This is a genomic window from Neobacillus sp. PS3-12 (genome assembly GCF_030915385.1).
Lineage (GTDB): Bacteria > Bacillota > Bacilli > Bacillales > Cytobacillaceae > JAEVLT01.
Window position 1 is genome coordinate 403,700 of the sequence record NZ_CP133268.1, and the last position, 57,671, is coordinate 461,370.

Sequence of the window (57,671 nt, forward strand, 5' to 3'; positions counted from 1 at the left end):
GTGTAAACAATACCATCCTTCAACTGTTTGCATTTCTTGATTCATTATCCTCACTCCAAAACAAAGATTCCGATTTTAAATAGAATTTATCTCTTCTTCAATGATAATGATTTTCATTATGGTTCGTTGTGATATATATCACATAAATAATATTTTCATTTTTTTCATTGGCATGAATAATCATCATACAATAGACAGTTTAATTGGGTGAAAAGGGGGAAAGTGTATGCATAATATCAAAACAATAGGTGATCAATTTGCCCATATATTAAATGGAAAAGCTCAAATGAAGCATAATGGCATTTCTGTTTCTTTACGTCGCAGTTTTAATGTATCCATTCACGGCCGGCCAAGTCAAACTGTCTTACCTGTTGGGATTTCCTTTGAATCACTTGATACACATGGTAATGCCTTAAACCTTGGAGAAATTACATTACTGGAAGAAGAAATACCAAAATTCACAAAATTGATTATTGAGCAAGGATTAATTGTAGGAGCGCTGCACAATCATTGGATATACACACAACCCAGTCTCATGTATATCCATATTCAGTCAGTTGAGCCACCATTAGCTTTTGCTAGAAAAATTGCCTATGCATTTACGGCACTAAGCAGTTATCCAATTCCAGAAAACAACTGAAAAAATAATAATAGCATTTTATCGCTGAACAAGGGGGATGCGGATATATGACCAAAGTTACGGATAAATCGGGATGTTCGGAAAAAGGTTTTAAGTTTACGGATATATGAAGAAATGTTCGGATATAATTGCAAAGTTTTCGGATATATCGGGATGTTCGGAAAAAGGTTTTAAGTTTGCGGATATATGAAGAAATGTTCGGATATAATTGCAAAGTTTACGGATATATTGGGATGTTCGGAAAAAGGTTATAAGTTTGCGGATATATTGGGATGTTCGGATATAATTGCAAAAGTTACGGATATATTGGGATGTTCGGAAAAAGGTTTTAAGTTTGCGGATATATGAAGAAATGTTCGGATATAATTGAAAGTTTTTACGGATATATTAGGATGTTCGGAAAAAGGTTTTAAGTTTGCGAATATATGAAGAAATGTTCGGATATAATTGTAAAGTTTACGGATATATTGGAATGTTCAGAAATATGTTTTAAGTTTGCGGATATATGAAGAAATGTTCGGATATAATTGCAAAGTTTACGGATATATTGGGATGTTCGGAAAAAGGTTTTAAGTTTGCGGATATATGAAGAAATGTTCGGATATAATTGCAAAGTTTACGGATATATTAGGATGTTCGGAAAAAGGTTTTAAGTTTGCGGATATATGAAGAAATGTTCGGATATAATTGCAAAGTTTTTACGGATATATTAGGATGTTCGGAAAAAGGTTTTAAGTTTGCTAATATATGAAGAAATGTTCGGATATAAATGCAAAGTTTACGGATATATTGGAATGTTCAGAAATAGGTTTTAAGTTTGCGGATATATGAAGAAATGTTCGGATATAATTGCAAAGTTTACGGATAAAATATCGTATCAAGCAATTATAGGCCGTTATGCGAAATTCTATCTTATTATAAAAAAAAGACAACCTACATCAGGTTGTCTTTTTTTGCCTGGCAACGTCCTACTCTCACAGGGACTTGCGTCCCAACTACCATCGGCGCAAAGAAGCTTAACTTCCGTGTTCGGTATGGGAACGGGTGTGACCTTCTTGCCATAATTGCCAGACTATAAAATTTGAGGTTCATTCCCTCAAAACTAGATAATCAGAAGAAGTGTAAAGAATGAATAATCATTTTTGGTTAAGTCCTCGATCGATTAGTATCAGTCAGCTCCACACGTCACCGCGCTTCCACCTCTGACCTATCAACCTGATCATCTTTCAGGGATCTTACTAGCTTGACGCTATGGGAAATCTCATCTCGAGGGGGGCTTCATGCTTAGATGCTTTCAGCACTTATCCCGTCCGCACATAGCTACCCAGCGATGCCTTTGGCAAGACAACTGGTACACCAGCGGTGCGTCCATCCCGGTCCTCTCGTACTAAGGACAGCTCCTCTCAAATTTCCTGCGCCCACGACGGATAGGGACCGAACTGTCTCACGACGTTCTGAACCCAGCTCGCGTACCGCTTTAATGGGCGAACAGCCCAACCCTTGGGACCGACTACAGCCCCAGGATGCGATGAGCCGACATCGAGGTGCCAAACCTCCCCGTCGATGTGGACTCTTGGGGGAGATAAGCCTGTTATCCCCAGGGTAGCTTTTATCCGTTGAGCGATGGCCCTTCCATGCGGAACCACCGGATCACTAAGCCCGACTTTCGTCCCTGCTCGACTTGTAGGTCTCGCAGTCAAGCTCCCTTGTGCCTTTACACTCTGCGAATGATTTCCAACCATTCTGAGGGAACCTTTGGGCGCCTCCGTTACTCTTTAGGAGGCGACCGCCCCAGTCAAACTGCCCACCTGACACTGTCTCCCACCCCGATAAGGGGTGCGGGTTAGAATTTCAATACAGCCAGGGTAGTATCCCACCAACGCCTCCACGTAAGCTGGCGCTCACGTATCAAAGGCTCCTACCTATCCTGTACAAGCTGTACCAAAATTCAATATCAGGCTACAGTAAAGCTCCATGGGGTCTTTCCGTCCTGTCGCGGGTAACCTGCATCTTCACAGGTACTATAATTTCACCGAGTCTCTCGTTGAGACAGTGTCCAGATCGTTACGCCTTTCGTGCGGGTCGGAACTTACCCGACAAGGAATTTCGCTACCTTAGGACCGTTATAGTTACGGCCGCCGTTTACTGGGGCTTCGATTCAGAGCTTCGCTTTTAGCTAACCCCTCCTCTTAACCTTCCAGCACCGGGCAGGCGTCAGCCCCTATACTTCGCCTTGCGGCTTCGCAGAGACCTGTGTTTTTGCTAAACAGTCGCCTGGACCTATTCACTGCGGCTCTTCAGGGCGATTAACCCCAAAGAGCACCCCTTCTCCCGAAGTTACGGGGTCATTTTGCCGAGTTCCTTAACGAGAGTTCTCTCGCTCACCTTAGGATTCTCTCCTCGCCTACCTGTGTCGGTTTGCGGTACGGGCACCTTTTATCTCGCTAGAGGCTTTTCTTGGCAGTGTGGAATCAGGAACTTCGGTACTCTATTTCCCTCGGCATCACAGCTCAGCCTTCACGGTGAACGGATTTTCCTATTCACCAGCCTAACTGCTTACACGCACATATCCAGCAGTGCGCTTACCCTATCCTCCTGCGTCCCCCCGTTGCTCAAACGATAAAGAGGTGGTACAGGAATATCAACCTGTTATCCATCGCCTACGCCTTTCGGCCTCGGCTTAGGTCCCGACTAACCCTGAGCGGACGAGCCTTCCTCAGGAAACCTTAGGCATTCGGTGGATGAGATTCTCACTCATCTTTCGCTACTCATACCGGCATTCTCACTTCTAAGCGCTCCACCAGTCCTTACGGTCTAGCTTCAACGCCCTTAGAACGCTCTCCTACCGCGGACACCTAATGGTGTCCACCCACAGCTTCGGTGATACGTTTAGCCCCGGTACATTTTCGGCGCAGAGTCACTCGACCAGTGAGCTATTACGCACTCTTTAAATGGTGGCTGCTTCTAAGCCAACATCCTGGTTGTCTAAGCAACTCCACATCCTTTTCCACTTAACGTATACTTTGGGACCTTAGCTGGTGGTCTGGGCTGTTTCCCTTTTGACTACGGATCTTATCACTCGCAGTCTGACTCCCACGGATAAGTCTTTGGCATTCGGAGTTTGTCTGAATTCGGTAACCCGATGAGGGCCCCTAGTCCAAACAGTGCTCTACCTCCAAGACTCTTACAACGTGAGGCTAGCCCTAAAGCTATTTCGGAGAGAACCAGCTATCTCCAAGTTCGATTGGAATTTCTCCGCTACCCACACCTCATCCGCGCACTTTTCAACGTGCGTCGGTTCGGGCCTCCAGTAGGTGTTACCCTACCTTCACCCTGGACATGGGTAGATCACCTGGTTTCGGGTCTACGACCACATACTAAAATCGCCCTATTCAGACTCGCTTTCGCTGCGGCTCCGTTTCATCAACTTAACCTTGCATGGGATCGTAACTCGCCGGTTCATTCTACAAAAGGCACGCCATTACGCAAAAACGCGCTTTGACTACTTGTAGGCACACGGTTTCAGGAACTGTTTCACTCCCCTTCCGGGTGCTTTTCACCTTTCCCTCACGGTACTGGTTCACTATCGGTCACTAGGGAGTATTTAGCCTTGGGAGATGGTCCTCCCAGCTTCCGACCGGATTTCACGTGTCCGGCCGTACTCAGGATCCACTCAGGAGGGAACGAAGTTTCAACTACAGGGTTTTTACCTTCTATGACGGACCTTTCCAGATCGCTTCATTTACCCCGTTCCTTTGTAACTCCATGTAGAGTGTCCTACAACCCCGAAAGGCAAGCCTTTCGGTTTGGGCTGTTCCCATTTCGCTCGCCGCTACTTAGGGAATCGCAATTGCTTTCTCTTCCTCCGGGTACTTAGATGTTTCAGTTCCCCGGGTCTGCCTTCATTATCCTATGTATTCAGATAAAGATACTGCTCCATTACGAGCAGTGGGTTCCCCCATTCGGAAATCTCCGGATCAAAGCTTACTTACAGCTCCCCGAAGCATATCGGTGTTAGTACCGTCCTTCATCGGCTCCTAGTGCCAAGGCATCCACCGTGCGCCCTTTCTAACTTAACCTAAAAGGTTTTTTCTTCTTAATTAAATAAGAGAGAAAACTAAAATGGCGATTACTCGGTTCTTTCTTGACTTCTTCTTATACGATTATCTAGTTTTCAAGGAACAAGGTTTTGAGAGATTGTTCTCTCAAAACTAAACAAACAAAATCCGTCGAACAATCTGTGATGTCCGTTAGGACATTTTCCTTAGAAAGGAGGTGATCCAGCCGCACCTTCCGATACGGCTACCTTGTTACGACTTCACCCCAATCATCTGTCCCACCTTAGGCGGCTGGCTCCTTACGGTTACCCCACCGACTTCGGGTGTTACAAACTCTCGTGGTGTGACGGGCGGTGTGTACAAGGCCCGGGAACGTATTCACCGCGGCATGCTGATCCGCGATTACTAGCGATTCCGGCTTCATGTAGGCGAGTTGCAGCCTACAATCCGAACTGAGAATGGTTTTATGGGATTGGCTCCACCTCGCGGCTTCGCTGCCCTTTGTACCATCCATTGTAGCACGTGTGTAGCCCAGGTCATAAGGGGCATGATGATTTGACGTCATCCCCACCTTCCTCCGGTTTGTCACCGGCAGTCACCTTAGAGTGCCCAACTAAATGCTGGCAACTAAGATCAAGGGTTGCGCTCGTTGCGGGACTTAACCCAACATCTCACGACACGAGCTGACGACAACCATGCACCACCTGTCACTCTGTCCCCGCAAAGGGGAAAGTCCTATCTCTAGGAGTGTCAGAGGATGTCAAGACCTGGTAAGGTTCTTCGCGTTGCTTCGAATTAAACCACATGCTCCACCGCTTGTGCGGGCCCCCGTCAATTCCTTTGAGTTTCAGCCTTGCGGCCGTACTCCCCAGGCGGAGTGCTTAATGCGTTAGCTGCAGCACTAAAGGGCGGAAACCCTCTAACACTTAGCACTCATCGTTTACGGCGTGGACTACCAGGGTATCTAATCCTGTTTGCTCCCCACGCTTTCGCGCCTCAGCGTCAGTTACAGACCAGAAAGCCGCCTTCGCCACTGGTGTTCCTCCACATCTCTACGCATTTCACCGCTACACGTGGAATTCCGCTTTCCTCTTCTGCACTCAAGTCCCCCAGTTTCCAATGACCCTCCACGGTTGAGCCGTGGGCTTTCACATCAGACTTAAAGGACCGCCTGCGCGCGCTTTACGCCCAATAATTCCGGACAACGCTTGCCACCTACGTATTACCGCGGCTGCTGGCACGTAGTTAGCCGTGGCTTTCTGGTTAGGTACCGTCAAGGTACCGGCAGTTACTCCAATACTTGTTCTTCCCTAACAACAGAGTTTTACGACCCGAAGGCCTTCATCACTCACGCGGCGTTGCTCCGTCAGACTTTCGTCCATTGCGGAAGATTCCCTACTGCTGCCTCCCGTAGGAGTCTGGGCCGTGTCTCAGTCCCAGTGTGGCCGATCACCCTCTCAGGTCGGCTACGCATCGTCGCCTTGGTGAGCCGTTACCTCACCAACTAGCTAATGCGCCGCGGGCCCATCTGTAAGTGTCAGCCGAAACCGACTTTCAGCTTCACCTCATGAGAGGTGAAGAATTATCCGGTATTAGCACCGACTTCCGGTGTTATCCCAGTCTTACAGGCAGGTTGCCCACGTGTTACTCACCCGTCCGCCGCTAACCATCAGGAGCAAGCTCCTAACGACTCGCTCGACTTGCATGTATTAGGCACGCCGCCAGCGTTCGTCCTGAGCCAGGATCAAACTCTCCATTAAAGAGTATGAGTTAGCTCATAAATGTTACGTTGGCTAGTGAATACTAGATTCACTATATTTTTATTGTTGACGTTTTTGTTTGTTTAGTTTTCAAAGAACAAGTATTTGTCTTCAGCGACATTAATTATCTTATCACACAAATTCGTTATTGTCAACTTCTACGAAAAATATTTGGTTTTTAATATTTTCGTAAGCTGTTAACGAATCAGCTTTATTACTATAACATCCATTATACCACTAGGCAACAGGAAGTTTTTTCCTGCTCAAAAAGCTCTACTGTCAATCGGAAAATTGAGCGCCTTCCCTATGATCTTTTGCAAAATCTTTCAGAGGACATTTTCCGTAAGATTGACAACCATTACACTGAAAAAAATCCTAATACTTCGCCATTGGGTCCATTATCTATTGTGGATTCCATTCAGGTTGCTCTTCCTTCAAAAGCTAGCGAATGGGCTTATTGCTCAAAGGACAGTAACACGATCAAGATTCATACAAAATTGGCCTGTATTAACGACAAAATTACCTCCCCAAAAAAAGTACAACAGCAATCTATTTTAATTGAGGGTTCAGATGGAGTTACAGTAATCTAAGTAGAAATTCAATTTGAAGCAGTTATTCAAGCTGCTCTTCAACTTTTAGAAAAATTGGCTAGTAAGAGATGGCTCCTTGCAAGGAGCCTTTTTTACATTCTACTTAACATCAGCTGCAATTGGTTCAAATCCAACATTAGCGGATATTCTTATCCAACTAGCATACTTATGGAATTGAATTTTTTTTTGTGAAAAAATGAAATGTTAATACAGTTTTTAGAAGTTTACGAAGTTAATAATATTGTAAAAATCAATTCAGTTCTAATGAGGAAATATGGTATAGAATAAGGTAACTCAAAAAAAATACTATTGTTTAAAAGGGGGATTTGAAAATGGAGAAGAGATTCGTAGTGATTATCCATTTAATTATATTTGGATTCATTATAGGCGGTACAGTCCATTTCAGGAGTAACGATGAAGCAATATCACTTGTAACCATTTTCTTCACAGGGATTTTGGCATTACAAAACATCATTCATAAAATGTTTGATACACACAAAGGACGGACCTCAAATAAATAATAAAAAACTGCCAAAATCAGTTGTGAATTCTACTTGTTCATTGTCAACCATTTGGCAGCCTTGTTCCTAAGGTTATTTAACCAATTTTAAAATCGTTTTAAAATGTGGATGTTCTGCTGTTTGCAGTAACTCATATAAAATCATTTCAGTACTTGTTGGCAAGATACCAAGCGCCTGCATTTTAGCCAGCCCGATTTCTCTATTTGCCTTTGTTCGAGAAGAGACTGCATCGGCAACGACCTCTACCTCAAGTCCCTGCTCCTGTAGCTGCCTGGCAGTTTGATATACACAAATATGGTTTTCAACACCTGTTAGGATAAATTGTGTACGCCCGCTTTCTTTAACTGCCTTTTTAAACGCCTCATCATTAAAAGCACTAAATGCCTTTTTGGCGATCGGCTTACCATCCATATGCTGGGAAATTTCCAGTGTTGTTCCGCCTAACAGACTTGGAATTTGTTCCAGCCATAAAATTGGTATGTTCAACGCCTTCATCGCTTGTACAAGCTTTGACGCATTTTGAATCACTGTTTCACTCTCATCCACAATTTGCGCAAGCTTCCCCTGTACATCTATCACAACAAGACAAGCTCTCTCTACTGTAAACATCTAAACACTCCTTTTTTACGATCCTGAATCTTTCCTAAAATAACATAATATAATCGTCATTAGAAAGTGTCTTTAAGAATTTTTTTCGTCTACTTGGCTAACTTATTTAACAGGGAAGTACCAAAACAAAGGCTAACCCTTAGCGGACGAGCCTTTCTCAGGAAACCTTAGGCATTCGGTGGATGAGATTCTCACACATCTTTCGTTACTCATACCGGCATTCGCACTTCTAAGCGCTCCACTAAACATTTGATCAAACTCTTCATCACAATGGAGGGTTCATAAAAATTGTAAAAGAAATATCGGAGAAGTTACGAGTAATTTGTCGGTTCCGAGTAAAATTCAACAAGGTCCCCTCTCGATAATCCTTTCGTATACTCAATAATTCTACCTGAAGGATCATGTGTTGTACCTTCGATTAATAGACAAGGGCTTTCACCTTTTATATTGAGCAATTGACTTTCCCTCTGGTCAGAAAAAGAAATTCTCATTCGCTGCTTTTGTTTGACTAGTTTTATATCATATAGATCTTTTAATACTTGATACAATGAAATATTATCCCCCATATGGTTTTCGATTCCTAAACAATACTTATAAGGGAGGATACTCAGTTCGATGGCAACCGAAATTCCATCAACAATTCGAAGTCTCTTTAAATAAAATATTTCTTCGCCAGATGAAATCTCCAACGTTTTTGCCATAAAGTCATTAGCCCGGTCTCTCTTCATGTCAATTGTTTTCGTAGTGGGAGTCAGCCCTTTATCCAACATACCTTTTGTAAAACTGTTAACCGAAATAAAGTTATATCGAATCCTTTGGTTGGTAACAAATGTGCCAACCCTTTCCTTGCGCTCAACAAACCCTTCCTTTTCCAAGACAGAAATGGCATGCCTTGCTGTCATTCTGCTGATTTTAAAAAACTCAGCCAATTCCCGTTCGGAAGGAAGTTTATCCCCATGCTTTAATGTACCATTATTTATATCTTCAATAATCTTATCTTTGATTTGCATATAATATGGGGTTTCCTCTTCTACTTCTTTCATAATAAAAGCTCCTAACATCTAGTATCCTTTTTATAAGGATATCTCATTTTCTAACAATCCGCCCATATTTTTACTCAAATTTAACATCACTTAAAAAGTACTCTTCATTCAAAACATTAGATTCCTCATAGCATTACAGATTCATCTTTTTTCAATCCATATCCAAAAGCACCATAATATTCACATACCTTCGCTGCCGTTTCTGCAGCCAGCCTCATCGCTTCCCGAATATTATGATATTGATGAAATTGAGTTAAAAACATCGCAATAAACGAATCTCCCGCCCCTAGCGTGTCAATCACATTTGCTTCATGGATTGATTGCTCAAATACCTTTCCATTGGCCAAAAATAATGCCCCGTCTCCCCCTCTTGTCATACCGACAAATGGAGTTCCAAGATTACCAATATAATGCATGAAATCGATGCATTCTGACTTAGAAAGGTCGCTTCCAGAAAAAAACGCATATTGAAGATACGGGCAAACCGTTCGGATATACTCTTCATCACGGCGTGAAGAGAAATCGAAGGAAATCGGAACCCTTTCTGACAATACTGGCAATTCCTTTTCAATTCGGCTATAAACGCTCGTATGCATTAAGTCATGGGTGGCAATGAAGAGCAAATCATCTTCAGTAAAGTTTAACTTAAACTGAGATTGGACTCCTCCTTTATTCGAGCCGACAAAGACACGGTCACCTTCTTCATTTAGGGTGACCACTGATTCCCAATTTGGTCCATATGCCCTTCTAATCCTTGAAATATCGATGTTTTCTGCTTCCAAACTGTTTAAAACCAAGTCACCCGCCTCATCATCGCCAATAATTCCCATGTATGAACTTCTTTCCACTCCATTTCGTTTCGAAAAAACAGCTACATTTAATGCGTTTCCTCCGGGAAAAATTTCCCCGCGATCTTTATAGAAATCGACAACATTATCGCCAACACCAATTAACTTCATCATATACCCCCACATTAGTTTTTAAATTTAACCCCCTTCAAAATGAAGGGGGTTAAATACATCTCATTACACGGCATTTCTTGATAGCGTGTTTAAGAACTTATTGACTCGTTCATTTTTATTGCTCGTATGGAAAAATTGTTGCGGCGTGGCATCCTGAACAATTACTCCCTGATCAATGAAAATGATTCGATCCCCTACCTCACGGGCGAATCCCATTTCATGTGTAACAACAACCATCGTCATTCCCTCAAGCGCAAGGTTTTTCATAACGACGAGGACTTCACCTACAAGCTCTGGATCCAAAGCAGAAGTCGGTTCATCAAAAAGAAGCATCTTTGGTTTCATAGCCAAGGCTCTAGCAATCGCGATCCGCTGCTGCTGCCCTCCTGAAAGAGAGTGTGGATAGACGTTGATTTTATCTAGTAATCCTACTTTTTCCAACAGGACCTTTGCCTCTTGAATCGCTGTTTCTTTTTTTATTTTCCTAACATGAATAGGTCCTTCAATGATATTTTCAAGAACGGTTTTATGGGCGAACAAATGAAACCCTTGAAAAACCATGCCAATTTCAGTCCGGAATTTACTTAGTTCTTTTTCAGAATACGGTTGTTTTTTTCCATTGTGTTCTTTAAATAAAACCGATTTGCCTTCCAAGCAAATATCTCCGCCTGTTGGATACTCCAGGGCATTGATCATTCTTAAAAGGGTGCTTTTTCCGCTGCCGCTCGGACCGATAATCACGACCACTTCGCCCTTTTTAACGGATAAATCTACTCCTTTAATGACCTCCTTCCCAGAGAAGGATTTTTTAATGTTGGCTAGCTGTAGCATTCCGTTTACCACCCCGCTTTTCCAAATAATCCACCAGGATTGCAAGTGGATAATGCAAAATCCAGTAAATAATCGCTACCATCGTAAAGATCAGTAAATTCTGATAGGTAGATGCAGCCAGCAAATTCCCTTGATGCATGACCTCAGCTACTGTAATGACAGCAGCCAACGATGAGTTTTTGATTAAGATGATCGCCGAATTCCCGATGGCTGGCAGAACATTGCTAAATGCTTGCGGAAGTATGATCCGCCTCATCGCCAGTGAGTAGTCCATTCCAACAGCCTTCGCCGCTTCCATCTGACCCTTTGGTACAGCTTGGATTCCAGCGCGGAAGGTTTCTGCCAAATAACCGCCCTCGTTAAAAGAAAGGGCAATAATCGCTGCCTGAAAAGCTGTAAGTGTAACGCCAAAGGAAGGAAAGACAAAGTAAACATACATCATTTGAACCAATAATGGGGTTCCTCTAACCAAACTAATATAGATATTACATACCTTATTGATAGCCTTATTTTTTGATAACCTGCCTAAAGCCACGGCTAAACCAATGACTAATGATAGAATAAGAGAGATGATGGTTAGTTCGATCGTAATAACTGTCCCTTGGAGTAAGTTGGGAGTAAACTCGATAATACTTTTCCAAATCGTATTCATTCTAAATCCTCCTTCAATCACTTGAAATTCCAATCTACTCCCCATTTTTTATAAATCTTTTTAATCGTTCCATCCTTTTTCGCAGCTGCGATCGCTTTGTTCAACTTTTCTACTATAGCTGTATTTTTCTTGGCAACCCCAATTCCAATCTTGCCGGCAAGGGAAGGAACATAGTCATCGACAACACGGAAGTTGGCACCAGGATTCTTGCTTTTTAAATAAGTGAAAGTAGGTGAATCAGCAATCGCCGCATCTAAACGCTTGTTTTCAATATCTTTTAATAGGTCTGCAGTTGTTTGATAGGTTTTGATGTTTAAATTAAGTGATTTGTTTTTTTGATCAAGCATATCCTTATAGGATGTTCCGATTTGAACCCCAACGGTTTTTCCCTTTAAATCCTCTAGAGATTTTGTCGTCTTATCTCCCGGCTGAACAATTAAGCCTTCACCATAACCGAAGACAGGATCGGTAAAGTTAATTACCTTTTGTCTTTCTGGCGTGATATACATACCATCCACAATCACATCCGCTTTTCCTGATTGAAGCGAAGGAATAAGAGCATCCCACTCGGCTGTCTGCATGTCGACTTTCAGATTTGCCCTTTTTGCCAAATCATTGATAATGTCATACATAAAGCCCTCGTATTTGTTCGTTTGAGGATTGACGATCCCAAAAGGAGCACCCCCTGCTGTCGTGACGACGCGAATGGTTTCAGTCCCTTTGGAAGCATCACCGGTGCCGGATGCTGTTTTGTTGGACTGACCACAAGCAGTTAAAGCGACTAAAAACGTACAAATCAAACCAATTAAAAGACCTTTTTTCATTTTACTTTCCTCCATTTTGGTTTTTTGTAAGATAGTTGGATCATGGGTAAGCGTTTTCATATTTTTTACCAGAATATAATGGCAGTCCATTCATTCTCTTTTCTTACAATAACCACCTTTCCATATAAGCTTTATTGGAATTTTTAGAATTTTTATATTTTTATAATATCATATAATGTCTTGCTGGTATATACCAAAAATAAAAATTTTATGTTAGATAATCTACCAATCTGCATGAAAGTTTCCAAAGATTTTCTGCGTAGGCAAAGCGATCACAAATGCGTCAGGGTCTATTCCTTTCACCACACGCAGCAATTCCGCCCATTCGCCATTCATAATCACGCAAAGTAACACCGTTCTGTCCGTATGACTGTAGACACCCATTGCGTTCCATGATGTCACCCCCCTATGGAGTGTTTGATTCAATTCGGCAGAAACATCCTCTCCGTGATTCGTAATGATCATCACCGTGTTTCTTTGGGCAATATTTAAGATCGTGTCATAAGTTTGGGTCCCAACAAAAAATGATAGAATTGTATACATGGCCGATTGAAAATCAAAGAGGTATGCTGAGACGACAACAATGCTGGCACTGAAAATAAGACCAAATCTGCCAATCGAAATATTATAATACTTTGCTACAACACGGGAGAGAATATCCAGCCCGCCCACTGAACCTCCCAATCTGAGAATCAAAGCGGCTCCGATTCCGGAGATCATCGCTCCAAAAATGGCACAGAGCAAAATATCCTTTGTCCATGCTGCATAAACAGGAAGCCAATCGAAGAAAAAAGATGAAATAACGACGGAAAAAATCGTATAAAAAATGAACTTCTTTCCAATATGAATATACCCAAGGACTAACAACGGAATATTGTAAAGAAAATACTGGATTCCCATTGGCCAGCCGAACACATGATAAAAAATCACACATATCCCGCCAAGTCCCCCAGCTAGCAGCGATGCTGGGGCTAAAAATTGATTCGTGCCAAAGGCAAATAAAAAGCATCCCAATGTTAGTCCAGCTATTTCATAAGCGATTCGAAACTTTCGGCCTAGATTCAAATTTCGATGGAGATGTAAAGAGTATCCTTTTTCCATAATATTAACCGATGGCAGCCCTAATATGGTTGAGAGTCTGTTCTAATGCCTGATCGGGATCAAGATAGTATGTCGAGTTATAAATCTCAAGACCCAGATACCCTTGGTATTCAAACTGTTCGAGCTCATTAACATATTGATGTAATGGTAATGTTCCATCACCCCACGCCACATGATTGGGACCATCGCAAAGGTGAATATGGTTCACCTTCAGTTCTGTAAAATAATCTACGAGGCTGTCACCTGCTTCGGCCATCGGAACCGTATCCACATTGCAGCCTAAACGAGGAGAATGGATCTCATTCAACATTTTTTTAGCCAAATCTTTGTTAAAAATAAGATTGGATTCCCTTTTCAGAAGCGGCTCAAGCGTTAAATCAATCCCCAGTACATCCGCCTTCTCAATAATGATTTGAAGCGACTCTCTTGAGCGCTTCCACGCCTCATCGGGCTTTTTGTTAAAATACCCCGTTCCTGGAACGATCTGCATCAAGTTCGCACCTAATTCACTGGCAATATCCAGGCTTTTCAGCAGATATTTTATACTTCTATCCCGAAGAGAAGGTTCTTCCGCGGCGATATTGATGGGATATTTGCAGGTTTCCGGCGTAAAGCAGGCAATGTTTAAATCTCTCCGTACTATTTCATCGCGAATCCGACAGACTGAAGCAAAGGTTGCGTCTTCGATCGGAACGTGCGGAGATCCGCCCCACAGTTCCACTGCATGAATATCATACTTCACTAAACTATCAAGAAAATACTCCAGTGGATATAAAGCATAGTAAATATTCATAGGCGAAATTTGTGACATCTGAATCTTTCTCATGTAATCCTCCCGATTTAATAGAGCATTTTGCGGATATTTTCCAACGACCTTAAAAAGGCCTTATCCGGTTCTGGGTAATAATTGGAAGCAGCCAATTCCATTGATAAATATCCATGGTATTGGAAGTCGACGATTTCTTTCAAATATTGATCAATTGGCAAGTTTCCGTCACCAACAGCGAGATGCCCTGATGGTGTCCCGTCAATCACATGGATGTGAAGCAAGTCAGTCCCGAGGGCTTCAAAGTAATCTTTCACTGTATCACCGGCCACAGCCATGGCGACAATATCCATCATTCCTTTAAGGCTGTCCATGTTAATTTCCTGGAGCATTCTCTTCAGGGTTTGAACATTGGTGATCAAATTGGATTCAAATGGCTGGAGCGGTTCCAGTAATAACGTAACCCCTGACTTTTCGGCCATATGGGCCAGGATTGCAAGCGCCTCACGGGAACGGCTCCATGCTTCTTCAATCGGCTCATGATAATAACCCCATCCGGACGTCATCAGCATCAGATTTGTACCCAATTCGGCCGTTATTTCAATATTTTTCAAATAGTAATCCATACTTCGTTTTTGAATTTCAGGCTCTTTTGCGGCAATATTATTAGCGTACATAAGCTGCTCCGGGGTATAACAGGCAAGGTTAAGGCAGCGGCTTTCGATTTCCTTTCTGATCCTCGCTGCATCAGAAAGCGAAATATCCTCCGAATACAGGTGAGGAAATCCGCCCCACAGCTCAATATTGGGTATCTCATATTTCACCATCGTATCAAAAAATACTCAAGTGAATAGTTCAAATAGTGCAGGTTCATCCCAGCAAGGTTTACATTTTTCAAACGCTCACCCCCAAACACAAAAGTGCATTCTCCAGTGGTTTGACCGGATCGCTAATATACCTGCTCCTGACGATTTCCAATGTCAGATAACCGTTGTAATTGTGCCGGCCAATTTCCTCTAAATACTGTGACAAAGGTAATGTTCCGTCTCCAGGGGCGAGATGACTGGAATCCACGAAATGAATATGCCTCAAATCCTTGCCCAATTCCCGAAAACAGTCGGCAAAGGTTTCTCCGGCTGCCGCCATAGGACATATATCAATGACCGCTTGTAAATGGGAAGAGCCCACTTCGTTCAGCATTCTTTTTAATTCAGACACATTTGTGATCAGATTGGACACTTTTAATTCCAAGGCTTCAAGAACAACGGTAATATCCAAGGATTCAGCCTTCTTTGCGATCGTCTCCAGTGATTCCCTTGACCGCTTCCAGGCTTTTTCCACCGGCTCATCGAAATATCCTTTCCCCGGTACCATTTGCAGCATGTTCGCACCAAGCTCGGAGGTGACTTCAATGCTTTTTAAAAAATAATGGATACTTCTTTCCCTGACGTTTGGCTCCTTGGCCGCAATATTGACTGGATAAATGCACTGTTCCGGCGTCACACAGATGAGCTGTAGTTGCCGCCGCTCGATTTCTTTCCTAATCCGCCCGACCTCAGCGTAGGTGACATCTTCGATATACAAATGGGGAGATGCTGCCCATAGTTCAATATTTTCAATGCCTAGCTTCACCATGGAATCCAAAAAGAAATCCAGAGAGTAACGCCGGAAATGTTCATTCATACCTGCAAGCTGTGACCGATGAACTTTATTCATTTCTTCACCTCTTCCTTTGAATTAATAAGGAGCAAATACCTGTACAACCTCTGAAGCAACCTTTGCACCCAATGCCAAACATTCCTGAATGGTTTTCTGGTTCACCATTCCATAGATATATCCGGCAATAAAGGAATCTCCGGCACCCACCGTATTCACAACGGGAACGCTCACAATTCCCTGCTGATAGAAATGCTCACCATCATAAGCGATGCTTCCTTCTTCGCCCAAAGTAACGATGACAACCTTTGGTCCATGTTCTTTCGCCCATTTCGTATATTCTTCAATATAAGAGTCCCTCTGGTGATAGGAGAAAAAAGCGTAATCGACGTTTGGCAGAATCGACTTGATCTCTTCATTTTCAAGCTTTACGGAAAAATCGTAGACAACCGGAACTCCCGCCTTTTTAAAAATCGGAACCTGGTCATTTACTTTCCCCCAAAAGGATGTATGAACGAGATCATGTTCGGTGATAAACTCGATATCCTCTTCACCTAGCGTCAAGTCCTTAAGCACTCCTTCAAAATACTTTACATGGACTCTCTCGTTGCCTTTTAGGGCCATCTTTGTGATCGCCGTACTGCCTTTTTTTTGATAAAAAAAAGATAAGTCGATGTCATGCTTTTTCAATAAAGTAAGCATCTGTTCCCCATGTTCATCATCCCCAGTCATACTAACAAGCGAAACAGGCACGCCCAATCTGCTTAAATGAATCGCAACATCAACCGAATTTCCGGTTGGACAGGTGATACCCAGTTCTTCATAATCATCAATGCAATTATCACCAACAGTTACCACGCGCATCTTCTTCACCCCTCATTCTCCAAGAACATGGACAACAAATTCGCGGTGAAGGGGGCCATCCAATTCTACGAAATAGATTGTTTGCCTTGATCCCATCACCATTTTTCCATCATGGAGCGGAAAAAAAGTATCTTTCCCAAGCAGAGCCGATCTTAAGTGGGAATACCCGTTAACGGCCATTTGCCCATCAGAATGAAGAAACCGTGCATGATGATAATCATGCTTTCTCGGGGCCAATCGCTCCAGCATCTCTAAGAGATCTTTCTCAATATCCGGAAGGCCTTCATTCACGGTGATGCCGCTCGTTGTATGCTTGGTCATGATATGAACAGTCCCAATTGTTAAACCAGCAGAAGCAACCGCTTCTTTTACAATCTCAGTAATGTTAATGATTTCTAAATCTTGTTTGGTCTGAAGGCTAAATGTTTTTACTACTGATTTCATCCATCGTTCCTCCGATCCAGCTTCAGCAAGTTTGCGGCATTTGCATGAAAAATGTTCGATTCAAGCGCTGGCTTTAAATGTAAATCCTGAATGGCCCAGACAAGTCTTTTTGGATCAACCCTCGGTGTGTTGGACCCAAATACGATCTGTTCGGAAAGACTTCGCTCAAGGTTTTTTAGTCCAATCTGCCCATCTAGCACTTGATGCACTGAATCAGACGGTGAACCACTGAAAAGAATCGATGTATCGAAGTAGACATTTTTGTATTTAATCCCGAGCATAAAGGCTTCATAAACCCACGGCCAGGCAAATTGGGAAATGATGACTTTTAGTTTCGGGAAATCTTGAATGACTTTTTCAAGCATCAGCGGGTGTGCCAATGCCGCCTGACCAATCGGCGACCAGCTCATTCCACAGTGAAAAAATATCGGTATATCCAGTTCCGAGCAAAGCTGATAGATAGGATAGCAGTAGTCTTTGTTGGTGATGTCGAATTGCTGTAAGGAAGGATCCAATTTCAACCCTTGCAGTCCAAACTCCTTAACGGCTTTTTCAAGCTCAACCAAAGCATCTGGGCTCCTTGGGTCTACTGAGGCAAAACCAATAAATCGGGAGCTTTTTTCCATTAACCAGGAAATTTGTTCGTTTGTAACCAGCTTGCAGCCTTGGGCTGTTGTACAATCAATGGGCATAATGACGGCCTTCTCAATTCCAGCTGCATCCATTTGAGAGAAATGGGATTCAAGCGAGTGCGGTGAGCTGTAAACGCCATACACATTCTTTACGGCTTTCTCAAGAGCCGGATCTTGGTCTACCACTTCTTTTATATGGAGCGGGTGCTGATGAATATCGATCACATTTATTCACTCCCTGTTTTTTAAAATAGGCTTGAGGAGTACGCAATCGGGGACACTCCTCAAGCATAAATAAATGTTTAATAAGCCACAGTTCTGTAATATCTTCTTTTATCCAATGAATGTCCGCGTTTGTCTTCCAAATGGATACTCACACGCTGCAATGCTGTTGCCAGTACGAGCGGAGCCAAGTATTTTCTGAATTCCTGGTTGATTCCATTAAGAAGATAATCTTTCGTATCAAAAATGGTTAACTTTTTCGTATAGTCGTTTGCAAAATTCTCCACACGATCCATCAATGGGCGAGTTTCATCCTCAGATTTTAAGAGAATCATACTCATATCTTCATCTACCAACTCAATCGTGCCGTGGAAAAACTCAGCAGCATGAATGGCCTTTGTCCGTACCCATTGCATTTCCTCCAACACACACATCGAATAGGCATATGTTCTTCCCCAGGAAGTACCAGAGCCGACAAGCATGTGGTATGTTTCATCTTTGTACGTATTCGCGAACTCTTCTGCCTTCTTTTCAGTAGCTTTTTTCACATTCATTAACTCAGTTGGGATTCCTTCCAATTGTGAAATGAATGTTTCGTAGTCTGAGAACTCACCGTGGTTATGGATCAGCCTGAAAACAATGATATACATTTGAAGATTAATAGAATCTGCCGAAAAATCATTCTCGGCATAGTTTGCAATTGGATAATCGACGAGATTAGCTAATGGAGTTCCCAGTTCACCTACTAAACCAATCGTTGTTGCTCCTCTTTTTTTGCAATATTTAGCGGCAGCAACCGTTTCGGTTGTTGTTCCGGATAAAGAGGACAAAATCACAAGCGAATCTTTGCCAAATTGCTTGTGATTTTGGAGCATAAATTCTGATGCGATTTCCGCATAGGCTGGGATCGTTGATACGGAATTAAGCATATATTCAAACGGATACATAATGGCAATGGAACCGCCAGAACCAAGAAGGAAAATATTTTTGAATTGTTTCCCCGAAACTTCATCGATATCCTGTTCAATCTGACTTCTTAATCCAACTGCACCATTCGTAACTTTTAAGTATTTTTCCTCACTAAAATTCAACAAAACTTGTCACTCCCTATGTGATAGTATATTTCTTGGTATATACCAGAAAGAATAAACTGTTGTGGTTGATTGGAGCATCAAACGCTTCGCTTTTTGCGGATGTCTGGGATGGTTTTTATCATTGGTTTTTGCCTTTATACCGCTTTTAAGCATTGATGGTATGAAACTCCCTATTCTTGTTACCATCGAACACTTTTTTTGCACTCATGGTCACAAGCACCTGAATTTTGTGTTCGTGCCTCCAGCTTCAATCAACACGTTTCTGGTATATACCAACACGGCTAAAAATTACGGTATATACCAAGGAGCTTGCCGCTCTGTTGGTATATACCAAACCGTTAAATTGATCTTATCATGTGTATTTAATTTTTTCAATAAATAGAATACTATTTATTTTTCGACAACCTGTCGATTTTCCACCGTCATGCAGATCACGCGGTGATTTCGATCTAAACTTTGCAAAGAGTACAAATTTAGATTTGGACCGTTTGCTACGGAAATCTATCAAGCACCATTTCTTTACATGTACCATAAACCAGCCGGGATGACGGAAGAAGAATATGTAGATCAAGTAGTAATCAAGCAAACCATAAAAGTTGGACATAAACAGCTTTAAAAATGGCAGAGGTCAGCGTCCATGAACGCTTCAGGCTAATAAGAAACTGGTCTCTAATTATTCAAGAACATAAAGCAGAAATCGCTGAAATCATGACATTGGAAAATGGCATGTCGCTAAATGAATCGCTCAGTGAAGTGGATTATGCGACAAATTACACTAAACTCATATATTACTTATCGGTCATCAAGAAGCCTCCAATGTAAAAGTAAAAAAGATAGAGTAGAAAAAAAGACAACCCATATCGGATTGTCTTTCGTTTGCCTGGCAACGTCCTACTCTCACAGGGACTTGCGTCCCAACTACCATCGGCGCAAAGAAGCTTAACTTCCGTGTTCGGTATGGGAACGGGTGTGACCTTCTTGCCATAATTGCCAGACTATAAAATTTGAGGTTCATTCCCTCAAAACTAGATAATCAAAAAGAAGTGTAAAGAACGAGTTCGCTATTTTACTTAGATAATTGTCTAGCTCCAGCGTCCAGCAACTAGTGTCCTTCAGTCTTTTCCCTACGATAAGTCAACATCGATTCGCTATCGCTCATCGTGTTTCCTTTATCTCAGTCAAAGCCCTCCAGGCCATACGTTGCTAACCGGCCGCTTCCGCTTTTCGATTTTGGTTAAGTCCTCGATTCGATTAGTATCAGTCAGCTCCACACGTCACCGCGCTTCCACCTCTGACCTATCAACCTGATCATCTTTCAGGGATCTTACTAGCTTGACGCTATGGGAAATCTCATCTCGAGGGGGGCTTCATGCTTAGATGCTTTCAGCACTTATCCCGTCCGCACATAGCTACCCAGCGATGCCTTTGGCAAGACAACTGGTACACCAGCGGTGCGTCCATCCCGGTCCTCTCGTACTAAGGACAGCTCCTCTCAAATTTCCTGCGCCCACGACGGATAGGGACCGAACTGTCTCACGACGTTCTGAACCCAGCTCGCGTACCGCTTTAATGGGCGAACAGCCCAACCCTTGGGACCGACTACAGCCCCAGGATGCGATGAGCCGACATCGAGGTGCCAAACCTCCCCGTCGATGTGGACTCTTGGGGGAGATAAGCCTGTTATCCCCAGGGTAGCTTTTATCCGTTGAGCGATGGCCCTTCCATGCGGAACCACCGGATCACTAAGCCCGACTTTCGTCCCTGCTCGACTTGTAGGTCTCGCAGTCAAGCTCCCTTGTGCCTTTACACTCTGCGAATGATTTCCAACCATTCTGAGGGAACCTTTGGGCGCCTCCGTTACTCTTTAGGAGGCGACCGCCCCAGTCAAACTGCCCACCTGACACTGTCTCCCACCCCGATGAGGGGTGCGGGTTAGAATTTCAATACAGCCAGGGTAGTATCCCACCAACGCCTCCACGTAAGCTGGCGCTCACGTATCAAAGGCTCCTACCTATCCTGTACAAGCTGTACCAAAATTCAATATCAGGCTACAGTAAAGCTCCATGGGGTCTTTCCGTCCTGTCGCGGGTAACCTGCATCTTCACAGGTACTATAATTTCACCGAGTCTCTCGTTGAGACAGTGTCCAGATCGTTACGCCTTTCGTGCGGGTCGGAACTTACCCGACAAGGAATTTCGCTACCTTAGGACCGTTATAGTTACGGCCGCCGTTTACTGGGGCTTCGATTCAGAGCTTCGCTTTTAGCTAACCCCTCCTCTTAACCTTCCAGCACCGGGCAGGCGTCAGCCCCTATACTTCGCCTTGCGGCTTCGCAGAGACCTGTGTTTTTGCTAAACAGTCGCCTGGACCTATTCACTGCGGCTCTTCAGGGCGATTAACCCCAAAGAGCACCCCTTCTCCCGAAGTTACGGGGTCATTTTGCCGAGTTCCTTAACGAGAGTTCTCTCGCTCACCTTAGGATTCTCTCCTCGCCTACCTGTGTCGGTTTGCGGTACGGGCACCTTTTATCTTGCTAGAGGCTTTTCTTGGCAGTGTGGAATCAGGAACTTCGGTACTCTATTTCCCTCGGCATCACAGCTCAGCCTTTGCGGTGAACGGATTTTCCTATTCACCAGCCTAACTGCTTACACGCACATATCCAGCAGTGCGCTTACCCTATCCTCCTGCGTCCCCCCGTTGCTCAAACGATAAAGAGGTGGTACAGGAATATCAACCTGTTATCCATCGCCTACGCCTTTCGGCCTCGGCTTAGGTCCCGACTAACCCTGAGCGGACGAGCCTTCCTCAGGAAACCTTAGGCATTCGGTGGATGAGATTCTCACTCATCTTTCGCTACTCATACCGGCATTCTCACTTCTAAGCGCTCCACCAGTCCTTACGGTCTAGCTTCAACGCCCTTAGAACGCTCTCCTACCGCGGACACCTAATGGTGTCCACCCACAGCTTCGGTGATACGTTTAGCCCCGGTACATTTTCGGCGCAGAGTCACTCGACCAGTGAGCTATTACGCACTCTTTAAATGGTGGCTGCTTCTAAGCCAACATCCTGGTTGTCTAAGCAACTCCACATCCTTTTCCACTTAACGTATACTTTGGGACCTTAGCTGGTGGTCTGGGCTGTTTCCCTTTTGACTACGGATCTTATCACTCGCAGTCTGACTCCCACGGATAAGTCTTTGGCATTCGGAGTTTGTCTGAATTCGGTAACCCGATGAGGGCCCCTAGTCCAAACAGTGCTCTACCTCCAAGACTCTTACAACGTGAGGCTAGCCCTAAAGCTATTTCGGAGAGAACCAGCTATCTCCAAGTTCGATTGGAATTTCTCCGCTACCCACACCTCATCCGCGCACTTTTCAACGTGCGTCGGTTCGGGCCTCCAGTAGGTGTTACCCTACCTTCACCCTGGACATGGGTAGATCACCTGGTTTCGGGTCTACGACCACATACTAAAATCGCCCTATTCAGACTCGCTTTCGCTGCGGCTCCGTTTCATCAACTTAACCTTGCATGGGATCGTAACTCGCCGGTTCATTCTACAAAAGGCACGCCATTACCCATAAAAGGGCTTTGACTACTTGTAGGCACACGGTTTCAGGAACTGTTTCACTCCCCTTCCGGGTGCTTTTCACCTTTCCCTCACGGTACTGGTTCACTATCGGTCACTAGGGAGTATTTAGCCTTGGGAGATGGTCCTCCCAGCTTCCGACCGGATTTCACGTGTCCGGCCGTACTCAGGATCCACTCAGGAGGGAACGAAGTTTCAACTACAGGGTTTTTACCTTCTATGACGGACCTTTCCAGATCGCTTCATTTACCCCGTTCCTTTGTAACTCCATGTAGAGTGTCCTACAACCCCGAAAGGCAAGCCTTTCGGTTTGGGCTGTTCCCATTTCGCTCGCCGCTACTTAGGGAATCGCAATTGCTTTCTCTTCCTCCGGGTACTTAGATGTTTCAGTTCCCCGGGTCTGCCTTCATTATCCTATGTATTCAGATAAAGATACTGCTCCATTACGAGCAGTGGGTTCCCCCATTCGGAAATCTCCGGATCAAAGCTTACTTACAGCTCCCCGAAGCATATCGGTGTTAGTACCGTCCTTCATCGGCTCCTAGTGCCAAGGCATCCACCGTGCGCCCTTTCTAACTTAACCTAAAAGGTTTTTTCTTCTTAATTAAATAAGAGAGAAAACTAAAATGGCGATTACTCGGTTCTTTCTTGACTTCTTCTTATACGATTATCTAGTTTTCAAGGAACAAGGTTTTGAGAGATTGTTCTCTCAAAACTAAACAAACAAAATCCGTCGAACAATCTGTGATGTCCGTTAGGACATTTTCCTTAGAAAGGAGGTGATCCAGCCGCACCTTCCGATACGGCTACCTTGTTACGACTTCACCCCAATCATCTGTCCCACCTTAGGCGGCTGGCTCCTTACGGTTACCCCACCGACTTCGGGTGTTACAAACTCTCGTGGTGTGACGGGCGGTGTGTACAAGGCCCGGGAACGTATTCACCGCGGCATGCTGATCCGCGATTACTAGCGATTCCGGCTTCATGTAGGCGAGTTGCAGCCTACAATCCGAACTGAGAATGGTTTTATGGGATTGGCTCCACCTCGCGGCTTCGCTGCCCTTTGTACCATCCATTGTAGCACGTGTGTAGCCCAGGTCATAAGGGGCATGATGATTTGACGTCATCCCCACCTTCCTCCGGTTTATCACCGGCAGTCACCTTAGAGTGCCCAACTAAATGCTGGCAACTAAGATCAAGGGTTGCGCTCGTTGCGGGACTTAACCCAACATCTCACGACACGAGCTGACGACAACCATGCACCACCTGTCACTCTGTCCCCGCAAAGGGGAAAGTCCTATCTCTAGGAGTGTCAGAGGATGTCAAGACCTGGTAAGGTTCTTCGCGTTGCTTCGAATTAAACCACATGCTCCACCGCTTGTGCGGGCCCCCGTCAATTCCTTTGAGTTTCAGCCTTGCGGCCGTACTCCCCAGGCGGAGTGCTTAATGCGTTAGCTGCAGCACTAAAGGGCGGAAACCCTCTAACACTTAGCACTCATCGTTTACGGCGTGGACTACCAGGGTATCTAATCCTGTTTGCTCCCCACGCTTTCGCGCCTCAGCGTCAGTTACAGACCAGAAAGCCGCCTTCGCCACTGGTGTTCCTCCACATCTCTACGCATTTCACCGCTACACGTGGAATTCCGCTTTCCTCTTCTGCACTCAAGTCCCCCAGTTTCCAATGACCCTCCACGGTTGAGCCGTGGGCTTTCACATCAGACTTAAAGGACCGCCTGCGCGCGCTTTACGCCCAATAATTCCGGACAACGCTTGCCACCTACGTATTACCGCGGCTGCTGGCACGTAGTTAGCCGTGGCTTTCTGGTTAGGTACCGTCAAGGTACCGGCAGTTACTCCAATACTTGTTCTTCCCTAACAACAGAGTTTTACGACCCGAAGGCCTTCATCACTCACGCGGCGTTGCTCCGTCAGACTTTCGTCCATTGCGGAAGATTCCCTACTGCTGCCTCCCGTAGGAGTCTGGGCCGTGTCTCAGTCCCAGTGTGGCCGATCACCCTCTCAGGTCGGCTACGCATCGTCGCCTTGGTGAGCCGTTACCTCACCAACTAGCTAATGCGCCGCGGGCCCATCTGTAAGTGTCAGCCGAAACCGACTTTCAGCTTCACCTCATGAGAGGTGAAGAATTATCCGGTATTAGCGCCGACTTCCGGTGTTATCCCAGTCTTACAGGCAGGTTGCCCACGTGTTACTCACCCGTCCGCCGCTAATCTCGAGGGGCAAGCCCCTCAAGATTCGCTCGACTTGCATGTATTAGGCACGCCGCCAGCGTTCGTCCTGAGCCAGGATCAAACTCTCCATAAAAGAGTATGAGTTAGCTCATAAATGTTACGTTGGCTAGTGAAGATAACTTCACTATTGTTTATTGTTGACGTTTTTGTTTGTTTAGTTTTCAAAGAACAAAAGTTTGTCTTAGCGACATTTATTATCTTATCATATCGATTCGTCATCGTCAACTTCTACGAAAAATATTTAGTTTTTAATATTTTCGAAAGCTTTTAACGAATCAGCTTTATTACTATAACATCATTATCATTATCTAGCAACAGGAATATTTTTCTATCAGCAAATAAAAAGCCTATATAGATAGAAAGAATATCATCTAAATAGGCTCAATTAATTTTTGTGCTTATCATTGTTAATTTTCTTGATCACTTAAAAAATTTACCATATATTGATTGACTTGTTCGGCTTTCTCTATGAATAAACAATGGCTCGCATTCGCTATCATTTTAACATCAATGTGTGGAATACATTCTTTGGCACTTGCCACTGCTTTCATAGGATTATAGATAATTTCTTCTTCACCCATCAGCATCAGAACAGGGACTTTAATGGTTTTTAATTTTTCTTTTGGAATCACGGCCGGTATTACTGGCTTTGTATTATATTTATAATGAAAAACTCCATATATAAATTGTTCAAAATTGTACCCCGAAATAATATTTCCCTTGGCCACAAACCAGTTACAGAAAAAACGTTGGATAAAGGCTTTATTGCGAATAATATTAATCAATGCCAGGCGAACAAAAAATTGTTTATAAAATGGAATAAATGAAGATTACCTTTAACTATGAAAGCTCTCTCCAATTCTATTTTTTTCGATAATTCATATTGAGCAATCTTCGAAGATAAACTAAAGAATCACTACGTCCATTGTCATATTTATATCCTAGACAAAGTAGAACGGCATCGTCAAACGTAAAGGCAAACTTTGGGAGAATTTTGTAATTTAAAAATGGGGCATAATAAATTTCTTTATTTTTCGTACAGACTTTTGCAATTTGATAATCAACCATTTCCCAGATTTCTTCAACAATATAATTAGAAAGTGCCTTTTTAATAGGTTTTAATCGATCCTCCCTTGCTTTATATCCTTCATCTAAAGAATGATCCGTTTTCGAATCTTGAAGAGCATTTACATGATTGCTGTCCCTCACTTCTTTAGTATCCGTTTTTGCTGGAGATAATGAAAGTTCATTTTCCTTAAGCATATAGGTCTTATCTCTTTTTTCATTATAAACAGTATATATCTTAGTAAGTTTGTTATAGCCATGAACAGTAACTTCTTCACCATTATAATAAGCAGTTTGTAATATCCTAAACATTCTCTTTAACCATCTTTCATTTTCAATTTAAACGATCATTTTTATGCAAAAAATACAGATCTTAAAAGAAAAGCTCCAGTACCAAAAACGGTACTGCAGCTTTTATCTAATCATAAAATATAATTGCGAAACAATCTAAAATCTACCATAAGTGAAAATTGTTAGAAGAATGAAATGGATGAAACTTTTTTAACACACTCTTAAACTCTACAAAATTATTATGCTGATTGCTTTTCTCTTCTTTTTGTACGAACTTCCTTTTCGTTTAATTTTGACACTCTAAATAATAGGATCAATCCTGCGTTAAACATCAGTGTCCATACAAGAGCAAAATGATTGCCACTCAAGTAGATTCCAATTACAGGTACTACTAAAAATATGAAGCTTTTCAAATAATAATTTACTTTCGGATTTACAGCCATTAAAACGGAAAGAATCATTAGTACTGAACTTATTAGATTATTCCCTAAGAAGGTTTGATTCGAGTAATTTATGTAAAAGTAATACCCAAACGATCCTAAAATGGCAAATAAGGAAAGATAAAATCTTATAAATGTACTTTTATGAAACAGAATCCAGACTGCAATAAAATTAATCGCCACACATATACCAACCACAATTAAAGTATGATAAAACGTGCTAATAGGATCTTTCATAAAGTTCAATAAGAATCTGAAGTTTAAAAATACAGCGACTACAGCAATAATCTTTAAAACTATTTTTACCTTTGGCATCTTAACTTTCAATTTCTTTGTTGACGATCTGGATTTGGATCTGGTTGGCTTATTTTGTTCCGCTTCGCCCTCATCATCTGCTTTTTTCATGCCCATAAACCTTTTATTATCTCTTTTTCTCTCTCTGCCCTTTTTGCTTCTAATCTAGAAGGGTAATCTTTGTCTTTATCTTCTTCGTCATTCCCTTTTTCTGTTTGATGATCTGAATAAAAGTCCAATTCCTATACACCTCAAAAAAATTTTTTATCATTATATCGCATTTTGATAAAAATTGTCGTTTTCATGCTTTTTTCAACTTCAACCTATAGTTTACTCATTTATTCATATTAGAAAAGGGACAAAAGCCACACTTTCGTAAAAAAACCGAGAGGCTCCTGTGTGGAAGGCTCTCGGTTCATCTGCTTCAAAACATGCTTATTTTTTCCAATATGCCTTTGCTTCATCTTCGAGCACTTTTAATCTTTTATAATAATCGGGAAACTCGTTAAGATGTGCCCAGGCAATTTTCCCAGTCAGAATTGGGTCATCGCCAGTTACATTTGTTCGACTGTCTCTTCTTCCATGTTCAAGTTCAACATTCACCCCCATCCAAAATTCATTTAAATCAAACTTATTTTTAGTAAAGTCAATACCCATTAATAAAGCGATTGCTGCTGCTTCCTCTTTTGAAAAACTAGCTTTGACTGGGTTTTGGTTTGCTTTTATATTCGTTTTAAACCTATTTGGAAATGTATTAAGTAAATTTTCGTTATAGTTATACTTTGGCTGACGTCTATAGTCCTGAACATTAGGATAGCTGTTAATGAATGGATTCATAAGTGGGTTATAAAAGTAGTACAAGATTAATCACTCCTAAAAGGTAATTATTCACAATTTATGTTTGTTACCCTTTTATGAGCATGTATGATTTGTTTTATATAGATTGATTTTACCTTTACTTAACTAATACTAATAAGTAAACTAATCACCAGATATGTAAAAGGAGTTAAAGATATGGTTAACGTTTTATTTGTTTGTTTGGGAAATATTTGCCGTTCACCAATGGCAGAAGCTTTGTTTCGAGACTTATTGAAAAAAGAAAATTTGAACGAAAAAATAGCAGTTGATTCCGCCGGAACAGGTTCATGGCATATCGGAGACCCTCCGCATAAAGGAACTCTCGGGATTCTAAACAAATACAAGATTTCTGTCGACGGGCTGATCGGACGTCTATTGACAAAGGATGACTTCGATAAATTCGACTATTTGATCGGTATGGACGAAAGCAATAAAAAGAATATTTATAAGATTACCGGCAAGCCAAATCACCCTAAAATCATTCGTCTGCTCGATTTGACCAAACATAATAGAGATGTGCCTGACCCTTATTACACGGGCGATTTTGATGAAACCTACAGGCTTGTTTCAGAGGGCTGCCGAGCATTATTGGAGAAAATACGCAACGAAAACAACATTTAATCATGATGATCAATCATTTCAGTTACCATATTGATACATTTCCGTGCGTATCAATGTACCTTCCAAATGACACAATAAACCATTGGAGGTAAATAGATATGAAAGAACAGTTAATGAAAATGTTAGAAGACCGAAAAGAAGAAATCATTCAAATTCGCCGATATCTTCATGAGAACCCTGAATTATCCTTTCAAGAAGTAAACACAAGCAAATATATTGAAGCGTTTTATCAGGGTAAAGATGTCAAAGTTCAAACCAATGTTGGCGGCGGTCATGGCATCATCGTTACCATTACAGGTGGAAAACCAGGAAAAACAATCGGGCTCCGTGCTGATTTCGATGCCCTTCCCATTTTTGAAGAAACAGATGTGCCATTTAAATCAAAAAATCCAGGTGTTATGCATGCTTGCGCTCATGATGGACATACCGCATACCTAATGATTCTTGCTGACTGCTTAATCCAACTTAAGGATGAAATTCCTGGTACGATAAAAATTATTCATCAGCCTGCTGAAGAGGTACCGCCTGGTGGAGCAATTGGGATGATAAAATCTGGTTTACTGGATGATTTAGATCATATTTTCGGGATCCATTTACTGCCGCTTGGACCAGCAGGTGTTGTCGGTTATAACAGCGGTTACGTATTCCCAGGACGCGCCTACTTTAAATTAAAAATTCAAGGTACAGGCGGACATGGTTCTTCTCCTCATTTAGCAAATGATGCCATTGTAGCGGGTGCGCATTTTGTAACGGCTGTTCAAACGGTCGTCAGCCGCCGCTTAAACCCATTTGATATGGGCGTAATTACAATCGGTTCATTTGATGGAAAAGGTACATTCAATGTGATTAAAGACAGCGTTGTTCTCGAAGGCGATGTCCGTGCCATGACTGATCAAACACGTGCATTAATTGAACAAGAAATTCGCCGCATTGTCAAAGGTGTTGAGCAAGAATTTAATGTAACATGTGAACTCACCTATACACCAGATTATCCGCCATTATATAATGATCCAGAAGTGACAAAGATGGTGGCGGGATTTTTGCAAAATGCCAATAATAAAGACATCACAGAGGTAAAGGTATTTCCAAAAATGTCTCCATCAGAAGACTTTGCACACTATGCAAAAAAATTCCCAGCATGTTTCTTCTATATTTGCTGCACACCAAAAGGAGTAGAAAAACCATACTTCAATCACAATCCAAAATTCGATATTGATGAAGATGCCCTTTTAGTGGCTGCCAAAGCAGTCGGCCAAGTTGTTTGTGGCTATTACGATTTAGATTAATGCTTTCGCATAAAAAAACTCCTGCCACGAACGTGCAGGGGTTTTTAGTTTAGCGAGGCTTTTTCTTTAAAACTACTAAAATACGATTTACTATGTTATTAACGGCCCCAACGCCACCATTGCCCTTTTTAGTGCGTGTTCATAGGATATGTCTTTTCCAACTACTAAATGGAAAGCTTTTTCATCTTTTACAGTGGCACGGCCTTCTACTTCGTAACCATTATTAAAAATCAGCAGACAGATTACTGTTTTATCGCTCATTCTATGGAATTTTTTTTCAACAATCATGTCTTCTAATTTCATTCGTTTATCATCTTTAATCCTAACTTTCTTTGGAAGTGGCATGAGTATATGATCGTACATATGGTAATTTTTACATGTAACGGTGAGAATTTTTTCCCCTTTATATTCAACATGATTGATTTCTCCGCATTTAGGACAAATGCTATCAATGAACATACTAGAACCTCCCCTTTTCAGATACCCTTCCTCTAATTAATGGCGATCTGGAAAATTCAATCCTCATCCATAACATATTCCAACCCATCATTTTGTTAGAATTAGATTTAGATTAGATTTAGATTAATTTGAAATGCTATTTGCTATTCCCGGTAGCTTTACCAAATCAAATTGTGTGTAAATTACAAGTTTTGCCCCTATACTATAGGAGAATAATCAACTGGAGGGATTAACATGCAAATTGAAATGTGGACGGATTTTGCTTGACCTTTCTGCTATATTGGCAAAAGGCGTCTGGAGGACGCTATCAAGCAGCTTGACCATCCGATTGAAGTGACATATCGATGTTTCGAATTGGATCCAACAAAGGAACGAGATGTAAAAGAAAATGTATATGAAAGTCTCGCTAAGAAATATGGCATGAGCATTGCTCAAGCCAAGGCAAATACAGAGCGTATGGTTCAAATGGCAAAGGAATCTGGGCTAGAATACCATATGGATACGCAAATATTAACGAATACCTTTGATGCTCACCGTTTGACCATGTATGCAAAAACACAAGGTTTAATGAAGGAAATGACCGAAAGGATTTTACGAGCGTATTTTACCGAATCCAAACACATTGGGGACCATGCAACATTAACGGATTTGGCAGTAGAAGTAGGCTTAAACCGAGAAATCGTTGAAAAAATGCTTGCTAGCGATGAGATGGCTGATGCTGTTCGTGCTGATGAGCAAACAGCACAGCAGTACCGCATTACAGGTGTCCCCTTCTTCCTTATTAATAAAAAATACGCCCTTACCGGTGCACAACCAACGGATATGTTTGTTCAAGCATTAAAGAAAGTGATCGCTGAAGATGAAGTCATCATTTTAAATAACCAAGATGGTGCCATTTGTGATGACGATGGTTGCGAACTTCCTAAGAAGTAAAAACCAAGATTAAAAAGAACTAGTCTCCATGTCCCGAAAGGAATGTTAGACTAGTTCTTTTTAACATTGCAGATGCTATTGAGTCTGCTTCAGCACCATCGATTCAATCTTTTTGATCGTCTTCCAATTTCGTGAGGTCATTTGAACACCTAATTTGGGAAGCTGTTTTGTGATCTTCGAATCTAGAATACTTATGCGTAAATGGAGATAAACTTCTTTACGGTTAATGAAGCATTTTTCAGTATCACTTTGAAATTGGAGCAATTGTTCTGATCTTTCTTTAGAGACCTCTTTTCCCAGAAGGATTAAGTGTACACTTTCCCCTTCTCCCAATGAATCTGTTGGATAGGGACAAGCCTTCATAATCCCCTCCCATTCAGATGCTGTTCTGACAATAACACTGATTGAATATTCGTATTTATTTTTGATTTCTTGCTCAATTATGATTTGTACCTGATCAGCACTTCTTTCTGATTGAAAGACAATATTCCCGCTTTGAATATATGTACTTACATTTTCTAAGCCGCCATTCAGTAATAAGTTTTTCAAGTCCTGCATTTTGATAATATTGTTGCCTCCAACATTAATTCCCCTTAACAAGGCAATATAGACTGTCATTTAAGCACCTTCCAATAATTGATCTTTTCATTTGTATTGATAAGTTTATACAAGTTAATATGTTCTTAAAGCTCTTTGTAACTCAAGCTTTGGTAAAAATTATACTACTAATTACTCATATTTTTTCATCATTGACAGTTATTCCTTTCGACTTAGACATGAAATTAACTATATAGGGGGTATTTAATTGAGATTAATTTCCATTTGTCCAAGTAATACGGAATTTATTGCCTATTTGGGGTTAACCACATCACTAATCGGAGTTGATGATTATTCAGATTGGCCCATAGAAACCAAAGAATTGTCAAGATTAGGGCCAGACTTGGACATCAATATGGACAAGGTGGAAGAACTAAAGCCTGATTTGGTTTTGGCCTCCCTATCGGTTCCAGGGATGGAGCGCAATATTAAGGAGCTAGAAAAACGCAAGATTCCATTTGTTATTGTTCCCAACCCACAGACCTTACAAGATGTCGGGGAATGTATATTATTTGTTGGAAAAGCTACAAAAACAGAAGAAAAAGCATACCAGCTGTATGAAAAATTCACTCATATTCTTCAATACTACGACTCTTTAAGCCATCAAGCAGCTACACACAAAACCATTTATTGGGAATGGTGGGCTAAGCCCATTTTCACACCAGGTGCCCATAACTGGCTAACAGAGATCAGCAGGCTTGCCGGCGGACGAAATATTTTTGAAGACAAAGCGGTTGAAAGCGTTCAAACGGATTGGGAAGATGTAAAATCTAGAAATCCAGATGTGATATGTGTTGTGTGGGTAGGAGTTCCAAAAGATAAAGTTAATCCAAAGCTCATCCTAAAACGTCCTGGCTGGCCGCAAATGGATGCGGTCAAAAACAATCGGTTATATATTCTAGATGAACCTCTTTTTTGCCGACCATCACCCCGTCTTTTGAACGGTTTGTCTAAAATAGGATACCTCCTGCATCCCGATATATATCCAAAATTTAACGAGGATGAAGACTTGTTACTCCAACCACTTAAGTAAACTATTTTCTTTTCATACTTTCTTAAAAAATTGGAAAGATTAACAAGTGGATAATTAATGGACAGGAGGTTTATTGTTGATGGAAGAAAAAAAGCCAAATTTTCATAAAGAATCGATTGAAAGTTCGCATGAAAATGAACCAGCCTTTAATGTTTACTTAAATGAATATTTAATTGCAGAAGTACGGGGAAATGATCCTGAACAGTTAACCGTTATTCCGATGAGGGAACTTAATGATTATGAAGAAGATAAGTTGCACGAATATATCGCATCAATGATGAGAAATGAAGAATATTAGATAATAAAAATGGATTCGTTAATACATGAAAAGGAGCAAGTCCCCCAATTATTTGATTGGGGGACTTGCTCCTTTTTCTAATTACATATTTCTCCTACTACACTTTATTTATAGAAAAAAAATTCTGGTATTGCCCTAAAATTTGACTATAATTAAGTATGCAAGGAGTGAAGAAAATGAAGATTTCTACTATTGATTTGTTCATCATTTTTTTAAGTTTTAGCTATGGCACGTATGCTTTGTTTATTGATAACAACGATCGGTTTAGTAATGAAATTGCAGGGATACTATCCTTTATTGTCTCAATTTGGATTTCAATCTCTTGTGTAGGGTCATTAAAGAGAAAAAACTAATCTCAATTGGATTTTTTACATATAAAATTCCGCCAATAAATCTAATAAAAATAGAATCTAGTGATCCCGGCTTAATTATGCTTGATTACTAGATTCTTTTATTTTTTGCAAAACGTATTTTAGTAACGTATATACATTCCATAAATCACTCAAACCAGTGATTTACAACGCAGTATACCATCGATAAAACTTTTTAATCTTAGTAGTATTAATTTACCATTTTTTTAATTCAACTCTATTCTCTTCGTTTTTTGTCAACATATATTTTATAATTAACCACATAAGTAAGATATTCATATCTTGCAATGAGAAATCTCATTTCAAGAGGCAGCCATTCTGACATCGATTGATTATTGAAAAAAACCTGTAAAAGGAGAATACATATGATTCTGTTAATTATTTCTATTTTTCTTGCTGCGTGTGTTGCTTGGTTAGCTTTTATCGTATATAAGGAAAAGGCTCAACATAAAGAAATGAGAAACGATCATTATCAAGAGTTAGCCGCTATAAAAGAATTACAAAAAGCTTCATTAGAAACGGCAGCGGCGAAATTTGATGAAGATGTAATACGATTATCTGATTCTTACAAACGAGAAATAGAAAAGCTAATGATTGAAAATGAAGATATACGAAAAAATTATCGAAACCAAGGAGAGATTGCTACTCACCAGATATTGGAAGATTTCAAATCCAATTTGTTAAGGGAAAGAATCATATCACCGGATGAAATGATGATTATGCCTAACATTTTTATCCCTGATTATGATGGGAATACCCAGCAAATTGATCACATCATTCTTTTACCTACTGGTATATATGTAATCGATACGAAAGACTGGAAAGGCCACATCGTATTAGGATTAACGAGACAGAGCAGCCATCGGTTTTTATTTTTAGCAGAACTATTGGACAGTGAAAAAGAGGAAACGCTTATCTTTGATAAAGATGATTCGGGTACAATAACGGTAAAAACTTGTGAAAATCCAATAAATCAGGTCCAACAGAATGCCGTCACCCTAGCAAATTTTTTAAAAAGGCAAGAAATTGAAACATGGATCAATACCTTGGTATTTTTCAATGAAAAGGACAAAGAGCTGCATGATTGGTCGGATAACAGTGTTGTCAAACGGTTTACTGCAAAAGAACAGCTGCAAAAGTTTTTTATCAATGAGCTTGCATCGCAAAAAAGAATATATGGCGCATTTCAGCTTAAAAATATAAAAGACCTGATTGAAAGCGCACATTACCATTAACAAAGAGAGGAATTGCAACTCCTCTCTTTACTCGTTTTACTTGCTATTTTTCTAAGGAAGTTTAGAAAATATGATGTTGTCCATACTATTTTCGGATGCGCTTTCATAAGATGGTAAAAAGAAAGGGGAGACAAAATATGGAAAAACATGATTTAGAAAAATATGAATACCTAAATGCGGTTGGTGTCATTTCGGAAATCCTTTATTATGCTTTGAATATGGAAGATGAAGATTAAAAAAAGTCATTCTAGACTGATTTACTCAGCCTAGAATGACTTTTTTTATTGTACGACTAACTTCCCTATCATTTTATCATGACCAACCCCGCACATTAAGGAACAATAGTATTGGAATTCACCCTTTTTATTGGCAACAAATGTTGCGGTCTCCCCCCTTTAAGATTCACGCCAAATTCATCTATGGCAAAACCATGTGCTCCGTCGGCATTGACAAGATGAATAACTACCTTATCACCTGCTTGAACATCGATTTCTTTTTTATCAAATTCAAAACTTTTTGCCGTTACCGTTATTTCAACTGTTTTTCCAGTGGGTTTAATTTCTTCCGTTGTATTTTTTTGATCGGACGTTTTTGGTGCCGGTTGTGTCGTTGTAGGTTGTGTTGTTGCTGGTTTTGTTTTTGGAGTATCAGCCGTTTTATTACTTGAACCACAGGCAGCTAAAGAAACAACCATTAATACAGCTAAGAATAACAGTGAAATTTTTCTATGCATCTCTTATTCCTCCTAATTTTTATATCACTAAAATATATATTTCATCATGCTACAAATATATGTTAAAAAATTTTCAAACTCGAAATAATAGTAATAAAAGAGAATGCGTTTTCATAAGTGTGTATAAAAGGGGGGATTCCATATGAATAAAAAAATGAAATATGGTTCTGCTATTCTTGCAACTACTCTCATTTTAGGAGCATGTTCAGCAAATAATGCTACCAAAACTACTAATCAAGCAAAAAATCAAGCGAAACAAACGAAAGTCACCAATGGAAACTGGAATACGTTTGGCTATGATTACGGCTTGTCCCGCAACGTTCCATTCTCTCAAATAACAAAAAGTAATGTAAAAGATTTAGGACTTGTATGGAGCCAAAAATTTAAAGACCTCGATAAAAATGTTCCAAATGGGAATCAAAGTTTTCCTGTCGTCGTTGATGGCGTTGCCTATGTAACAACCAGTAATAACTTTGTTTTTGCATTTGATGCTGTAACAGGAAAACAAATTTGGGAATGGGCTCCGCCTCAAGATGTGACTGATAAAATTACAAAAACAGGCATGGCCGGCACAAACCGCGGAGTGTCAGTTGGCAACGGCAAAGTTTATATGTTAACAGCCGATAATGGACTTGTATCCATAGATGCCAAAACTGGCCAAACCGTTAAGTTTGTTCATTTAAGTGATTTTTATCCTGATATTACAGCCGAAAACGGTTATTATGAATCATCCGTACCCGTCTACTATAAGGGAAAATTACTAATTGGCAGCGCTGGTTCTGATAATGGAGTCCGCGGCTTTTTCACTGTCTTTAATGCAGAAGATTTAACACCTGCTTGGGATCAACCATTCTGGACCGTTCCGCCAAAAGGTGAAGACTGGTTAAAGGATGGCCACTTTGGCGGCGGTGGAACTGTGTGGATGCCAGCAAGTATGGATTCTGATACAGGAATGATGTATATATCTGTAGCGAATCCAGCACCGGATTTCTATGGTGCCCAACGTCCTGGTGCAAATCCGCATACCGACTCAGTCATAGCACTCGATATTAATACAGGTAAAATCATTTGGGAACAACAGCAGCAAGGTCATGACCTCTGGGATTACGACACCGCTGACTCACCTACCATTGTTACAGCGAAAGTGAATGGAAAAGAACAAAAAGTAGTAACGGTTGGGACCAAAGGATCTGAATGGTTCGCCTATGATGCCAAAACTGGCAAGCCAATTTATACAAATGTTGCCTTTGGCAAAATTGCTCACCCGGAACCAACTCCTTCCGGTGTCATGGTTTATCCAGGCGTTCTAGGCGGTCAAAACTATGCTCCGGATACTTTTGATCCTGCCAGTAATCTTGATTTAATTCCATCAATCGAACAGCCTGGTATTTACAAATCGGCAAATAATGAGGCAGATGTGAAAGCAAATGGCGGATTTTTCGGCGCCCTTACCATGGGTACAACATTTGCGATGCCAACAGACATTAAAGCATTTGGCCGTATCACTGCAGTCGATTTAAATGATGGCAAAATCAAATGGCAAATTCAGACGGATGACCCAATGCGCGGCGGGTTAACAAGTACCAAATCTGGACTTACCTTCTATGGTGAATTAGGAGGTAAAGTAAAAGCGTTAGAAACAGCGACAGGAAAAGAGCTTTGGTCCTTCCAAACTACGGGTAATACAATTTCTGCGGCACCAACTCTCTTTACCAAAGGCGGGAAAGAATACGTCATGATTACTTCAGCTGGCAAAGATCCACAAATATTTGTCTTTGCGATCGGCGGAGATAAAACCCAAGCACAAGCAAATGGGGCAGGAACAAACACTAGCCCGGAAGCAAAAAAATAAGGGAAAGAAGTAAAAATAAATGAAGAAAATATATCTGATTACTGTCTGTTCCCTCATTCTTTTTGTTCTAAGTGCTTGCAACAGTCAATCCACACAGACAAATGTTTCACTTACTTTTAATAGAAGCGACTTCTCTTTTATGAACTGGCAGGTAGATGGTTCTCATACTGCCCATGTGACTGGTAAAATTATATCTGATCACCAGCCGGTTGTTGGGGTAAAACTTCAAATTAATGGTCGGATTGTGACAACCGACAACCAGGGGGAATTTTATTTTACCGTGAATCGCAATATTCTCGGGAGCATGTCCATTCATACCATTAATTCAGATCAAGCTAAAATCAATGGTAAAAATGTGGAGCAGAACACAAAAAAATCTTTATTATCATTAAAAAAGGATATATCCGTTGAATATCCGATTAAAATTGAAAAAGTGAAAACAAATGCGACGGATAAAAATTTGGTTGACGTTTATGCCCATGCCCAAATAAAAAAAGGTGAAAAATATCCTAATTTTACGCCAGATAAATATAAAGTTGGCGGCACTGTAAAAGATGCGGATGGCCACCCTGTTCAAGGTGCTGTTGTAAACCTTCGGCGTGATGGTGTAGAAGGCTTCAGCCTGTCAACACCTAGTGATCAAAACGGGAATTACACCTTGTATTATTTGCCGGATGCAGACACAGATCATTATTTCTATGTTCATTATGATGGTAAAAATTATACCCTTCCGGAATACAAAGTCTTTAATTTCCAGGATAGAGTAAGTGTCAATATTGATGTGACACTCCCAAGAGATGGAACCATTATCACGGATAAGCCGCCCACACTGGTTACAAACACAGCTCCCGGTGCCCTTTATAAAGGGACTTTAATTGGTGTGAATGTGAGTAAGAATGAATCTTACACCATTTCCATACCCAAACCTAACGGGTCTTTTGTTTTAACTCTTCCAAAGGCAGCTTGGGATCAACATCCTACCTTTTTCGAAGTCAGTTATTCTAAATTCTTGGAAGAAGGTAAAAAGTCAGGTGATATCGTAGATTCTAGTTTTATTCCACAACCGAAAAATACAGACCCTGCTCATATTCAAGCGATAGGGAGTAATAGTAGTAACTGACCCTCATTAATACTTAAATTTAATCTGTGTTTATAAAACAATAAAGCCCCAGGGAATTCCCTAGGGCTTTATTGTACTATTTCAAATTTAGTTAGTAACTTTTTTATTCTGTTGGCTCGCAGCCTTTTCTTTCGCAGCTTGAGCCACTTGTTGTCCACGGTTGGTTGTCCTGGTTGTTGGTGAAGTTGCTGTTGAGGTCGCCTGTGCAGTCGTAGTCACTGGGACATTACTAGTTGGTGTTGAAGGAGCAGTATTTATATTCGTCGTTGGTGCCGAAGAAACAGTTTGTTTCGTGCTTGTTGTTCCCGTTGAAGGGGTATTGGTCTTCGGTGTGGTGGTAATAGTTGATGCATTTGTATTGGAACTTGGTGACGGGGAGCTTATTTTCAACGTATTGTTTTGATTTACTGCTATCGGTTGTTCACTCACATTTTCATTACTAAGTTCGGCTTGGTTAACAGATGTAGTAAGAGAATCTGTAGTTTGGATATCATTTCCATTCTGTGTTGGAGTTGAATCAGTCACTGTTTTGTCTGTTTGGTTGGTGCCATCTACTAATTTTTGATCTCCTAAATTAGTAGTGGAATGTGTTTGAACTTTTTTAGTAGAATGATTGGTTAACAAGGCATTGGTGAATGAAAATGTAACAGATCCCACTAACACCATTGCAAGGGCTCCTATCGTTGCTTTATTCATATTTTTCCCCTCGTGTCTATTTATGTAGAATCGCATTAACATAATTCGACCACCTTAAAATGTTTTATGGGGGTATATAAATATTTAAGACTTAACTTCTGTTGCCTGCCTTATAATGGAATCTATCAAGAATAAATCCCCCTACCCCCATAATTCTAAAAAGACTTCCTAACCTTTTTAAGTAAGTCATTTTTTGTCGAATTTACCATAAAGGAGGAATCTTTGTGAATCGGGTTTTTAGGTGGTTTTTTCGGTCACTGTTTGCACCTGTTATTGGTTATAGAGGAGCCATAGCGAGTACAATTGGATTCTTCTTGGGTTTTTTACCTTTATATAGTGCAAGAATCCCTTTAATGGTTGCTTTTTCACTTTTGTTTCGCCTTAATATTGTCGCCCTTTTCCTTGGAACATTAATTCCGATTTTTATTCCCTACATTCGTCATCTACCCTTCCTAAATTTACGTGTGTTGGAAGAATCTTTTATAAATATGGCCAGTCATTACTCGTTATTTACTTCCCTCAAACATAAAATGGAACTTTCCCAAAGCATTGCATCAGGTTTTTTGGGAGGCTTCATTGGTCTTGTTTGCTATTTTTTCTTCCATTGGTTCTACAATTTGGGGCTGAAAAAAAAGGAAAGAAATCAAGAGCATGTCTTTCTTGACCCGGCTAAAAGACGTTGGTCGATTATTAAACGAATTGCTGCAGGCTTTACGATATTCATGGTTTTAGTAGCGATTATTTTTATTGATAGCCTTCATACAGACCCCAATTTTCCTGGTCTAAAATTCAATAAAAGCACAATAGCAGCTGGCATTGAACCCATAAATCAAAGTTTAAACGAAGAACAACTAAAATCACAGATTCAAGAAACGGTCCCCTCCCCTGTGACTCAATTGAACAAAAATCAACAAGAGGGCAAACAGGAGGTTTACGGTTTCTACGTCAATTGGGACGCCAATAGCCAAAATTCTTTTAGAAAACATATCAATTCCATTACAACCTTAATACCGGAGTGGCTGCAGCTTACTCCCAATTTAAGCCTTAAAACAAGCACTGACTCAAGGATTACTAAACTAGCAAAAGCACATAATATTAAGATTCTACCATTAGTTAATAACTTTATAGACAATAAATGGGATACAGCAACTCTTCATCGGTTATTGACTACTCCAGGTGCTGAAGATCGTTTTATTAAGAATTTGCTAGCTAATGTGAAAAAAAATAACTTTGATGGCATCAATATTGACTTCGAAGAAATTGATGGAAATGATCATGCTAATATGACCCAATTTATCCAAAAAGTATCAGAGGAATTTCATCAAAACGGTCTTATTGTAACAATGGATGTTCCACCAAATAACAATAGTTTTAATTATCCTTCTTTAGCCGCTGAAGTTGACCGGATGGTCGTCATGCTATATGACCAGCACAACTCCAAGAGTCAACCTGGACCGGTCGCCCAATCTGATTGGATAAAAACGAGCTTAAACCAGCTCCATATTCCTTCTGAAAAATTAATTGTCAGTTTGGGGAGCTACGGCTACGATTGGGAGGAAAACAGCAATCAGCCTGCAACGACAATGACGTTTGGGGATATCATGAATCTGGGGAAAGAAACCCACCTTCCTATTTTTTGGAATAACCAAGCAGGCAACCCTTATTTACGCTACAGACTAAATGGAAAAAATCATTTGGTTTGGTTTTTGGATGCGGCCACTTTTTATAATCAAATGAACTTGGCGATCAATCGCGGTGCCAAAGGAATAGCGGTATGGCGTCTCGGTTCTGAGGATCCTTCTATCTGGAACTACCTAAATAAACCGAAGGAAATGCAGAATCCGTCCACTGCCATTCAAACTTTGGACAATCCAACTCCTGTTAACTACACAGGGGCTGGAGAGATTTTAAAAGTTGTTTCTCAATCAAAAAATGGAAAAAGAACGATTCAATTGGATCCTCAAGGCATAATACAAAATGAAACCTATCTGTCCTTACCGAAGCCTTTTGAGATCGTACGTTATGGCAAACCTAAAAAGAAAGAAATCGTCCTTACCTTTGATGATGGACCGGATCCAAAGTATACACCACAGATCTTAGACATTTTGGACAAGAATCATATAAAAGGCACATTTTTTATGGTTGGAGAGAATGCGGAACTTCATCCGAAATTAATTGAAAGGATGTTTAAAGAAGGCCATGAAATTGGCAGCCATACCTTTACCCATCCGAATATTGCAGCAACGATTCCCTATCAGACAAAAATGGAGTTAAATGCTAATCAAAGGCTTTTTGAGGAAATTACGGGGCATTCGATGAACCTTTTCCGTCCGCCGTATGAGGCCGATGCGGAACCAAGCACAAAAAGCCAACTGCTGCCGATCTTACGGGCACAGGATATGGGTTATACCATGGTCGGTGAATTAATTGACCCCAATGATTGGAAAAACCCTTCAAGTAATGAAATTATTAAGCGGGTATTAGATCAGCTGCCAAAAGGAAATGTGATTTTGCTTCATGATGCTGGCGGCGACCGTTCTAACACGGTTAAGGCCTTGCCGCAGATTATAAAAGAATTAAAAAAGCAAGGGTATACCTTTACAACCATTGCCCACTTAATTGGAAAAAGCAATAGTCAGATTATGCCTCCTGTTCATCAGGACAACCCGTATTTGGTTTATGACAAAGCTGTATTTAAGGTGATACAGGGCTTTAGATTAGGATTAACCGCCTTGTTCTATTCTGCAATCCTTTTAGGAATCCTGCGCCTGGTTGTTTTCATTTTCCTTTCAAGGAAGCAGGTAAAAATGTATACCAAGACCAAAATTGACCATGACTTTACTCCTTTTGTAAGTGTCGTGATTGCGGCCTATAACGAAGAAAAAGTGATTTGCAAAACGATTGATTCTATTTTATCCAGCGACTATCCATCCTTTGAGGTGCTGATTGTCGACGACGGATCAAAGGACGATACCGCCGCTGTTGTTCTAGAAGCATATCGAAACCATCCTTTCATCAGATTAATTAAAAAACCAAATGGTGGAAAGTCTTCTGCTGTCAATCTTGGTTTTAAAGAAGCGAACGGAGAGATTGTAGTCGCCCTAGATGCTGATACACTTATTGCTGAAAATGCCATCTCATTGCTTGTGAACCATTTTAAAAATGAAAAGGTTGCTGCTGTTTCAGGTAATGTGAAGGTTGGAAATAAAGGGAATCTCCTTACAAACTGGCAGCATATTGAATACGTAACAGGCTTTAACCTGGAACGAAGAGCATTTGCCGCTCTCAACTGCATTACAGTGGTACCTGGTGCGATTGGTGCCTGGAGAAAGACGGCTGTCGAAGAAGCAGGATTCTTTAAAGAGGATACTTTGGCGGAGGATACCGATATCACCCTTACCCTGTTACGCCAAGGGAAAAAGATAGAATTTGAAGAAAAGGCTTATGCCTATACTGAAGTGCCGGAAGATCTTAAAAGTCTAGCTAAACAGCGCTATCGGTGGGTTTATGGTACATTACAATGCTTATGGAAACATCGTGCGGCCTTGTTCAATAAAAAATATCACTCATTAGGATACATCGGCCTGCCAAACATGTGGCTTTTCCAATATATCTATCAAACGATATCCCCTGTTGCGGATCTACTGTTCGTTGTCGCCCTTTTTGGAGAACACCCAGGAAAAGCAGCAATAGGATTTACCTTGTTTTACTTGCTCGATTTTGCTACTTCTCTATATGCGTTTCGATTGGAAAAAGAAAATCCCAAACCGCTGGCTTCTTTGTTTTTGCAAAGGATCTTGTATAAGCAGCTCATGACTTATGTCGTTATTAAATCGATTTTATCGGCGATCAAGGGAGTTACTGTAGGTTGGAATAAACTGAAACGAAAAGGGAATGTAACTCAGGAAACTCATATAGCAGGTAATTAAGGAAAAATTCATACCAATTAAGAAACATCGCCCAATGACGTTCCCACAGGAACGTCTTTTTTTGTTGTGAAATGAAGACACAAGTTGTTCAATTTTTTACGACAACTTTGTGAAAACTAATTACTTTAACACTATATCCATAGTAATAAAGCTATAATTAGAGACAACAAATCGAACAAGGGCGTGATTAAAAATGTATGCAAAAAACGTTGCTGCAAAGGAAGAAACAATAATGGCTAATTTCGTTAAACGAATTGGCGTGCAACTTCGTATTAGAAGGAATACATTTTTGTATCACCAACTAGATAAAGCAGATTCTTTCTATTTTGTTACCTCGGGAAAATTTGTTATATCAAGAGAAACACCGGAAGGCAAACAATTTTATTTATCATATGTGACTGAAGGCAAAGTTATTGGAGACCATACGCTTTTTGATAAAAATGCAACTCAAGTTTTTTCGGCAAAAGCACTGGAAAATAGCGAAGTTTTTGTTGTTGAGAAAAAACAAATCGAGAAAATATTTTTTGATGATAGAGAACTTGCATTGGAATTAATAAAATCCAATAATTTATATAATAAAATCAATGAAACAAAGTTCCGCGATTTAGTCTTGTGCGGGAAAAAAGGAGCCGTTTACTCTACTATTATTCGGATGACAAATACATTCGGAGTGAAAATGAATAATGGAATCCTTGTAGATTTCAAATATACGCTCAGCGATATCGCCAACTTTTCAGGAACAACCCGAGAAGGCGTTACCCGATTATTTTCTGACCTAAAAAGAGAAAAGATTATTGACATTGTTGACGGAAAAATTCTTGTTCTGGACCTCGATTATTTACGAAATGAAATTGACTGCGAGCGTTGCCCAATTCAATACTGTCAATTGTAAATGAAGGTTATTCACCAAAATTTTATACGAAACAAATAAGGCTGCCAAATTTCGGCAGATTTATTTTTTCAATGAAAATGTAAATAACCTCCAAAATTAGGTTTCTCAACTAGTCCGAATATCAAAAATCGACATAGACTAATGATATATCAAGACAAATTCACATGGAGGTTATATAACGATGAAAAGAAATGAGTTCGCTGGTTATGGTGGTTATCCTACACCAATGATGCATGGTCAATTTGGTTATGGTGCACCTGCACCACAAGGATGTGGATGCCCTCCTCAATACTGCCCGCCAACAGTGTTTCCAACACAGTATGATCCAGGAACAGTAGACCCTGCACAACAATATGTAAAAACTAACTTATTTAATAAAGTCGTCTCTCATGTCCATCCTTCACATACGACAACAGTCAATAAGCTTCATGTTAATCATCAACATTTTTTTCCACACACAGAATCATGCGTAAATGAATGCTGTGAAACCCATACAATGTGTGGATGCCCCGTTAACCCTTGCTGTCCAACAATGCCATATGGATTTTAAGGTACTTTTTCCAAAATAATAAGTGACTGAGTCTGCAAATTAGTTTAATCGATAAAGACTGCCAACATAGCTTATTGGCAGCCTTTATCTTTGCTTTCTAGAAATAAAATATGCAATTTTACAAAAGGGTCAAGTCTTACGTAAAAAGGAAAATTTTATGAATATTTTTTCAATTAATCTTTGACTTAAGTACAATCAGACACCCCTTATGAACCAAGATGAATGGTTATTCTTCTTCCAGCCTCTTTATTTCCTCAAACCAATCGTATTTATTAATCGTCGCCTCTATCTTATTAAAATCTTTAACATTCCATATTTCACCCAAAATAGCATTTAGTGTTTCTAATTCTTGAATACCGTCAATTTGTTTCCTGATATCGTATGACATTTTCACCCGTTCTATATTTTTTAAAATAGATTTTCGTGTGAGAAATTTCATTTCATCCTGCAGTTCCTTTTCTTTCCGTAACCGTTCAACTATAGATTCCTGTATCTGTTCAGCTGTATTTATTTTCATTTTGAATATCCCCTCTTGATTAGAAAAACAAGATTTTATAGATTTCGCCTTCATTATAGCACGTTTATTTTTTTATGCTCATATATTCACACTTGTTCACGATTCATTCAAAAGAATATTTTTTTAAAAAAAGTATTTGAAAAATTAAGAAAGTTGTGTTAAAAATATAAATAAATTATCATTGCGTTGAAGAGAAAATCTACCAAGGCACTTATGTTCAGAGAGCAAAGGAATTGCTGAAACCTTTGCCATAATCTCAGGGTAGATTGTCGTCTCGGAGCTTTTTGAAAGAAAGTCAAGCCATTCTAAGGTTTGATCAGTAGACTCAAGACGGATTCGCACACGTTATCGTGCTGCAGGTAAAGATCAAATCTTTACCTCATGAGGCTGGAATCGTAAGGTCCCAGTAAATCAGGGTGGTACCACGGAAATTTACCCCTTTCGTCCCTAAGGCTTGGCAGTTGCATCTGTCTGCTTTATGGATGAAAGGGGTTTTTATATATTAATAGAATAAAAGCGATGAAGAGAAAATGTACTAAGGACCCTATGTCCAGAGAGCAAAGGAATTGCTGAGACCTTTGTCATAATCCTAGGTATCATGTCATCTCGGAGCATTTGAAAGAAAGTCATTGATTTGATGAGTAGACTCAGAACGGATTGGCACACGTTATTGTGCTGCAGGTAAGAAACATTCTTACCTCATGAGGCTGGAATCGTAAGGTCCCAGTGAATCAGGGTGGTATCACGGAACTTCTCCCCTTTCGTCCCTAAGGCTTACAGTAAATCTGTCCGCCTTTTGGATGAAAGGGGTTATTTTTATTTAAGGGGGCATTTAAGTGGAAATGTCAAAAAATAATGAAATGATAACGGGATCTGAAGCCTTATTACGCTGTTTAGAAATGGAAGGTGTCGATTATGTATTTGGATATCCAGGTGGAAATGTCCTCTACATATATGATGCGCTGGTAAGCAGGCCAGAGATTAAACACATTTTGACCAGACATGAACAAGGAGCTGTTCATGCAGCAGATGGGTATGCCCGTTCAACTGGAAAAGTAGGAGTTTGTATTGCCACCTCTGGTCCGGGAGCAACTAACCTAGTAACTGGCATTGCAACGGCTTATATGGACTCCGTTCCCATGGTCATCATTACAGGAAATGTTCCAACAACCGTTATTGGAACGGATGCTTTTCAGGAAGCAGATATCGTTAGTATTACCATGTCGATTACGAAACATAGCTATTTAGTTCGTGATGTAAATGATATTCCACGCATCATTCATGAAGCATTTTATATTGCCAACACAGGAAGAAAAGGACCTGTTTTAATCGATATTCCTAAGGATATATCCAATCAAAAATTGAACTTTTCTCCTTCCGATCACCTAAATATTCGCGGCTACAATCCTGAACCAAAACCTGATCAAACTGAGATTGATCGTTTACTTTCGGCCATTGAGGAATCTGAAAAACCTGTCATAATCGCTGGTGGCGGAGTCGTTTATTCAAATGCATCGGAAGAGCTGCTGGAATTCGTAAATAAAACAAATATCCCAGTGACCACTACCTTACTTGGTTCAGGCAGTTTCCCAAGTGCCCATCGCTTATGGCTGGGAATGCTTGGGATGCATGGTACGTATGCCGCAAACATGGCCGTACAAAATGCGGATTTAATCATTTCTATCGGTTCAAGGTTTGATGACCGGATCACGATGAAATTGGATGCCTTTGCACCAAACGCCAAACGGATTGCCCATATCGATATTGACCCAGCGGAAATTGGCAAAAATGTCAAAACGGATATAGCGTGTGTTGGCGATATTAAAGCTGTATTAACCCATGCCAATAGAAAAGCTAAACCAGCGCATTCAAGCGAATGGATTAATTTAACCCAAGATCATAAATCAAAGTACCCACTAAGATATAACGATTCAGATAGTCAGCTAAAACCACAATTTGTAATTGAAATGATTAGTGAAACCACCGGCGGTGATGCCCTTATTACAACCGACGTTGGCCAGCATCAAATGTGGACGGCTCAATTTTATCAATTTAACACTCCACGCTCGCTTATTACCTCGGGAGGTCTGGGAACGATGGGATTCGGATTGCCTGCTGCCATTGGTGCACAAATTGGAAGTCCTGACCGCTTAGTCATTTCCATTAACGGGGATGGCGGAATCCAGATGTGTGCACAAGAAATGGCGATTTGTGCAATTCACAATCTTCCGGTCAAGATTGTAGTTATCAATAATCAGAGCTTGGGTATGGTTAAACAATGGCAGGACATCGTTTATGAAAAACGGTACAGTCAAGTTGATCTGTCAGGCAGCCCTAGTTTTGTAAAACTGGCAGATGCCTATGGAATAAAAGGATTAAGAGCCACTAATAAGGAAGAAGCGATTCGGGCATGGCATGAGGCTCTTGATATAGCTGGACCAGTTCTTGTTGAGTTTGTCGTTCCAACTGCAGAGAATGTTTACCCGATGGTTTTAAGCGGATCACCGTTAAATCAAATGGTTATGGGGGAAAATGCAAATGATTAATAAACATACAATCTCTGCTTGGGTAAATGACCAACCTGGCGTTTTGCAAAGGATTTCTGGTTTATTTGGCCGCCGCGGCTTCAATATTGACAGCATTACCGTTGGAAACAGTGAGGAACCAGGATTATCACGAATGATTATTGTCACAACAGGTGATGAACAAACCGTTGATCAAATCGAAAAACAGCTTAGCAAACTCATCGATGTTATTAAAGTAGACCATTTAAGTTCCAGCGACATGGTGGCAAGAGAATTGTGCTTTATCAAAGTTCGAGTGGAGCCATCCAAACGTCCTGAAATTTTGGGAGTTGTGAATACGTTTCGGGCATCTGTTATTGATATTGGCCCTAATAGTTTAATTGTTCAAGTAGTTGGCGAACTTTATAAAATCGAAGCGATGGTAGAGCTATTAAAACCATATGGAATTTTAGAATTGACACGTACCGGTGCAACAGCTATGCGGCGTGGAGATTGCTGGATGAATAGTTGAGACAATAGAAAAAGCCGTTATCAGTTTATCTGAATAGCGGCTTTCTCTGATTTTAAAAAATTTGCTTTTTCATCTGCAGCATTAAATTTGGAGAGTTTGAGGGAGACTCAGGCACAATCCTGTTATAATTTTTTTCATCCTCCACGTACGGTTGAATATGTTTTCCATGCTCCTTATTAAAAATCAGCATTTTTGTTTTGGGGAAGTACATTCAATGAAAAATTCTATAGAGGGGACTGTTTATTTGCACAACATTACTTTAATCCTTATTATCATCTTCATGAAAAGCTTCAGAAGTTGTTAATTCATTACAATTCCAGCAATAGCTTCTAGTGTTTTCCCACTTGGAAAGAGGTTCACCACAATAAATGCACACTGAATCAAATTTTTCCATTAGGTTTCCTCCTTCAAAAAGTCTCAGAAAATAAGTTTGTCATAAATAAACGATCATAATGTACTATGAAAATGATTACTCCCTTCCTGTATTATGACACCATCTTCTGTATTATATTAATTTAATTCAAAACTATGACTTTTTTAAAAGGTTTCATCATTGTTTAAATAAGGCAGTCTTTACCATAGGTTAGGTTTCAGCCATTATTTAAATGAAAATAGTTTAAAAAAGGACAACCTCATTAGGTTGTCCTTTTTTTGCCTGGCAACGTCCTACTCTCACAGGGACTTTCGTCCCAACTACCATCGGCGCAAAGAAGCTTAACTTCCGTGTTCGGTATGGGAACGGGTGTGACCTTCTCGCCATTATTACCAGACTTATTGAATTGAGGTTCATTCCCTCAAAACTAGATAATCAGAAGAAGTGTAAAGAACGAATAATCATTACTATTGGTTAAGTCCTCGATTCGATTAGTATCAGTCAGCTCCACACGTCACCGTGCTTCCACCTCTGACCTATCAACCTGATCATCTTTCAGGGATCTTACTAGCTTGACGCTATGGGAAATCTCATCTCGAGGGGGGCTTCATGCTTAGATGCTTTCAGCACTTATCCCGTCCGCACATAGCTACCCAGCGATGCCTTTGGCAAGACAACTGGTACACCAGCGGTGCGTCCATCCCGGTCCTCTCGTACTAAGGACAGCTCCTCTCAAATTTCCTGCGCCCACGACGGATAGGGACCGAACTGTCTCACGACGTTCTGAACCCAGCTCGCGTACCGCTTTAATGGGCGAACAGCCCAACCCTTGGGACCGACTACAGCCCCAGGATGCGATGAGCCGACATCGAGGTGCCAAACCTCCCCGTCGATGTGGACTCTTGGGGGAGATAAGCCTGTTATCCCCAGGGTAGCTTTTATCCGTTGAGCGATGGCCCTTCCATGCGGAACCACCGGATCACTAAGCCCGACTTTCGTCCCTGCTCGACTTGTAGGTCTCGCAGTCAAGCTCCCTTGTGCCTTTACACTCTGCGAATGATTTCCAACCATTCTGAGGGAACCTTTGGGCGCCTCCGTTACTCTTTAGGAGGCGACCGCCCCAGTCAAACTGCCCACCTGACACTGTCTCCCACCCCGATGAGGGGTGCGGGTTAGAATTTCAATACAGCCAGGGTAGTATCCCACCAACGCCTCCACGTAAGCTGGCGCTCACGTATCAAAGGCTCCTACCTATCCTGTACAAGCTGTACCAAAATTCAATATCAGGCTACAGTAAAGCTCCATGGGGTCTTTCCGTCCTGTCGCGGGTAACCTGCATCTTCACAGGTACTATAATTTCACCGAGTCTCTCGTTGAGACAGTGTCCAGATCGTTACGCCTTTCGTGCGGGTCGGAACTTACCCGACAAGGAATTTCGCTACCTTAGGACCGTTATAGTTACGGCCGCCGTTTACTGGGGCTTCGATTCAGAGCTTCGCTTTTAGCTAACCCCTCCTCTTAACCTTCCAGCACCGGGCAGGCGTCAGCCCCTATACTTCGCCTTGCGGCTTCGCAGAGACCTGTGTTTTTGCTAAACAGTCGCCTGGACCTATTCACTGCGGCTCTTCAGGGCGATTAACCCCAAAGAGCACCCCTTCTCCCGAAGTTACGGGGTCATTTTGCCGAGTTCCTTAACGAGAGTTCTCTCGCTCACCTTAGGATTCTCTCCTCGCCTACCTGTGTCGGTTTGCGGTACGGGCACCTTTTATCTTGCTAGAGGCTTTTCTTGGCAGTGTGGAATCAGGAACTTCGGTACTCTATTTCCCTCGGCATCACAGCTCAGCCTTTGCGGTGAACGGATTTTCCTATTCACCAGCCTAACTGCTTACACGCACATATCCAGCAGTGCGCTTACCCTATCCTCCTGCGTCCCCCCGTTGCTCAAACGATAAAGAGGTGGTACAGGAATATCAACCTGTTATCCATCGCCTACGCCTTTCGGCCTCGGCTTAGGTCCCGACTAACCCTGAGCGGACGAGCCTTCCTCAGGAAACCTTAGGCATTCGGTGGATGAGATTCTCACTCATCTTTCGCTACTCATACCGGCATTCTCACTTCTAAGCGCTCCACCAGTCCTTACGGTCTAGCTTCAACGCCCTTAGAACGCTCTCCTACCGCGGACACCTAATGGTGTCCACCCACAGCTTCGGTGATACGTTTAGCCCAGGTACATTTTCGGCGCAGAGTCACTCGACCAGTGAGCTATTACGCACTCTTTAAATGGTGGCTGCTTCTAAGCCAACATCCTGGTTGTCTAAGCAACTCCACATCCTTTTCCACTTAACGTATACTTTGGGACCTTAGCTGGTGGTCTGGGCTGTTTCCCTTTTGACTACGGATCTTATCACTCGCAGTCTGACTCCCACGGATAAGTCTTTGGCATTCGGAGTTTGTCTGAATTCGGTAACCCGATGAGGGCCCCTAGTCCAAACAGTGCTCTACCTCCAAGACTCTTACAACGTGAGGCTAGCCCTAAAGCTATTTCGGAGAGAACCAGCTATCTCCAAGTTCGATTGGAATTTCTCCGCTACCCACACCTCATCCGCGCACTTTTCAACGTGCGTCGGTTCGGGCCTCCAGTAGGTGTTACCCTACCTTCACCCTGGACATGGGTAGATCACCTGGTTTCGGGTCTACGACCACATACTAAAATCGCCCTATTCAGACTCGCTTTCGCTGCGGCTCCGTTTCATCAACTTAACCTTGCATGGGATCGTAACTCGCCGGTTCATTCTACAAAAGGCACGCCATTACGCAAAAACGCGCTTTGACTACTTGTAGGCACACGGTTTCAGGAACTATTTCACTCCCCTTCCGGGTGCTTTTCACCTTTCCCTCACGGTACTGGTTCACTATCGGTCACTAGGGAGTATTTAGCCTTGGGAGATGGTCCTCCCAGCTTCCGACCGGATTTCACGTGTCCGGCCGTACTCAGGATCCACTCAGGAGGGAACGAAGTTTCAACTACAGGGTTTTTACCTTCTATGACGGACCTTTCCAGATCGCTTCATTTACCCCGTTCCTTTGTAACTCCATGTAGAGTGTCCTACAACCCCGAAAGGCAAGCCTTTCGGTTTGGGCTGTTCCCATTTCGCTCGCCGCTACTTAGGGAATCGCAATTGCTTTCTCTTCCTCCGGGTACTTAGATGTTTCAGTTCCCCGGGTCTGCCTTCATTATCCTATGTATTCAGATAAAGATACTGCTCCATTACGAGCAGTGGGTTCCCCCATTCGGAAATCTCCGGATCAAAGCTTACTTACAGCTCCCCGAAGCATATCGGTGTTAGTACCGTCCTTCATCGGCTCCTAGTGCCAAGGCATTCACCGTGCGCCCTTTCTAACTTAACCTAAAAGGTTTTTTCTTCTTAACTAAATAAGAGAGAAAACTAAAATGGCGATTACTCGGTTCTTTCTTGACTTCTTCTTATACGATTATCTAGTTTTCAAAGAACGAATTGAGAGATTGTTCTCTCAAAACTAAACAAGGCTACTTCCACGAATTTACATCATGAAATGCTTCTTGTTTTGCTTCAAGCTGCCTTGCGACGAGCTGAACATAATCTTCTTCGATTATGCGCTGGCGCAGGAGCAAACTTGGCGAGGGCTTATTCCCTCAAAACTAAACAAACAAATAACGTGTACCAACAATCTGTGATGTCCGTAAGGACATTTTCCTTAGAAAGGAGGTGATCCAGCCGCACCTTCCGATACGGCTACCTTGTTACGACTTCACCCCAATCATCTGTCCCACCTTAGGCGGCTGGCTCCTTACGGTTACCCCACCGACTTCGGGTGTTACAAACTCTCGTGGTGTGACGGGCGGTGTGTACAAGGCCCGGGAACGTATTCACCGCGGCATGCTGATCCGCGATTACTAGCGATTCCGGCTTCATGTAGGCGAGTTGCAGCCTACAATCCGAACTGAGAATGGTTTTATGGGATTGGCTCCACCTCGCGGCTTTGCTGCCCTTTGTACCATCCATTGTAGCACGTGTGTAGCCCAGGTCATAAGGGGCATGATGATTTGACGTCATCCCCACCTTCCTCCGGTTTGTCACCGGCAGTCACCTTAGAGTGCCCAACTAAATGCTGGCAACTAAGATCAAGGGTTGCGCTCGTTGCGGGACTTAACCCAACATCTCACGACACGAGCTGACGACAACCATGCACCACCTGTCACTCTGTCCCCGCGAAGGGGAACGTCCTATCTCTAGGAGTGTCAGAGGATGTCAAGACCTGGTAAGGTTCTTCGCGTTGCTTCGAATTAAACCACATGCTCCACCGCTTGTGCGGGCCCCCGTCAATTCCTTTGAGTTTCAGCCTTGCGGCCGTACTCCCCAGGCGGAGTGCTTAATGCGTTAGCTGCAGCACTAAAGGGCGGAAACCCTCTAACACTTAGCACTCATCGTTTACGGCGTGGACTACCAGGGTATCTAATCCTGTTTGCTCCCCACGCTTTCGCGCCTCAGCGTCAGTTACAGACCAGAAAGCCGCCTTCGCCACTGGTGTTCCTCCACATCTCTACGCATTTCACCGCTACACGTGGAATTCCGCTTTCCTCTTCTGCACTCAAGTCCCCCAGTTTCCAATGACCCTCCACGGTTGAGCCGTGGGCTTTCACATCAGACTTAAAGGACCGCCTGCGCGCGCTTTACGCCCAATAATTCCGGACAACGCTTGCCACCTACGTATTACCGCGGCTGCTGGCACGTAGTTAGCCGTGGCTTTCTGGTTAGGTACCGTCAAGGTACCGGCAGTTACTCCGATACTTGTTCTTCCCTAACAACAGAGTTTTACGACCCGAAGGCCTTCATCACTCACGCGGCGTTGCTCCGTCAGACTTTCGTCCATTGCGGAAGATTCCCTACTGCTGCCTCCCGTAGGAGTCTGGGCCGTGTCTCAGTCCCAGTGTGGCCGATCACCCTCTCAGGTCGGCTACGCATCGTCGCCTTGGTGAGCCGTTACCTCACCAACTAGCTAATGCGCCGCGGGCCCATCTGTAAGTGTCAGCCGAAACTGACTTTCAGCTTCACCTCATGAGAGGTAAAGGATTATCCGGTATTAGCACCAGCTTCCGGTGTTATCCCAGTCTTACAGGCAGGTTGCCCACGTGTTACTCACCCGTCCGCCGCTAATCATCAGGAGCAAGCTCCTAATGATTCGCTCGACTTGCATGTATTAGGCACGCCGCCAGCGTTCGTCCTGAGCCAGGATCAAACTCTCCATTAAAGAGTATGAGTTAGCTCATAAATGTTACGTTGGCTAGTGAAGATAACTTCACTATTGTTTATTGTTGACGTTTTTGTTTGTTTAGTTTTCAAAGAACAATTACCTATCTTAGCGACATTTATTATCTTATCACACCGATTCGTTGTTGTCAACTTCTACGAAAAATATTTGGTTTTTAATATTTTCGTAAGCTGTTAACGAATCAGCTTTATTACTATAACATCCTTATTATTAACTAGCAATAGAAGGTTTTCCCAATTTAGAAGAATTATATAACTGACTTACTCCACGGGGCAAGCCCACGTGGTTTTACGGGCAATTTCTATAACCTCTTAATGTCGCAAATAACTAAAATCATTCATACAATAAGACAAAAAACGGTGAATGAGACTATGGTGAAATGGATTGGAGTATCAACAACAAAACATCAGCTAACGCTTTACGATAATAACAGGGCGATAAAAACATACCCAATAGCTACAGGAAAAATCTTAACCCAAACACCTTTTGGCACTTATACAATTATTAATAAGGATCCTAATCCTGGAGGTCCATTTGGAGTTATGTGGATGGGACTATCAAGACCACACTACGGTATTCACGGTACAAATAATCCTTCCTCAATTGGGAAAAGCGTATCTCATGGATGTATACGATTGTACAATCATGACGTATTGGAACTTTCTTCATTGGTTCCAATCGGGACTGAGGTTGTCATTCATAAATGATATTATGGAGTAACACCCAAATCGATATACCCCTATAAATAAAGTGGAACGCAGCTGCGTTCCACTTTATTTATGAATCCTTTGAGTGGTAAATCAGCTTTGCACCATTTTCGGGGGTATTTACACAATTTCATGCAAGGGTTGCACCATTTTGCAGGAGGTTTGCACGATTTTCAATTAGCTTTGCATGTTTTACCATTTTCTGTTAATTGAGTCACACAATCCATGTATTTAAAAGAAAAAACTCAAAAAAACATGTTGACGCAGTTTCACATCTGTTATACATTAATAATATAATATATTAATTGTTATATAACAGATAGGAGATGGGAAAAATGGAAATTTACCAGAAAGCATATGAGTATTATCGGACTATTTGTCAAAGTTATGGAATGGAGTCGCTGAATTTCAATCTATTTGTAAAGCATTTAACCAAAGAACAGCTAGAATTATATATCAAGCAAGCCTATTAATAAAAAGGATGTGAGACAGTGGACCTCTTACCTGAAGTCAGAAAATAACCCTGCCAATAGTGATGTGGCAGGGTTATAGAATTATATATCAAGCAAGCCTATTAATAAAAAGGATGTGAGACAGTGGACCTCTTACCTGAAGTCAGAAAATAACCCTGCCAATAGTGATGTGGCAGGGTTATTATATTTGGTTCTAATATTTTATTTTTTATGTGCCTACCATTAATTGTATCAACTTTTTAGATAATATCTCCTCCCCTGTATTGGCCCCGCCTGCGCCTAATACAATGATGGCCACGCATGCCATCCAACCCACTGTCATCATAATGAATGTGCCTTAATATTGCCTTAAGTCGGTCAATCTTTAAAACCCTTAATCTTCCTTGTAAGTTCATTAAATCTTTGATCAAGTTCTTGGTACTTCGGGCTTTTTGATGTTAAAAAACTCAATTTCCCCAATACTTCCTGCCGCTCAGTTTCTAGCTTTAAGCGTAGTTCTTCTGAAGAATCAACTATTTCAATTGATTTCGATATTTTCTTTTGAATCTGATTATTTTCAAACACCAACTGTACTGACGTGGTTTTACTTAAGAAATACTGATCGTGTGAAACAATAATCAGCGTACCTGGATAGTCTGCTAACGTTGTTTCCAATTGCTCCCTCGAAGGCAAATCTAGGTGGTTTGTCGGTTCATCTAATATGAGTACTTCTTTATCTTCCAGTATAAATTTCAAGAGTTTACACTTCACACGCTCGCCCATACTCATATGTTCGATTGGCTCCGACCATTGACTTTCAGTAAATCCTAAATGCCTCAATAAATTCTGTACCTTACCCCGTTCTTTAAATGTTTCCCTATTAAATAATTGCTCAGGAGTTTGATCCAGTGGAAGGTCAAATACTTGTTGTGTTAGATAGCCAATATTGGCAGACGGGGAAAGCCAGATATTCCCTTCGGAAGGCTCATTACCCATAACAATATTTAAAAATGTTGTTTTCCCGCAGCCATTAGGACCAATCAGCGCAATTTTTTCCCCATGCTGAATTATAAAATTCGTCTGTTCAAATAAGATTCGTTCTCCATACCTCTTTTTTAAATTTTTAACCTCTAAAAATCTTTTTCCAACCTTCGTATTGGCTCCCAAAGAAAAACGAACAGGTTCGTCTTCCTTGACACGTTCAACCGTGTTCTTATCAAGCTCCTTTTCAAGACGTTTCTGTTTCGATTTAAGTTGGGAATCCATTCTTTTTGCCTTGACTCGGTAAAATTCTTTAATCCCTTCCTGCTTCGTTGATTGTGCATGCGCTTTTTGTGACCAGGATGATAAGTTGTTTATTTGATGTTCGACCGATTCGATTTTTTTTTGTTGTTTCTCGTATTCTCTTTGCTGTGTTAATCTTCTTTGTTCGCGGACTTTAATATAATGTGAATAATTTCCTTTCTGCTCCATTAATTTCATATTTTCAATTGACCAGATTTTTGTCACGACCTGGTCTAATAAATACCTGTCATGCGAAACGACAATGATGGTTCCTTTATAATTGTTCATCTGAGCAATTAACATCTCAATACTTTCCCGATCCAGATGGTTTGTTGGTTCGTCTAACAGGAGTAAGGAGGGTTCGGATGCAAAGCCTTTTACCAAACGAACTTTGAGTTTTTCTCCGCCGCTTAACAGTTCGTATGGAACATCTGGAATATGCCATTTTGCCAGCAGCTCTGCTTCTCGTTCGCTCACATGATTGGTTGTATAGCTTTGTTTCTCCTGATCAACTAAAAATACATCGGTTTTGCTTATTTTCCATTCAACCTGTCCTTCAGTTGGCTTTACCGGTCCTAGCAATAGTTGTAACAGCGTGGACTTTCCGCTCCCATTACGGCCGATTAAACCAATGACTTCTCCATGGCCTATTATTCCATTTATATCATTCAATTTTAAACGGTCCATTATTTCTAAACTAATGTGATTTAATTTCACAATTTCTTTCAAAAAACTCACCCTTTCGTTTTCAAGGGAGAAAAAATCCTCCCAAATGAACTTGGAAGGATTAGTTGCTTTTTTCATAACGAAACAAAGCTATTTCATCAATAGCTTTAAAAATTTATGGAAAATGGGCAAACTAATCCTATTTTTTATTTGAAAATAAATTTTCAAATGTCTGAAATAAGATTAGTTAATCATCGGCCACCCATCATCCCTTCTTTTTTGATTACACATATTATATCTGTAAAATCAGCGAATGAAAAGAGAAGGTTGTTCTATTTATCCTTTAGTACTTCTCCCGTATCTTAAACCAGTGATGCAGAATCTGCAGCTTTACTATTTTCTTCTAATATTCATCCCAGAAACAGGCAAAACTACGAGTGAGATAGTTTTAAGGAGGGTTATGTATCCTTTTTCTGCTTACTTCACTCGTCGTATTTTACATCATTGCCATTTGGATGACCAAACATATTTCGTGGCTGCATCAACGTGCATACAAAGTCTAAGGAAAGCCGTGCCACTTTTCAAAGAACTAAATTTTATCTTAGAGTAAAAAATATTACCACATCAATGGATAAGGGGCTTCCTATGCGCATCATATTATACATAGCAT

General features: G+C 41.3%; 47 protein-coding genes, 9 rRNA genes and 1 pseudogene (2 of these 57 running past the window's edge). 21 read left to right on the forward strand and 36 right to left on the reverse strand.

The window, feature by feature from the left end; all coding sequences use genetic code 11:
• Nucleotides 1-45, reverse strand: partial view of a hydrogen peroxide-dependent heme synthase gene (hemQ, locus tag RCG17_RS02130; protein WP_308173642.1) — the beginning only. It extends 699 nt beyond the left edge of the window; only the first 45 of its 744 coding nucleotides appear in the window; the start codon lies at nt 43-45; its stop codon lies beyond the left edge, outside the window.
• 181 nt (nt 46-226) lie between these two features.
• Here hemQ and RCG17_RS02135 point away from each other — a divergent pair, with 181 nt between their 5' ends.
• Complete coding sequence (locus RCG17_RS02135) at nt 227-640, forward strand: DUF1259 domain-containing protein (RefSeq protein WP_308173643.1); 414 nt, start codon at nt 227-229, stop codon at nt 638-640.
• Between the two features lie 955 nt (nt 641-1,595).
• Here the strand turns inward: RCG17_RS02135 and rrf (RCG17_RS02140) are convergent.
• The 3 genes from rrf (RCG17_RS02140) to RCG17_RS02150 all read right to left on the reverse strand — a co-directional run bounded on the left by rrf (RCG17_RS02140) (nt 1,596) and on the right by RCG17_RS02150 (nt 6,458).
• A 5S ribosomal RNA gene (rrf, locus tag RCG17_RS02140) occupies nt 1,596-1,712 on the reverse strand.
• Nucleotides 1,713-1,782: 70 nt separating this feature from the next.
• Nucleotides 1,783-4,719, reverse strand: a 23S ribosomal RNA gene (locus RCG17_RS02145).
• Between the two features lie 189 nt (nt 4,720-4,908).
• Nucleotides 4,909-6,458 (reverse strand): 16S ribosomal RNA (locus RCG17_RS02150).
• Together the 16S, 23S and 5S rRNA genes form the textbook arrangement of a ribosomal RNA operon.
• 922 nt (nt 6,459-7,380) lie before the next feature.
• Here RCG17_RS02150 and RCG17_RS02155 point away from each other — a divergent pair.
• Nucleotides 7,381-7,569 carry a hypothetical protein gene (locus tag RCG17_RS02155; protein WP_308173644.1) on the forward strand — a complete coding sequence of 63 codons (189 nt, stop codon included), beginning with the start codon at nt 7,381-7,383 and terminating at the stop codon, nt 7,567-7,569.
• A gap of 72 nt (nt 7,570-7,641) precedes the next feature.
• Here RCG17_RS02155 and RCG17_RS02160 read toward each other — a convergent pair whose 3' ends face one another.
• The 14 genes from RCG17_RS02160 to RCG17_RS02225 form a co-directional block, all read right to left on the reverse strand.
• Nucleotides 7,642-8,178: an isochorismatase family protein gene (locus RCG17_RS02160; RefSeq protein ID WP_308173645.1), complete on the reverse strand. Its 537-nt coding sequence runs from the start codon at nt 8,176-8,178 to the stop codon at nt 7,642-7,644.
• 311 nt (nt 8,179-8,489) lie between these two features.
• Nucleotides 8,490-9,221, reverse strand: coding sequence for a GntR family transcriptional regulator (locus RCG17_RS02165; protein ID WP_308173646.1), 732 nt, complete (start codon nt 9,219-9,221; stop codon nt 8,490-8,492).
• 125 nt (nt 9,222-9,346) lie between these two features.
• A complete protein-coding gene (locus tag RCG17_RS02170; RefSeq protein WP_308175749.1) occupies nt 9,347-10,180 on the reverse strand; it encodes a PfkB family carbohydrate kinase in 834 nt (277 codons plus the stop codon).
• 66 nt (nt 10,181-10,246) lie between these two features.
• Nucleotides 10,247-11,014, reverse strand: a complete 768-nt coding sequence (locus RCG17_RS02175; protein ID WP_308173647.1) for an amino acid ABC transporter ATP-binding protein — start codon at nt 11,012-11,014, stop codon at nt 10,247-10,249.
• Nucleotides 10,992-11,666 carry an amino acid ABC transporter permease gene (locus tag RCG17_RS02180; protein ID WP_308173648.1) on the reverse strand — a complete coding sequence of 225 codons (675 nt, stop codon included), beginning with the start codon at nt 11,664-11,666 and terminating at the stop codon, nt 10,992-10,994. Before RCG17_RS02180 ends, RCG17_RS02175 begins: the two co-directional genes overlap by 23 nt.
• Before the next feature lie 17 nt (nt 11,667-11,683).
• Nucleotides 11,684-12,490 (reverse strand): substrate-binding periplasmic protein, encoded by an 807-nt coding sequence (locus RCG17_RS02185; protein ID WP_308173649.1) that lies wholly within the window; start codon nt 12,488-12,490, stop codon nt 11,684-11,686.
• Nucleotides 12,491-12,712: 222 nt separating this feature from the next.
• Nucleotides 12,713-13,591 (reverse strand): YitT family protein, encoded by an 879-nt coding sequence (locus RCG17_RS02190; RefSeq protein WP_308173650.1) that lies wholly within the window; start codon nt 13,589-13,591, stop codon nt 12,713-12,715.
• Nucleotides 13,592-13,595: 4 nt separating this feature from the next.
• A complete protein-coding gene (locus RCG17_RS02195; RefSeq protein WP_308173651.1) occupies nt 13,596-14,417 on the reverse strand; it encodes a sugar phosphate isomerase/epimerase family protein in 822 nt (273 codons plus the stop codon).
• Between the two features lie 14 nt (nt 14,418-14,431).
• The gene (locus tag RCG17_RS02200) at nt 14,432-15,184 is read right to left on the reverse strand and encodes a TIM barrel protein (protein WP_308173652.1); all 753 of its coding nucleotides are present in this window, start codon (nt 15,182-15,184) and stop codon (nt 14,432-14,434) included.
• 67 nt (nt 15,185-15,251) lie between these two features.
• Entirely contained in the window at nt 15,252-16,073 is an 822-nt protein-coding gene (locus RCG17_RS02205; protein WP_308173653.1) for a sugar phosphate isomerase/epimerase family protein, read from the reverse strand.
• 21 nt (nt 16,074-16,094) lie between these two features.
• Nucleotides 16,095-16,877: a fructoselysine 6-kinase gene (gene frlD / locus RCG17_RS02210; protein WP_308175750.1), complete on the reverse strand. Its 783-nt coding sequence runs from the start codon at nt 16,875-16,877 to the stop codon at nt 16,095-16,097.
• A 12-nt stretch (nt 16,878-16,889) separates the two neighbouring features.
• Nucleotides 16,890-17,321: a secondary thiamine-phosphate synthase enzyme YjbQ gene (locus RCG17_RS02215; RefSeq protein ID WP_308173654.1), complete on the reverse strand. Its 432-nt coding sequence runs from the start codon at nt 17,319-17,321 to the stop codon at nt 16,890-16,892.
• Nucleotides 17,318-18,178 carry an amidohydrolase family protein gene (locus RCG17_RS02220; protein WP_308173656.1) on the reverse strand — a complete coding sequence of 287 codons (861 nt, stop codon included), beginning with the start codon at nt 18,176-18,178 and terminating at the stop codon, nt 17,318-17,320. Before RCG17_RS02220 ends, RCG17_RS02215 begins: the two co-directional genes overlap by 4 nt.
• A gap of 77 nt (nt 18,179-18,255) precedes the next feature.
• A complete protein-coding gene (locus RCG17_RS02225; protein ID WP_308173657.1) occupies nt 18,256-19,269 on the reverse strand; it encodes an SIS domain-containing protein in 1,014 nt (337 codons plus the stop codon).
• 460 nt (nt 19,270-19,729) lie between these two features.
• Here RCG17_RS02225 and RCG17_RS02230 point away from each other — a divergent pair.
• Both RCG17_RS02230 and RCG17_RS02235 read left to right on the forward strand, forming a co-directional pair.
• Nucleotides 19,730-19,846 (forward strand): annotated as a pseudogene (locus tag RCG17_RS02230) (hypothetical protein); the annotation flags it as partial.
• Between the two features lie 41 nt (nt 19,847-19,887).
• Nucleotides 19,888-20,091 carry an aldehyde dehydrogenase family protein gene (locus tag RCG17_RS02235; protein ID WP_308173658.1) on the forward strand — a complete coding sequence of 68 codons (204 nt, stop codon included), beginning with the start codon at nt 19,888-19,890 and terminating at the stop codon, nt 20,089-20,091.
• A 56-nt stretch (nt 20,092-20,147) separates the two neighbouring features.
• Here RCG17_RS02235 and rrf (RCG17_RS02240) read toward each other — a convergent pair.
• The 8 genes from rrf (RCG17_RS02240) to RCG17_RS02275 all read right to left on the reverse strand — a co-directional run bounded on the left by rrf (RCG17_RS02240) (nt 20,148) and on the right by RCG17_RS02275 (nt 28,054).
• Nucleotides 20,148-20,264 (reverse strand): 5S ribosomal RNA (gene rrf / locus RCG17_RS02240).
• 235 nt (nt 20,265-20,499) lie between these two features.
• Nucleotides 20,500-23,437 (reverse strand): 23S ribosomal RNA (locus RCG17_RS02245).
• 189 nt (nt 23,438-23,626) lie between these two features.
• Nucleotides 23,627-25,176: ribosomal RNA gene (locus tag RCG17_RS02250) — 16S ribosomal RNA — on the reverse strand.
• Between the two features lie 334 nt (nt 25,177-25,510).
• Entirely contained in the window at nt 25,511-25,888 is a 378-nt protein-coding gene (locus tag RCG17_RS02255) for an alpha/beta fold hydrolase (RefSeq protein ID WP_308173659.1), read from the reverse strand.
• Between the two features lie 76 nt (nt 25,889-25,964).
• Nucleotides 25,965-26,480, reverse strand: a complete 516-nt coding sequence (locus tag RCG17_RS02260; RefSeq protein WP_308173660.1) for a hypothetical protein — start codon at nt 26,478-26,480, stop codon at nt 25,965-25,967.
• A 218-nt stretch (nt 26,481-26,698) separates the two neighbouring features.
• A complete protein-coding gene (locus tag RCG17_RS02265; RefSeq protein ID WP_308173661.1) occupies nt 26,699-27,304 on the reverse strand; it encodes a hypothetical protein in 606 nt (201 codons plus the stop codon).
• Nucleotides 27,301-27,432, reverse strand: coding sequence for a hypothetical protein (locus tag RCG17_RS02270; RefSeq protein WP_308173662.1), 132 nt, complete (start codon nt 27,430-27,432; stop codon nt 27,301-27,303). The genes RCG17_RS02265 and RCG17_RS02270 overlap by 4 nt, the downstream gene beginning before the upstream one ends.
• Nucleotides 27,433-27,628: 196 nt before the next feature.
• Nucleotides 27,629-28,054, reverse strand: coding sequence for a DUF5661 family protein (locus RCG17_RS02275; RefSeq protein ID WP_308173663.1), 426 nt, complete (start codon nt 28,052-28,054; stop codon nt 27,629-27,631).
• Nucleotides 28,055-28,207: 153 nt separating this feature from the next.
• Here RCG17_RS02275 and RCG17_RS02280 point away from each other — a divergent pair, with 153 nt between their 5' ends.
• Complete coding sequence (locus RCG17_RS02280) at nt 28,208-28,672, forward strand: low molecular weight protein-tyrosine-phosphatase (protein WP_308173664.1); 465 nt, start codon at nt 28,208-28,210, stop codon at nt 28,670-28,672.
• A 98-nt stretch (nt 28,673-28,770) separates the two neighbouring features.
• Nucleotides 28,771-29,958, forward strand: coding sequence for an amidohydrolase (locus RCG17_RS02285; RefSeq protein ID WP_308173665.1), 1,188 nt, complete (start codon nt 28,771-28,773; stop codon nt 29,956-29,958).
• Nucleotides 29,959-30,048: 90 nt separating this feature from the next.
• Here RCG17_RS02285 and RCG17_RS02290 read toward each other — a convergent pair whose 3' ends face one another.
• Nucleotides 30,049-30,417 (reverse strand): Gp49 family protein, encoded by a 369-nt coding sequence (locus tag RCG17_RS02290; protein ID WP_308173666.1) that lies wholly within the window; start codon nt 30,415-30,417, stop codon nt 30,049-30,051.
• Nucleotides 30,418-30,696: 279 nt separating this feature from the next.
• On the opposite strand from RCG17_RS02290, the gene RCG17_RS02295 reads away from it, so the two are divergent.
• Nucleotides 30,697-31,350 (forward strand): DsbA family oxidoreductase, encoded by a 654-nt coding sequence (locus RCG17_RS02295; protein ID WP_308175751.1) that lies wholly within the window; start codon nt 30,697-30,699, stop codon nt 31,348-31,350.
• Nucleotides 31,351-31,425: 75 nt separating this feature from the next.
• On the opposite strand, the gene RCG17_RS02300 is transcribed toward RCG17_RS02295, so the two are convergent.
• Nucleotides 31,426-31,968: a DUF1697 domain-containing protein gene (locus RCG17_RS02300; protein WP_308173667.1), complete on the reverse strand. Its 543-nt coding sequence runs from the start codon at nt 31,966-31,968 to the stop codon at nt 31,426-31,428.
• A gap of 187 nt (nt 31,969-32,155) precedes the next feature.
• Here RCG17_RS02300 and RCG17_RS02305 point away from each other — a divergent pair, with 187 nt between their 5' ends.
• The 4 genes from RCG17_RS02305 (at nt 32,156) to RCG17_RS02320 (ending at nt 34,884) form a co-directional block, all read left to right on the forward strand.
• Nucleotides 32,156-32,980, forward strand: a complete 825-nt coding sequence (locus RCG17_RS02305) for a cobalamin-binding protein (protein WP_308173668.1) — start codon at nt 32,156-32,158, stop codon at nt 32,978-32,980.
• Nucleotides 32,981-33,059: 79 nt separating this feature from the next.
• Nucleotides 33,060-33,278 (forward strand): hypothetical protein, encoded by a 219-nt coding sequence (locus RCG17_RS02310; protein WP_308175752.1) that lies wholly within the window; start codon nt 33,060-33,062, stop codon nt 33,276-33,278.
• 176 nt (nt 33,279-33,454) lie between these two features.
• Entirely contained in the window at nt 33,455-33,631 is a 177-nt protein-coding gene (locus tag RCG17_RS02315; protein WP_308173669.1) for a hypothetical protein, read from the forward strand.
• A gap of 383 nt (nt 33,632-34,014) precedes the next feature.
• The gene (locus RCG17_RS02320; RefSeq protein WP_308173670.1) at nt 34,015-34,884 is read left to right on the forward strand and encodes a nuclease-related domain-containing protein; all 870 of its coding nucleotides are present in this window, start codon (nt 34,015-34,017) and stop codon (nt 34,882-34,884) included.
• A 331-nt stretch (nt 34,885-35,215) separates the two neighbouring features.
• Here the strand turns inward: RCG17_RS02320 and RCG17_RS02325 are convergent, their stop codons facing one another.
• On the reverse strand, nt 35,216-35,617 hold the full coding sequence (locus RCG17_RS02325) for a cupredoxin domain-containing protein (RefSeq protein ID WP_308173671.1): 402 nt from the start codon (nt 35,615-35,617) through the stop codon (nt 35,216-35,218).
• Nucleotides 35,618-35,759: 142 nt separating this feature from the next.
• Between RCG17_RS02325 and RCG17_RS02330 the strand changes: the two genes are divergently transcribed.
• Complete coding sequence (locus RCG17_RS02330) at nt 35,760-37,469, forward strand: pyrroloquinoline quinone-dependent dehydrogenase (protein ID WP_308173672.1); 1,710 nt, start codon at nt 35,760-35,762, stop codon at nt 37,467-37,469.
• Nucleotides 37,470-37,488: 19 nt separating this feature from the next.
• Nucleotides 37,489-38,589, forward strand: coding sequence for a carboxypeptidase-like regulatory domain-containing protein (locus RCG17_RS02335; RefSeq protein ID WP_308173673.1), 1,101 nt, complete (start codon nt 37,489-37,491; stop codon nt 38,587-38,589).
• Nucleotides 38,590-38,676: 87 nt separating this feature from the next.
• Here the strand turns inward: RCG17_RS02335 and RCG17_RS02340 are convergent, their stop codons facing one another.
• Nucleotides 38,677-39,285 carry a hypothetical protein gene (locus RCG17_RS02340; protein WP_308173674.1) on the reverse strand — a complete coding sequence of 203 codons (609 nt, stop codon included), beginning with the start codon at nt 39,283-39,285 and terminating at the stop codon, nt 38,677-38,679.
• Nucleotides 39,286-39,509: 224 nt separating this feature from the next.
• Here RCG17_RS02340 and RCG17_RS02345 point away from each other — a divergent pair, with 224 nt between their 5' ends.
• From RCG17_RS02345 to RCG17_RS02355, 3 genes are all read left to right on the forward strand, one after another.
• A complete protein-coding gene (locus RCG17_RS02345) occupies nt 39,510-43,214 on the forward strand; it encodes a DUF2062 domain-containing protein (protein WP_308173675.1) in 3,705 nt (1,234 codons plus the stop codon).
• Nucleotides 43,215-43,407: 193 nt separating this feature from the next.
• Nucleotides 43,408-44,106, forward strand: a complete 699-nt coding sequence (locus tag RCG17_RS02350) for a Crp/Fnr family transcriptional regulator (protein WP_308173676.1) — start codon at nt 43,408-43,410, stop codon at nt 44,104-44,106.
• Nucleotides 44,107-44,287: 181 nt separating this feature from the next.
• A complete protein-coding gene (locus RCG17_RS02355; RefSeq protein ID WP_308173677.1) occupies nt 44,288-44,656 on the forward strand; it encodes a CotD family spore coat protein in 369 nt (122 codons plus the stop codon).
• A gap of 226 nt (nt 44,657-44,882) precedes the next feature.
• Here the strand turns inward: RCG17_RS02355 and RCG17_RS02360 are convergent, their stop codons facing one another.
• Nucleotides 44,883-45,173 (reverse strand): hypothetical protein, encoded by a 291-nt coding sequence (locus RCG17_RS02360; RefSeq protein WP_308173678.1) that lies wholly within the window; start codon nt 45,171-45,173, stop codon nt 44,883-44,885.
• Between the two features lie 842 nt (nt 45,174-46,015).
• On the opposite strand from RCG17_RS02360, the gene ilvB reads away from it, so the two are divergent.
• Together ilvB and ilvN are read left to right on the forward strand one after the other, a co-directional pair.
• Nucleotides 46,016-47,719: a biosynthetic-type acetolactate synthase large subunit gene (ilvB, locus tag RCG17_RS02365; RefSeq protein ID WP_308175753.1), complete on the forward strand. Its 1,704-nt coding sequence runs from the start codon at nt 46,016-46,018 to the stop codon at nt 47,717-47,719.
• The gene (gene ilvN / locus RCG17_RS02370; RefSeq protein ID WP_308173679.1) at nt 47,712-48,209 is read left to right on the forward strand and encodes an acetolactate synthase small subunit; all 498 of its coding nucleotides are present in this window, start codon (nt 47,712-47,714) and stop codon (nt 48,207-48,209) included. The genes ilvB and ilvN overlap by 8 nt, the downstream gene beginning before the upstream one ends.
• Nucleotides 48,210-48,468: 259 nt before the next feature.
• Here the strand turns inward: ilvN and RCG17_RS02375 are convergent, their stop codons facing one another.
• From RCG17_RS02375 to RCG17_RS02390, 4 genes are all read right to left on the reverse strand, one after another.
• Nucleotides 48,469-48,603 (reverse strand): hypothetical protein, encoded by a 135-nt coding sequence (locus RCG17_RS02375; protein ID WP_308173680.1) that lies wholly within the window; start codon nt 48,601-48,603, stop codon nt 48,469-48,471.
• 259 nt (nt 48,604-48,862) lie between these two features.
• Nucleotides 48,863-48,979: ribosomal RNA gene (gene rrf / locus RCG17_RS02380) — 5S ribosomal RNA — on the reverse strand.
• Between the two features lie 73 nt (nt 48,980-49,052).
• A 23S ribosomal RNA gene (locus RCG17_RS02385) occupies nt 49,053-51,990 on the reverse strand.
• 331 nt (nt 51,991-52,321) lie between these two features.
• Nucleotides 52,322-53,871: ribosomal RNA gene (locus RCG17_RS02390) — 16S ribosomal RNA — on the reverse strand.
• A 392-nt stretch (nt 53,872-54,263) separates the two neighbouring features.
• Here RCG17_RS02390 and RCG17_RS02395 point away from each other — a divergent pair.
• Together RCG17_RS02395 and RCG17_RS02400 are read left to right on the forward strand one after the other, a co-directional pair.
• Nucleotides 54,264-54,599: a L,D-transpeptidase gene (locus tag RCG17_RS02395; protein ID WP_308173681.1), complete on the forward strand. Its 336-nt coding sequence runs from the start codon at nt 54,264-54,266 to the stop codon at nt 54,597-54,599.
• A 335-nt stretch (nt 54,600-54,934) separates the two neighbouring features.
• Nucleotides 54,935-55,072 carry a hypothetical protein gene (locus tag RCG17_RS02400; protein ID WP_308173682.1) on the forward strand — a complete coding sequence of 46 codons (138 nt, stop codon included), beginning with the start codon at nt 54,935-54,937 and terminating at the stop codon, nt 55,070-55,072.
• A 357-nt stretch (nt 55,073-55,429) separates the two neighbouring features.
• On the opposite strand, the gene abc-f is transcribed toward RCG17_RS02400, so the two are convergent.
• A complete protein-coding gene (gene abc-f / locus RCG17_RS02405; protein WP_308173683.1) occupies nt 55,430-57,064 on the reverse strand; it encodes a ribosomal protection-like ABC-F family protein in 1,635 nt (544 codons plus the stop codon).
• A 582-nt stretch (nt 57,065-57,646) separates the two neighbouring features.
• On the opposite strand from abc-f, the gene RCG17_RS02410 reads away from it, so the two are divergent.
• Nucleotides 57,647-57,671 carry the 5' end (the start) of a CBO0543 family protein gene (locus RCG17_RS02410; protein ID WP_308173684.1) on the forward strand. 500 nt of this gene lie beyond the right edge of the window, so only the first 25 of its 525 coding nucleotides appear in the window; it begins with the start codon at nt 57,647-57,649; its stop codon lies beyond the right edge, outside the window.

Excerpts from the sequence above, each read along its gene's own strand:
- RCG17_RS02135 (WP_308173643.1), top strand. The coding sequence starts at position 227 with ATGCATAATATCAAAACAATAGGTGATCAATTTGCCCATATATTAAAT.
- RCG17_RS02155 (WP_308173644.1), top strand. The coding sequence starts at position 7,381 with ATGGAGAAGAGATTCGTAGTGATTATCCATTTAATTATATTTGGATTC.
- RCG17_RS02160 (WP_308173645.1), bottom strand. The coding sequence starts at position 8,178 with ATGTTTACAGTAGAGAGAGCTTGTCTTGTTGTGATAGATGTACAGGGG.
- RCG17_RS02165 (WP_308173646.1), bottom strand. The coding sequence starts at position 9,221 with ATGAAAGAAGTAGAAGAGGAAACCCCATATTATATGCAAATCAAAGAT.
- RCG17_RS02170 (WP_308175749.1), bottom strand. The coding sequence starts at position 10,180 with ATGAAGTTAATTGGTGTTGGCGATAATGTTGTCGATTTCTATAAAGAT.
- RCG17_RS02175 (WP_308173647.1), bottom strand. The coding sequence starts at position 11,014 with ATGCTACAGCTAGCCAACATTAAAAAATCCTTCTCTGGGAAGGAGGTC.
- RCG17_RS02180 (WP_308173648.1), bottom strand. The coding sequence starts at position 11,666 with ATGAATACGATTTGGAAAAGTATTATCGAGTTTACTCCCAACTTACTC.
- RCG17_RS02185 (WP_308173649.1), bottom strand. The coding sequence starts at position 12,490 with ATGAAAAAAGGTCTTTTAATTGGTTTGATTTGTACGTTTTTAGTCGCT.
- RCG17_RS02190 (WP_308173650.1), bottom strand. The coding sequence starts at position 13,591 with ATGGAAAAAGGATACTCTTTACATCTCCATCGAAATTTGAATCTAGGC.
- RCG17_RS02195 (WP_308173651.1), bottom strand. The coding sequence starts at position 14,417 with ATGAGAAAGATTCAGATGTCACAAATTTCGCCTATGAATATTTACTAT.
- RCG17_RS02200 (WP_308173652.1), bottom strand. The coding sequence starts at position 15,184 with ATGGTGAAATATGAGATACCCAATATTGAGCTGTGGGGCGGATTTCCT.
- RCG17_RS02205 (WP_308173653.1), bottom strand. The coding sequence starts at position 16,073 with ATGAATAAAGTTCATCGGTCACAGCTTGCAGGTATGAATGAACATTTC.
- frlD (WP_308175750.1), bottom strand. The coding sequence starts at position 16,877 with ATGCGCGTGGTAACTGTTGGTGATAATTGCATTGATGATTATGAAGAA.
- RCG17_RS02215 (WP_308173654.1), bottom strand. The coding sequence starts at position 17,321 with ATGAAATCAGTAGTAAAAACATTTAGCCTTCAGACCAAACAAGATTTA.
- RCG17_RS02235 (WP_308173658.1), top strand. The coding sequence starts at position 19,888 with ATGGCAGAGGTCAGCGTCCATGAACGCTTCAGGCTAATAAGAAACTGG.
- RCG17_RS02260 (WP_308173660.1), bottom strand. The coding sequence starts at position 26,480 with ATGTTTAGGATATTACAAACTGCTTATTATAATGGTGAAGAAGTTACT.
- RCG17_RS02265 (WP_308173661.1), bottom strand. The coding sequence starts at position 27,304 with ATGAAAAAAGCAGATGATGAGGGCGAAGCGGAACAAAATAAGCCAACC.
- RCG17_RS02280 (WP_308173664.1), top strand. The coding sequence starts at position 28,208 with ATGGTTAACGTTTTATTTGTTTGTTTGGGAAATATTTGCCGTTCACCA.
- RCG17_RS02285 (WP_308173665.1), top strand. The coding sequence starts at position 28,771 with ATGAAAGAACAGTTAATGAAAATGTTAGAAGACCGAAAAGAAGAAATC.
- RCG17_RS02290 (WP_308173666.1), bottom strand. The coding sequence starts at position 30,417 with ATGTTCATTGATAGCATTTGTCCTAAATGCGGAGAAATCAATCATGTT.
- RCG17_RS02300 (WP_308173667.1), bottom strand. The coding sequence starts at position 31,968 with ATGACAGTCTATATTGCCTTGTTAAGGGGAATTAATGTTGGAGGCAAC.
- RCG17_RS02310 (WP_308175752.1), top strand. The coding sequence starts at position 33,060 with ATGGAAGAAAAAAAGCCAAATTTTCATAAAGAATCGATTGAAAGTTCG.
- RCG17_RS02315 (WP_308173669.1), top strand. The coding sequence starts at position 33,455 with ATGAAGATTTCTACTATTGATTTGTTCATCATTTTTTTAAGTTTTAGC.
- RCG17_RS02320 (WP_308173670.1), top strand. The coding sequence starts at position 34,015 with ATGATTCTGTTAATTATTTCTATTTTTCTTGCTGCGTGTGTTGCTTGG.
- RCG17_RS02325 (WP_308173671.1), bottom strand. The coding sequence starts at position 35,617 with ATGCATAGAAAAATTTCACTGTTATTCTTAGCTGTATTAATGGTTGTT.
- RCG17_RS02330 (WP_308173672.1), top strand. The coding sequence starts at position 35,760 with ATGAATAAAAAAATGAAATATGGTTCTGCTATTCTTGCAACTACTCTC.
- RCG17_RS02335 (WP_308173673.1), top strand. The coding sequence starts at position 37,489 with ATGAAGAAAATATATCTGATTACTGTCTGTTCCCTCATTCTTTTTGTT.
- RCG17_RS02340 (WP_308173674.1), bottom strand. The coding sequence starts at position 39,285 with ATGAATAAAGCAACGATAGGAGCCCTTGCAATGGTGTTAGTGGGATCT.
- RCG17_RS02350 (WP_308173676.1), top strand. The coding sequence starts at position 43,408 with ATGTATGCAAAAAACGTTGCTGCAAAGGAAGAAACAATAATGGCTAAT.
- RCG17_RS02355 (WP_308173677.1), top strand. The coding sequence starts at position 44,288 with ATGAAAAGAAATGAGTTCGCTGGTTATGGTGGTTATCCTACACCAATG.
- RCG17_RS02360 (WP_308173678.1), bottom strand. The coding sequence starts at position 45,173 with ATGAAAATAAATACAGCTGAACAGATACAGGAATCTATAGTTGAACGG.
- ilvB (WP_308175753.1), top strand. The coding sequence starts at position 46,016 with ATGTCAAAAAATAATGAAATGATAACGGGATCTGAAGCCTTATTACGC.
- ilvN (WP_308173679.1), top strand. The coding sequence starts at position 47,712 with ATGATTAATAAACATACAATCTCTGCTTGGGTAAATGACCAACCTGGC.
- RCG17_RS02375 (WP_308173680.1), bottom strand. The coding sequence starts at position 48,603 with ATGGAAAAATTTGATTCAGTGTGCATTTATTGTGGTGAACCTCTTTCC.
- RCG17_RS02395 (WP_308173681.1), top strand. The coding sequence starts at position 54,264 with ATGGTGAAATGGATTGGAGTATCAACAACAAAACATCAGCTAACGCTT.
- RCG17_RS02400 (WP_308173682.1), top strand. The coding sequence starts at position 54,935 with ATGGAAATTTACCAGAAAGCATATGAGTATTATCGGACTATTTGTCAA.